Annotated in this window: 36 protein-coding genes and 1 riboswitch (2 of these 37 cut by a window edge); of the genes, 24 read left to right on the plus strand and 12 right to left on the minus strand. The window is 58.3% G+C overall.

Going from position 1 to position 57671, the window contains the following annotated elements; translation table 11 throughout:
* Both G8764_RS06425 and G8764_RS06430 read right to left on the minus strand, forming a co-directional pair.
* A protein-coding gene (locus G8764_RS06425) for a cobaltochelatase subunit CobN (RefSeq protein WP_243748647.1) crosses the window boundary here: on the minus strand, window positions 1–1309 show its 5' end (the start). The gene continues 2987 nt to the left of window position 1, outside the view; 1309 of the gene's 4296 nt are visible here — the first part of the coding sequence; it begins with the start codon at window positions 1307–1309; its stop codon lies off the left edge, out of view.
* A 202-nt stretch (window positions 1310–1511) separates the two neighbouring features.
* A riboswitch (cobalamin riboswitch) is annotated at window positions 1512–1601 on the minus strand.
* Window positions 1602–1927: 326 nt separating this feature from the next.
* Window positions 1928–4942, minus strand: a complete 3015-nt coding sequence (locus G8764_RS06430) for a TonB-dependent receptor (protein WP_166163307.1) — start codon at window positions 4940–4942, stop codon at window positions 1928–1930.
* Between the two features lie 512 nt (window positions 4943–5454).
* Between G8764_RS06430 and G8764_RS06435 the strand changes: the two genes are divergently transcribed.
* From G8764_RS06435 to G8764_RS06500, 12 genes are all read left to right on the plus strand, one after another.
* Complete coding sequence (locus G8764_RS06435) at window positions 5455–6912, plus strand: MFS transporter (protein WP_166163310.1); 1458 nt, start codon at window positions 5455–5457, stop codon at window positions 6910–6912.
* Between the two features lie 297 nt (window positions 6913–7209).
* A complete protein-coding gene (locus tag G8764_RS06440; RefSeq protein WP_166163313.1) occupies window positions 7210–10110 on the plus strand; it encodes a TonB-dependent receptor in 2901 nt (966 codons plus the stop codon).
* A 273-nt stretch (window positions 10111–10383) separates the two neighbouring features.
* Entirely contained in the window at window positions 10384–11940 is a 1557-nt protein-coding gene (locus G8764_RS06445) for a tryptophan halogenase family protein (RefSeq protein ID WP_166163316.1), read from the plus strand.
* 70 nt (window positions 11941–12010) lie between these two features.
* Window positions 12011–12724: a SapC family protein gene (locus G8764_RS06450; RefSeq protein ID WP_166163319.1), complete on the plus strand. Its 714-nt coding sequence runs from the start codon at window positions 12011–12013 to the stop codon at window positions 12722–12724.
* A gap of 39 nt (window positions 12725–12763) precedes the next feature.
* Window positions 12764–13792 (plus strand): cupin-like domain-containing protein, encoded by a 1029-nt coding sequence (locus G8764_RS06455; protein WP_166163322.1) that lies wholly within the window; start codon window positions 12764–12766, stop codon window positions 13790–13792.
* A gap of 28 nt (window positions 13793–13820) precedes the next feature.
* Entirely contained in the window at window positions 13821–15314 is a 1494-nt protein-coding gene (locus G8764_RS06460; RefSeq protein WP_166163325.1) for a tryptophan halogenase family protein, read from the plus strand.
* A gap of 197 nt (window positions 15315–15511) precedes the next feature.
* Entirely contained in the window at window positions 15512–16918 is a 1407-nt protein-coding gene (locus G8764_RS06465; RefSeq protein WP_166163328.1) for a family 16 glycosylhydrolase, read from the plus strand.
* A gap of 98 nt (window positions 16919–17016) precedes the next feature.
* A complete protein-coding gene (locus G8764_RS06470) occupies window positions 17017–20466 on the plus strand; it encodes a hypothetical protein (protein WP_166163331.1) in 3450 nt (1149 codons plus the stop codon).
* A gap of 496 nt (window positions 20467–20962) precedes the next feature.
* Window positions 20963–26665, plus strand: coding sequence for a glycosyl hydrolase (locus G8764_RS22465; RefSeq protein WP_243748648.1), 5703 nt, complete (start codon window positions 20963–20965; stop codon window positions 26663–26665).
* 89 nt (window positions 26666–26754) lie between these two features.
* The gene (locus G8764_RS06490) at window positions 26755–27642 is read left to right on the plus strand and encodes a glycoside hydrolase family 17 protein (RefSeq protein ID WP_166163334.1); all 888 of its coding nucleotides are present in this window, start codon (window positions 26755–26757) and stop codon (window positions 27640–27642) included.
* Window positions 27635–28600, plus strand: coding sequence for a glycoside hydrolase family 17 protein (locus tag G8764_RS06495; RefSeq protein ID WP_207951735.1), 966 nt, complete (start codon window positions 27635–27637; stop codon window positions 28598–28600). Before G8764_RS06490 ends, G8764_RS06495 begins: the two co-directional genes overlap by 8 nt.
* The gene (locus tag G8764_RS06500) at window positions 28575–29702 is read left to right on the plus strand and encodes a hypothetical protein (RefSeq protein WP_166163336.1); all 1128 of its coding nucleotides are present in this window, start codon (window positions 28575–28577) and stop codon (window positions 29700–29702) included. Before G8764_RS06495 ends, G8764_RS06500 begins: the two co-directional genes overlap by 26 nt.
* 33 nt (window positions 29703–29735) lie before the next feature.
* Here the strand turns inward: G8764_RS06500 and G8764_RS06505 are convergent, their stop codons facing one another.
* The 3 genes from G8764_RS06505 to G8764_RS06515 all read right to left on the minus strand — a co-directional run bounded on the left by G8764_RS06505 (window position 29736) and on the right by G8764_RS06515 (window position 35716).
* Entirely contained in the window at window positions 29736–31640 is a 1905-nt protein-coding gene (locus G8764_RS06505; RefSeq protein WP_207951736.1) for a glycoside hydrolase family 3 N-terminal domain-containing protein, read from the minus strand.
* Between the two features lie 216 nt (window positions 31641–31856).
* On the minus strand, window positions 31857–33440 hold the full coding sequence (locus tag G8764_RS06510) for a sugar porter family MFS transporter (RefSeq protein ID WP_166163338.1): 1584 nt from the start codon (window positions 33438–33440) through the stop codon (window positions 31857–31859).
* Between the two features lie 44 nt (window positions 33441–33484).
* Window positions 33485–35716, minus strand: a complete 2232-nt coding sequence (locus G8764_RS06515) for a glycoside hydrolase family 3 N-terminal domain-containing protein (protein WP_166163340.1) — start codon at window positions 35714–35716, stop codon at window positions 33485–33487.
* Window positions 35717–36244: 528 nt separating this feature from the next.
* Here G8764_RS06515 and G8764_RS06520 point away from each other — a divergent pair.
* The 4 genes from G8764_RS06520 to G8764_RS06535 all read left to right on the plus strand — a co-directional run bounded on the left by G8764_RS06520 (window position 36245) and on the right by G8764_RS06535 (window position 41056).
* Complete coding sequence (locus G8764_RS06520; protein ID WP_166163342.1) at window positions 36245–37378, plus strand: sensor histidine kinase; 1134 nt, start codon at window positions 36245–36247, stop codon at window positions 37376–37378.
* A 28-nt stretch (window positions 37379–37406) separates the two neighbouring features.
* Window positions 37407–38231 (plus strand): response regulator, encoded by an 825-nt coding sequence (locus G8764_RS22910; protein ID WP_166163344.1) that lies wholly within the window; start codon window positions 37407–37409, stop codon window positions 38229–38231.
* A gap of 447 nt (window positions 38232–38678) precedes the next feature.
* Window positions 38679–39722 (plus strand): ABC transporter substrate-binding protein, encoded by a 1044-nt coding sequence (locus G8764_RS06530; protein WP_166163346.1) that lies wholly within the window; start codon window positions 38679–38681, stop codon window positions 39720–39722.
* A gap of 38 nt (window positions 39723–39760) precedes the next feature.
* Window positions 39761–41056, plus strand: coding sequence for a diguanylate cyclase domain-containing protein (locus G8764_RS06535; protein WP_166163348.1), 1296 nt, complete (start codon window positions 39761–39763; stop codon window positions 41054–41056).
* 94 nt (window positions 41057–41150) lie between these two features.
* Here the strand turns inward: G8764_RS06535 and G8764_RS06540 are convergent, their stop codons facing one another.
* Window positions 41151–42695 carry a glycosyl hydrolase family 79 N-terminal domain-containing protein gene (locus G8764_RS06540; protein WP_166163350.1) on the minus strand — a complete coding sequence of 515 codons (1545 nt, stop codon included), beginning with the start codon at window positions 42693–42695 and terminating at the stop codon, window positions 41151–41153.
* A gap of 279 nt (window positions 42696–42974) precedes the next feature.
* Here G8764_RS06540 and G8764_RS06545 point away from each other — a divergent pair, with 279 nt between their 5' ends.
* Window positions 42975–43355: a gamma-glutamylcyclotransferase family protein gene (locus G8764_RS06545; protein WP_166163353.1), complete on the plus strand. Its 381-nt coding sequence runs from the start codon at window positions 42975–42977 to the stop codon at window positions 43353–43355.
* 120 nt (window positions 43356–43475) lie between these two features.
* Here G8764_RS06545 and G8764_RS06550 read toward each other — a convergent pair whose 3' ends face one another.
* Window positions 43476–44390, minus strand: a complete 915-nt coding sequence (locus G8764_RS06550) for a pirin family protein (RefSeq protein WP_166163355.1) — start codon at window positions 44388–44390, stop codon at window positions 43476–43478.
* Between the two features lie 219 nt (window positions 44391–44609).
* On the opposite strand from G8764_RS06550, the gene G8764_RS06555 reads away from it, so the two are divergent.
* From G8764_RS06555 to G8764_RS06565, 3 genes are all read left to right on the plus strand, one after another.
* Window positions 44610–45026 carry a DUF6491 family protein gene (locus G8764_RS06555; protein WP_166163357.1) on the plus strand — a complete coding sequence of 139 codons (417 nt, stop codon included), beginning with the start codon at window positions 44610–44612 and terminating at the stop codon, window positions 45024–45026.
* 269 nt (window positions 45027–45295) lie between these two features.
* Window positions 45296–46426 (plus strand): efflux RND transporter periplasmic adaptor subunit, encoded by a 1131-nt coding sequence (locus G8764_RS06560; RefSeq protein ID WP_166163360.1) that lies wholly within the window; start codon window positions 45296–45298, stop codon window positions 46424–46426.
* 11 nt (window positions 46427–46437) lie between these two features.
* Window positions 46438–49482 (plus strand): efflux RND transporter permease subunit, encoded by a 3045-nt coding sequence (locus G8764_RS06565; protein WP_166163362.1) that lies wholly within the window; start codon window positions 46438–46440, stop codon window positions 49480–49482.
* Here G8764_RS06565 and G8764_RS06570 read toward each other — a convergent pair.
* Together G8764_RS06570 and G8764_RS06575 are read right to left on the minus strand one after the other, a co-directional pair.
* Window positions 49448–50140: a lamin tail domain-containing protein gene (locus tag G8764_RS06570; RefSeq protein WP_166163364.1), complete on the minus strand. Its 693-nt coding sequence runs from the start codon at window positions 50138–50140 to the stop codon at window positions 49448–49450. The two genes, G8764_RS06565 and G8764_RS06570, sit on opposite strands and share 35 nt — an antisense overlap.
* A 225-nt stretch (window positions 50141–50365) precedes the next feature.
* Window positions 50366–51004, minus strand: a complete 639-nt coding sequence (locus G8764_RS06575) for a glutathione S-transferase family protein (RefSeq protein ID WP_166163366.1) — start codon at window positions 51002–51004, stop codon at window positions 50366–50368.
* 250 nt (window positions 51005–51254) lie between these two features.
* Between G8764_RS06575 and G8764_RS06580 the strand changes: the two genes are divergently transcribed.
* On the plus strand, window positions 51255–52022 hold the full coding sequence (locus G8764_RS06580; protein ID WP_207951737.1) for a P-loop NTPase family protein: 768 nt from the start codon (window positions 51255–51257) through the stop codon (window positions 52020–52022).
* A gap of 94 nt (window positions 52023–52116) precedes the next feature.
* Here G8764_RS06580 and G8764_RS06585 read toward each other — a convergent pair whose 3' ends face one another.
* On the minus strand, window positions 52117–52533 hold the full coding sequence (locus G8764_RS06585; protein ID WP_166163368.1) for a thiol-disulfide oxidoreductase DCC family protein: 417 nt from the start codon (window positions 52531–52533) through the stop codon (window positions 52117–52119).
* Between the two features lie 210 nt (window positions 52534–52743).
* Here G8764_RS06585 and folE point away from each other — a divergent pair, with 210 nt between their 5' ends.
* A complete protein-coding gene (folE, locus tag G8764_RS06590; RefSeq protein ID WP_166163370.1) occupies window positions 52744–53418 on the plus strand; it encodes a GTP cyclohydrolase I FolE in 675 nt (224 codons plus the stop codon).
* Between the two features lie 35 nt (window positions 53419–53453).
* Here folE and G8764_RS06595 read toward each other — a convergent pair whose 3' ends face one another.
* Together G8764_RS06595 and G8764_RS06600 are read right to left on the minus strand one after the other, a co-directional pair.
* The gene (locus tag G8764_RS06595; RefSeq protein WP_166163373.1) at window positions 53454–54347 is read right to left on the minus strand and encodes a TIGR01777 family oxidoreductase; all 894 of its coding nucleotides are present in this window, start codon (window positions 54345–54347) and stop codon (window positions 53454–53456) included.
* Between the two features lie 154 nt (window positions 54348–54501).
* Window positions 54502–55425, minus strand: coding sequence for a MerR family transcriptional regulator (locus G8764_RS06600; RefSeq protein WP_166163376.1), 924 nt, complete (start codon window positions 55423–55425; stop codon window positions 54502–54504).
* A 327-nt stretch (window positions 55426–55752) separates the two neighbouring features.
* On the opposite strand from G8764_RS06600, the gene G8764_RS06605 reads away from it, so the two are divergent.
* Both G8764_RS06605 and G8764_RS06610 read left to right on the plus strand, forming a co-directional pair.
* Window positions 55753–56532, plus strand: a complete 780-nt coding sequence (locus G8764_RS06605; RefSeq protein ID WP_166163378.1) for an SDR family NAD(P)-dependent oxidoreductase — start codon at window positions 55753–55755, stop codon at window positions 56530–56532.
* Window positions 56533–56634: 102 nt separating this feature from the next.
* Window positions 56635–57671, plus strand: the 5' portion of a protein-coding gene (locus G8764_RS06610) for a cryptochrome/photolyase family protein (protein ID WP_166163380.1). Its footprint extends 397 nt past the window's final position; only the first 1037 of its 1434 coding nucleotides appear in the window; it begins with the start codon at window positions 56635–56637; the stop codon falls past the right edge of the window.

Consider the following 57671-nt stretch of genomic DNA (forward strand, 5'->3'; position numbering starts at 1 on the left):
AATTGACCCCGCGCTCCTGCATCATATCCAGCAGAGCTTGCTGCGTTGGCGGCAGCTCGCCGGTATTGTAACCAGCGCTTTTCAGCTGTTGCAGGATCTGCCAGAGGGAGGCGGGAACATCGAGATTATCAGAGCCTATATTGTGGCGGCCGGGAGGGTGGTTGTAATAGATAATGGCAATGCGCTTGTCACGATTGGCCCTGGTTTTCAGGGTATGCCAGCGCTGGACCCGTGCCAGCAAGGCATCGATTTCCTCTGCCAGCGGCGTTATGGCTTGCACCTGAATACCGGTGAGCGGGTCTTCGATTTGCTCACCGGCGGTGGCAACCACCAGCGGCTGACTGGCGCCCTGCAATTCGGGCATGGCCACCTGGTAGTAAACCTTGTCCCGGGATATACCGTCACTGGAAAGGTGACGCTCAAGCGCCGTGCGGTCGCGCAGTTTGATGGCGTTCAGCAGCGGCACATTCAGACGCTGGAAAGCGGCGGTCGCATCCGCCCGCCCTTCGCCAGCACCGACCACGAAGTCCTGCAACATAACCACTGCACTCAGCTGTCCGGCGTAGGCTTGCAGCTGTTGCGCTGCGTCGACACCGGCTTCCCCCCAGGACGCCAGTGCCACCAGGCAATCGCTGCCGCTGTGCTGTTGCGCCTGGTTGCACAGGCCACGCAACAGCGCGCTATCCGCCGGCCGACCGCCGCCGGCGTGATCGATAATCGCCAGCAGCGGCCGCTCCCCCAAAGCGGGCAAATGGTCACTGAACTGCCCCTGGTAGAGCCAGCGCAAGCGCGGTACCGGGGCGGGCGCCGCGGGTGAGGTGTCCTGCCCCAGGTGCCGATAGATCCAGCTGAACAGCTGGCTGGTATTGTCACTGCCACCCGCCTGCCAGTAGCTGCGCGCTCGAATCCAGTCCGCCTGTTGCGGGTACTGCTGCTCCTGTTGCTGTAACCAGCTATCGAAGTTGTCAGCGGGGCGCTGCTGGCTGATCTCACGCAGGCGCTGCTCGTCTTCGAATACCGCCCGCCCCCGAAGCTGGCTGAGCTTGACCAGCTGGTGATCGCTGTTGAATACCAGCAGTGGTTTTTGCAGCGGGGCCAGTAACGCTTTTAATTCTGCAACCACAGGGCCATACATACCGATGGCGACCACTCCCAGGCTGTCATTGATCAATGCCGCGTTCTGTAGCCGCAGCTGCTGACGCACTTGGGTATCGGTGCGCGCCTCGATCGCCAGCTGCGGGTAGCGCTGCTGGAACTGGCGCGCGGCCTCGGCCACAGTTTCCGCGTTGCGCTGGGAGACCAATACCAACAGGTAGCCTGCTGATTGTGGTTTTAGCTGCAGTTGTGATTGAGCTTGGGTTGCAATTGATAGAAGAAATAGAAGCGTCAAAACCAGCGCACGCATAGTGTGTTTTCCCGGCTAACTGTAGATAAGACGAGCAAACGTATGCAGCTGATAAAAACTATCAGAACATGCCATACCGCGTATTCCCGCCCGGTGCATTAATCGAGTTACTGGCTCATGTATCTGGCTTTTGCGCTGATGGTAAACACCAGGCAATTACAGTTGCGGGAACAGCCCCGGTTTTGCACCGGGTTCCATGAGGGGGCCGATTGTTGCGACCACGCAGTAACGGCGGTGTTTTTACAGAGATTATTGAGTCAAGTCAAACGCTGATGGGAAACTCGATTGCACCAGGGCATCAATCTGCAGTGCTCGAGCCAGGGAAAAGCGAGCCAGATGTGGACTGGCCGGTGCGGGGGTAAACTGCCACTTTTAACTGTTGCAACTGTTGCGACTGCTGCCGGCGCCAGTGGCAGCGAGCCGGCGGACTATACTACTACCCCGCCGGCCCAGCCGTTTAGCACCGGGCGCTAAAAATATCGGTATTAGTAGCGCCCAGCCAACCAGTGGTAATTATTCTCCTTAAAAATTAGCCCGCAGCCCAAACCTGACCACCGGACCGTGGTCCTGGGACAGGAACAGCATCTCCTCGTTGCGTACAAACAGCCGGGTCTCTTCATCGTTGATATTGGCGGCATCGACAAACAGGGTGACATTGTCGTTGTAGTTATAGGAGTAGGACGCATCGATTTGTGATCTCTCGGCCACAAACAGGGGCTGGTTGTAGTTGGCAAAGCCGGCCACGGTTTCACCGCGGTAGTTGTAGGCGATGCGCAGGGTGTGCTTTTCGTCCTCGTAGAAGAACGACAGATTGCCGCTGTCACCGAGGCCCGGCAGTAGAAATTGCTCGCCGATAATGTCCTTATCCACCTCGACGTCACCGCCGGAAATCAGGGTGGCGTTAAACTGCATACCAAACGGTGTGTCGGCGAATAAATGCTGCAGGGAGAATTCGAAACCGCTGACCGTACCTGAGTTCATATTGTACTTCGAGGTGATTTCAAAGGTGGCCAGGGGATCACCGGCGGTGCCGTTGATAAAGCCCGGCTCACAGCGCCACCAGCCATCGCTGGCGCAAACCGCGTCGTCGGCTCCGCCATCGGACCAGGGGTAACCAGCGGAGACATCCACACCCGCCTGCATACCCAAGGCAACCCAGCCGGCGTGCTGGTTATCGTTCATCCAGGGCTGGGCCCACAGCGCTTGCTGGGAGACACAGTGACCAGTCGCACCTGGCTCACCGGGAAAACCCGGATCCGGACGACCGGCATCCACCCATTCCTGCACGCACTCCCTGGCCGCTAACGCCAGCGCCGACAGGGTGGGATCAGTATAGCCCCTGAAGTTGCCGGTTTCGGTTCGCGAGCCGACGAAATTCTTGATCTCCTTCCTGAAATAATTGATGGCAAAGTAGCTGCCTTCGGCGTAGTAGTTTTCATAGCTGACATCAAAGTTGTTCGATTCCAGCGGCGCCAGGTCTGGGTTGCCACCCTCAATAGTTGCCTGGTAGTAATCCCGGTTGCCAAAGTTGAGCTGGCTGCTTAAATCTTGCAGGCCCGCTCGCCCCATGGTTTTACTGAGCGACAACCTCACCACTTGTTGCTCGTCGAGGCCCAGTGACATGGCAATGCTGGGCAACACAATGGAGTTGCTGCCATACCGGGGGGAATCAACCACCACACCGTCATTTACGGTACCGATACCATCAATCATATCCCAGCGCAGGCCAGAGGGCGTGGCCGAAAGGCTGATGGATTCGGTATCGGCGGATTCATAGCGCAGACCGGCAACAATATTGAGCGGCATGCCGCGGATCTCGGTTTCCATATTGACCTGGAAGAAGGCTGAATCCAGGGTTTCATTAACGCGCTCGTTGGAGTCAATTCCCCCTGCAGTACAGCACACCGTGCCGTCCGAGTTATCCACCACACCCCCATTGTTGGCCACGAACGCCGCAAAGGCCGCCGTTGGATCTATCTGGTAGTAATAGTCAGTGCCGACATCGGGATCGAACGAATTCATAAAATCACCCAGCCGCGTACGCCGGAACAGGGAATCGTCATAATCGTCGGGAGTCGCTCCCTGGGCGCCGAAACCACCGACCCGGGTGATTTTGCGAAACGAGTTGTCCAGGTGCGAGACACCAAAGTCCACCGAGGTAACAAACCCGCCATCCACATTGGTCCAGGTGCCGGTGACCTGGAACTGGTCGATTTCATTTTCCTTGAAGCCATCGCGAATGGTGGCGCTGGTAATCAGGTAATTCTCAGGCGCGAAGTCGGTGTCGTAAGCAAAGGTATTAATGCCGGATTTACCGCCGTTGGTATGGGTCACTATGCCCTTGATGTCGGTGGAAACGCCGAGGGTGTTGTCCAGCTCCCCGCCGTCCACTGCGGCGGTAGAGTGGTGCGCATCGAAGCTCAGCGACCAGGCATCGTTGATGTGCCATTCGGTATTAAAGCCCACTGACTTATTGGTGTTGACCACGTTCTGCCAGGTCACCTCGTGATCGTAGGAGCGGTTGCCGACGACTACATCCGTAAACGCACCATTTTCGTTAATGGTGGCATCGATGGTGTCCCAGCCGCCCAGCCAGGAGCCAAACAACAGCCCCTCGGATTTAAAATCCACATTTGAATAGGTGTAATCAATGGTCGTCAGAATATCTTCGGTAAACGCAAACTGGAAGGTCGCCTGGGCATTGGTGCGCACCCGGTCGTTGTCTTTGATCAAATACGCAGTCGGCTCCTGATAGAAGGTTTCGCCATCCGCCCGGGCGTTGTTATTGGTGTAAGCCGGATTCAGCGGGTCGACACGACCGGGCTGTTCCGACACCGTAATCCAGTTGGATTCCCGGGTGCCCTCTTCACGATTTTGCCGCTCCTGATAAGAGCCGGACAATGAGAAACCCCAACGATCCTGGTTGGTCGAATACAGGACAGCGGCCTCAATGGGGGTATCACCAGCCTCGCTGGTGGTGTCCTCCAAAAAATTAAAAGACAGGGATTTTTTCGTGCCCTCGATCTTTAACGGCTTGGTGGTGACCATATTGACGGTCGCGCCAATACCGCCGGACGGCAGGGCGCTGTTGGCTGATTTAAACACCTCCACCGCTGACACGCCGGGGGACGCAATGTCGCCAAAATTGTAGGAGCGGCCGCCTTCGTAGACACCGGGCGCTGTGGGCATCTGCCGGCCGTTGAGAGTCACAAGGTTGAATTCGGGGCCGAAGCCGCGCACCGCAATTTTCTGCCCTTCAACATTGCTGCGGTCAATGGCGATACCGGGAACACGGGCCAGTGATTCCGCCAGGTTGCCGTCGGGAAACTTGCCGAAGTCTTCTGCCGAGATGGCTTCCATGGTGCCGACATTGCTTCTTTTCATTTCCATCGCATTGAGCAGGCTGGACCGGATGCCGGTAACCTCTACCTCTTCCATCGGGGCGGACTCCACTGCCTCCTGATCCTGGGCATAGGCAGTCGGGTTTACAATCGCCAGGGCAATGCTGGCAGCAATCAGGTTTCTCTTGTAGGTCATTGGGATCTCCCCTGTTTATTGTTAGAGCGGGTAAGCCTGAGGGCAATCTACGCGCCGGCCAGCGCCAAGACAATATTGTTTGCGGTAAAGTGGACCATCGATACGTTGACCGCTCCCAGCTGCACAGCTGGCACGATGTAATAGGCCCCATTGCGGCTGCCCGGAGCAGCGGCCAAATGCGGTTTACTGGCAGATCCTCGGCAGCTGGCAAGCTGATCACCGGCACCTGAGGCGCTGGCTACTTTATGGGCGTCGCTATCGAAACTGCACAGCCGGCAAGAGATGGGGACTGGCGTCCAATCCAGCTTAACGCACAGAACAGTCGCTTTACCGCAGGCCGGTTGTAGGCCCCGGGTTTGTCGAGGATCATAAGTGCGCTGTAGCCGCCTATGCCAGACTGGGGCCAGCGCCGCACTCAGCGGCAGGCAGTTACAGGCAGGTAGTTAAAGGCAGGTAGTTAGAGATAGACAAATAAAATCCAACACCACTAAAAACAATAACTCGGGGCCGCAATGAGCCAACCAGAACACCACCCAACCGCTCCCGGGGACCGCATCCCGCTTGCCCAAAAAGTCATCTACGGCCTCGGCGCGCTGGTCAACAACCTGCTCGGTGCGGCCATCGGCGGCATGGCCATAGTGCTCAACCTGGGACTGGGCATGAACCCCGCCCTGGTCGGCCTGCTGGGCGCCCTGCCGCGCATTACCGACGCCATCACCGACCCGCTGATGGGTTACATCTCCGACCACACCAAATCCCGTTGGGGGCGGCGCCGTCCCTACATCTTTTGCGGCGCCATCGCCGCCGGCGTTATTTTTGCGCTGCTGTGGCAACTGCCCCCCGGCCAAAGCGATGGCTGGTACTTCTGGTACTTCCTGGTCGGCTCGATCCTGTTTTACCTGGCCTATACCATTTTCGCCACCCCCTGGGTGGCCATGGGCTATGAACTGACACCCGATTACCACGAGCGCACCCGGCTTATGGGTGTGCAGAATATTTTCGGCCAGATGGCCTATTTGGTGGCGCCCTGGTTTCTCTGGTTTATGCAGAACGAGAACCTGTTTACCGATATGGTCGAGGGCGCCAGCCGACTGGCGATCCTGATCGGCATTTTTGTGGTCTGCGTCGGTGTCCTGCCGGCCATCTTTATCAAAGAGCGCATGAAAGACCTGGCCGAGGCGGAGTTGCAGGAGCACCAACCCGCAGCTGGCAGCCGACTGCTCGCCAACTTGAAATCGTTTTTCAGCGGCTTTATCACCACCATGAAGTTTGCGCCCTTTTTAAAGCTCTGCGCCGCTACCTTCCTGGTGTTTAACGGCTTTATGCTGGTCTCCTCCTTCCAGTTTTACGTGATCATTTACTACGTGTTTGACGGCGACCAGTCACTGGGAGCCGAGTACGCCGGCTGGGCCGGTACGGTGTCCGCCATTGCCACCTTTTGTGTAATCGCCTTTATAACCTGGCTCAGCACCCGCATTGGCAAGCGGCGCGCTTTTTTCGTGGCCACCGGCGTCTCCATGGTCGGCTACGCCCTGAAGTGGGTGTGCTACAACCCGGCCTACCCACTGTTGCTACTGCTGCCAGCGCCATTTATCGCCTTCGGCCTCGGCGGCCTGTTTACCCTGATGGGCTCCATGATCGCCGACGTCTGTGATCTGGACGAACTGCAAACCCACGAGCGCCGGGAGGGTATGTTCGGCTCCATCTACTGGTGGGTGGTGAAACTGGGCATGGCGGCGGCACTGGCGGCCGGCGGCTTCCTGCTCAATGCCACCGGCTTTGATGTGGCGCTGGGCGGCGAGCAGAGTGAGCGCACCATTTTCCTGATGCGGGTATTTGACGTCCTGATTCCCTTTGTTGCCTCCGCAATTGCCATCTGGGCAATTGCCACTTACCAGCTGACCGAAGAGAAAGCCCACGAGGTTCGGATTGCGCTGGAACAGCGACGCGGCAGCGTTAAAGCGAGCTAATTGATATCCATCCCGAAACCGCAATGCACTCCTCCTGCCTGGCGGCCATTCACCTTATTCAGAAACTGAAAGGAATCAGTTTCCGGAGCTGAATTAAATGGTGCGCCAGCCCCCTTCGGGCCGCGCCCCGCACCACATGCGCCTGTTTAATCGCACCAACAGTCCAGTTGACCGCAACACACCTTACCCGCGCTTTTTCGAAGAGTAAGATCCATCCTGCACCAGAAAATAAAGAACAGGAAATCCGCAAGAGCTACCTGTTACGTACCAGTCCAAAAAGATAAGAGGATTGCATAGATGTTTTATAAAAAGAAATTGATTTGTACCAGCATCGCCATGGCCATGGCCGGCACGGTGCTCCCGGTAGCGGCGCAATCGCCCGGCATGATTGAAGAGGTGACGGTAACCGGTATTCGCGGCAGCCTGCAGCGCGCCATGGACATCAAGCGCGACTCCAAGGGTGTTGTGGATGCGATTTCTGCAGAGGATATCGGCAAGTTCCCGGACACCAACCTGGCAGAATCCCTGCAGCGCATCACCGGCGTTTCCATCGATCGCTCCAACAACGAAGGCAGCAAGGTTACCGTGCGCGGTTTCGGCCCGGAGTTTAACCTGGTCACGCTCAATAACCGGCAGATGCCCACCACTGAATTGACCCGCTCAACCCGGTCCTTCGACTTTGCCAACCTCGCTTCCGAGGGCGTCAGTGGCATCGAAGTGTACAAGACCTCCGGCGCGACTCGTCAAAGCGGTGGCATAGGCTCAACCATCAATATCAAGACCGCCCGCCCGCTGGACAACCCCGGCTTCAAGGCCAGCCTCGGCGCCAAGGCGTTGATGGATTCCACCAACGAAAAAGGTGATGACATCACCCCGGAAATTTCCGGTATTGTCAGCAACACCTTCGCCGATGACACCTTCGGCGTGGGCTTGTTTTTATCCAGCCAAAAACGCGACAGTCGCTCCTCCAAAGGGGAAGTTGCCAGCTGGCGCGAGAATATCGACAGCATCGTCAATAGCAACCTGGCCCCTGGTGCCAGCGTGGTTGACAACCGCTCAGCCGAAGCCCTGGCCCATGGCAACACCTGGTACCCGCGCAACTATGAGTTGCAGATCGAGGATATCTCGCGCACCCGTACCAACGGCCAGCTGGTATTCCAGTACGCCCCCACCGATGCGATTACCACCACCCTCGACTACACCTACTCCAAGTTTGAAAACGAATCAGAGCGACTCAACACCGGTATCTGGTTCGCCCCGGACGCCGATGGCCTGATCACCCAGGCGGAAATCGATTCCAACGGCACCTACGCTTTTGTGGAAGAAACCTGCTGTGACTATTCCGCCAACAAGGCCTTCAACGAGTCAGAAAATGAAAACAACTCCATCGGCCTCAATGTCGACTGGCAAGCCACTGACAACCTCAACCTGAATTTCGACTTCCACGATTCCGATGCCATCTCCCAGGGCGTAGGTCGCGGTGACAGCGTGTTCCTGATTCTGGCAGCACCCAACATCGTCACCAAGTCGGCCGATTTCCGCACCGGCACTGACCTGCCGCTGCGCAATATTGTCTGGGACACCAACTTTGTCGGAGTTGAAAACGGACTGCCCACCGCAGCCAGCCAGGACTCCTTATTCGGCGAAGCCCGCGGCAACAAAACCGAATCCGACATTACCCAGTTCCAGTTTGCCGGCACCTGGGAAAATGACGTCGACAGCGGCATCACCAGCATTGAATTTGGTATGGCCCACACCGACTACACCTTCCGCACCCGCAGTTTTTACAGTGGCCAGATAGCGGCTGGCTGGTACGGCGGCAACCAGGACGTGTACGACAATTCAATTTTCACCCGGGAGAGCCTCAACGACATCCTCGATGAATTTTCCGGCGGCGGCGGCGACCTCGACCCCGACTTCTACTACGACTGGGACTTCGAGAAAGGTATCGCGGCGTTTGAAGAGGAGTTCAACGGTGGCCAGCGCCTGCAGGCGCCTTTCGGCGGCACACCGCAATCTGACCACGAGATCAATGAAAAGACCTTTGCCACCTACATCCAGTTCAATGCCGAGGGCGACTTTAACGACTTGCCGGTTACCCTGAGCGGTGGTATTCGCTACGAGGACACCGACATCTCCGCCAGCAGTTTGCAGCGCGACACCGTGGCCCTGGTGTGGCAAGGCCCCACCGAGTGGGGTACCAACCTGGCCTCGGACAGTTCGTTCAGCGACGAAAAAGGGGATTATGCAGTCTGGTTGCCGAACATCGACTTCAGCGTCGAGTTTAGCGAAGATTTGGTGGGCCGGGTATCCTACAGCCAGTCCATCAGTCGGCCGACTCTCGATGATATGCGGGCCACGACCAGTGTCACTTCGGCACCCAAGCCCGGCGAGCGTACTGCCGATACCGGCAACCCCGACCTGAAGCCCTTTACCTCGGATAACTTCGACCTGTCGCTGGAGTGGTACTTCGATGAATCCAGCTATGTGTCCGTAGGTTACTTCCGCAAGCTGGTGGATAACTTTATTGTCAAACAGACCGTCGACCAGACCATTGGCGATTTGCGCGACCCGCAGAGTGGTCCACGAGCAATGCAGGCCCAGATGGATATCGATAACGGCTCGGGCAACAACCTGCACGACCAGATCAATATCAACCTCGGTAACGCTACCGGAACGCCCATTGTGCAGGATAGTGCCGATCCCCTGGCGAACTTCCGGGTGACCACGCCATCCAACCTGGAGACGGCCACCCTGTATGGCTTTGAAGTCGCCGCCCAGTATATGTTTGGCGAGTCCGGCTTTGGGGTGCAGGCCAACGCCACCATTGTGAAGGGCGATATCGATCCCGATGTTTCGCAAACCGGCTTCCAGTTTGTCCTGCCGGGCCTGAGTGACTCTGCCAACCTGGTGGCTTTTTACGACAAGGATGGCCTGCAGGCCCGTATTGCCTATAACTGGCGCGATGAGTTCCTGCGCGGCACGGAAAACAACCAGCCACAGTTTACTGAGGAATACGGCCAGGTGGATCTCAACGTCAGCTATGAAACGCCGTGGGTGGAAGGCTTAACGGTCATCTTCGAAGGCATTAACGTGTTCGATGATTCCCAGCGAGTCTACAACCGCTTCGACAACCAGCTGAGAACGGCAACCCAGTTTGGTGCGCGCTATAACATTGGCGTGCGCTATACCTACTAGCCGAAATGGTAATGGCAATGCCCGGGGTTACTCAGCAGCACTCAGTCGTGATAACCTGAGTAAGCCCGAGCCAACATAACCCGTTGCAACCTTGGAGCCGCTGGCAGTGCCAGCGGCTGTCTGGTGTCTGCAACAAGCGCCAGCGGCTGCCTGGTATCGGCAAGACCTGAGCCAAAAGCCGGCAAATTCCGGCTCGATTGCAGCTGCACTGACAGCACCAGCATTGCCAATAACATTAACAAGGCACAGAGAAAAAAGGGAGGCGAGGTCACAATGACCGAACCGGTAAAGCGTCTCATTGTCGTCGGTGGTGGCAGCGCCGGCTGGTTAACTGCCGGCACTCTGGCAGCGGAGCACCAGGCCCACCTGCCAACCGGGATCGAGGTCATCCTGGTTGAATCACCGGATGTGAAGATCATCGGCGTCGGCGAGGGCACCTGGCCCACCATGCGCAACACCCTGAAAAAGCTCGGCATTGCGGAAACGGATTTTGTGCGCGACTGTGATGCGTCATTCAAGCAGGGTTCCAAATTCTGTGGCTGGGTCAACGGCCAGCAGGACGATGTCTACTATCACCCCTTTACCCTGCCAGAGGGCTATAACCGCCTCAATCTGGCACCGGCCTGGCAGCAACAGCGGCAGCACATCAAGTTTGCCGACGCAGTATGTTTCCAACCGGCCCTGTGCGAACGGGGGCTGGCACCCAAGCAAATTACCACCCCGGAATACGCCAGTGTCGCCAACTATGGCTACCACCTGGATGCCGGCAAGTTCGCCCGGTTGTTGCAAAAACATTGCACGGAAAAGCTCGGCGTCAAACACATTCTCGATCACGTCACTGGCATTAACTCCCACCCGGACGGCGATATCGCCTCCCTGGCGACACGCCAGCACGGCAATATCGAAGCGGACCTGTTCATCGACTGCAGCGGCTTCAAGTCGCTGCTGTTGGGCGAGCACTTCGGCATTCCCTTCGTCAGTAAAAAAGACACGTTGTTTATCGACTCGGCACTGGCCGTGCAGGTGCCCTACCCGGAGCCCGACAGCCCGATTGCCTCCCACACCATTTCCACGGCGCAAAGCGCGGGCTGGATCTGGGACATTGGCCTGCCCTCCCGGCGCGGCGTCGGCCACGTGTTTTCCAGTGCCCATATTTCCCCGCAGCAGGCCGAAGCGCAACTGCGCGCCTATATACGACCATCCCTCGGCCCCCAAGCCGACGATCTGCCACTGCGGCAGATCGCCATTAACCCCGGACACCGGCAAAAGTTCTGGCACAAAAACTGTGTCGCCGTGGGTATGGCCGCCGGCTTCCTCGAACCGCTGGAGGCGTCGGCACTGGTTTTAGTGGAGCTCTCCGCCGCCATGATCAGCGAACAATTACCGGCCACCCGCGGCGTTATGGATATCGTCGCCAGGCGCTTCAATGACACCTTTAGTTATCGCTGGGACCGGGTCATCGATTTTCTCAAGCTCCACTATGTTCTGTCGCTGCGGGAGGACTCCGATTTCTGGGCCGACAACCGCAGTGACAGCAGCATCCCGGACAGCTTGCAGGAGTTGCTGCAGCTGTGGCAATACCACTACCCCTGGCACAGCGACTTCAGCCGCGCCGACGAGATCTTTTCATCCGCCAGCTATCAGTACGTGCTCTATGGCATGGGCTTTGCGACCCGGCCCCGGGCGACGGCACAAGCGGAAAACTATAACCAGCAGGCCAGCCAGCATTTCCAGGAGAACGCCCGCCGCCTGGACAAACTGCTGACGGCCCTGCCGAACAACCGCCAGTTGCTTAACAAGATAAAACACTTTGGCCTGCAAAAAATCTGAGGCTGGCCGGGGTGGCATCAGGCCTCGCTGTATTCAGGTCGACACAAACTAACACTATTCAGGTTCGAAAATGGCTAATCACGCAGTACTGGACAACGTCACCCATAAAGATCTCAGGGTCATCACCGAGCGATCCGCCCGCTACGGCGACAATATCGCCTGTAGCACCGTGTTTCCCATCGAGTTGCGGCAAGTGCAGGCGCAGTACCCGATTGTGTTGCGCAAGAATGCCGACAGCGGGCGCTTTGAACCCATCGCCCTGTTTGGCCTCAACAGCCAGGAGAATTTGTTTTTGGACGAGGGCGGCTGGGACGCCAGCTATATCCCGCTCAGTGTCGAGCGCCAGCCATTTCTTATCGGTGTCAAACCCAACCCGGGTGCAGACAGCGAGCTTTCGGTGCACATTGATATGGACAGCCCGCGGGTCAGCCAGACCGAAGGCGAGCCGGTATTTCTGCAGTACGGCGGCGACAGCCCCTTTTTACAGCGCATCACCTCGGTACTGCTGGCCATTCACGAGGGGCACGAACAAAACCGCGGTTTGACCGATGCCCTGGCCGGGCTGGAATTGCTGGAGCCGTTTACCCTGGACATACAACTGCAGGATGGCTCAAAGCATAAACTGGCCGGGCTCTATACCATCAATGAAGAGCGGTTGCGCAGTCTGGAAGGTGCGGCCGTCGCCGACTTGCATCGCGCCGGCCATTTGGAAGCTGTGTATATGATTCTCGCCTCCCTGCCCAACTTCAAGCGCCTGATTGAGCGCAAGAACGCGCGCCTGTAACAGCATGTTTACCCAGGGGCAGACCATGTCAGGCATACTATGTCCGCAATAGAAAAACGAGTAGAGGAACTGCACGGCTATACCTCGGCAAACTTGCCGGCGCAGGTGTTCAGCGCAACCGAGCCGCTGCTTCTCAAGGGGCTGGTGGCCGACTGGCCAATGGCACAAGCGGTGCAGGAGTCTGCTCAGGCCGGCTTTGATTATCTGCAGAAATTTTGCACTGAAGGGCCGGTCAACGTCTCCCTTGGCAGCCCCGACGTGCAGCAGCGAATTTTCTATAACGAATCTTTCACCGGCTTTAATTTTGATTTCAAGCGCGTGCAGTTTCAGGAGTTAGTGGCAACCCTGCAGCGCCAGCAACAAGCCGAGAGTGGGCCCATGATCTATATGGGCTCGACCCCCATCGACTACTGTCTGCCCGGCTTTCGCGACCACAATGACCTGGCGCTGGGCGATGTCAAACCGGTAATCCGGCTGTGGCTCGGCAATCAAACCCGGATCGCGGCCCACTACGATATACCGGACAATATTGCCTGCGTGGTCGCCGGCAAGCGCCGCTTTACCGTGTTTCCGCCGGAGCAACTGGAAAATCTCTACGTCGGCCCGCTGGACCTGACCCCCGCCGGCCAGGCCATCAGCCTGGTCGACTTCCAGCAGCCGGATTTTGATCGCCACCCGAAATTCCGGGCGGCCCTGAAGCAGGCGCGCCTGGCCGAACTCGAGCCCGGCGACGCCCTGTTTATCCCCAGCATGTGGTGGCACCACGTGGAGGGGCTGGACAGCTTCAATATGCTGGTCAACTACTGGTGGCAATCGGTGCCCGCCTACCTGGGGTCGCCACTGGACGCCCTGTATCACGCGCTGCTGAGCATTCGCGATTTACCCGCGGCGCAACGGGACGCCTGGCGCGGACTGTTTGAGCACTATGTGTTCAGCGCCGACGCCTCCAACCCCGACGACAGCGTGGCGGCGCACATCCCGGAGCAGGCCCGCGGCCCGCTGGCGCCCCTCGATGAACCGGCAGCGAGAAAATTGCGGGCGCTGCTGCTAAAACACCTGAATCGCTAACTGTGGTACAGAAAACAAGAGTGTTCCTATGAAGCAGAATAATTTCAATAAAGTGGTCATCGTCGGCGGCGGTACTGCCGGCTGGATGGCGGCAGCGGCAATGAGCAAGCTGATGGGCAAAAACCTCGACATCAGCCTGATTGAATCCGATGAAATCGGTACAGTTGGCGTAGGCGAGGCCACCATTCCGCTGCTGACCGGCTTTCACCAATTGCTGGGCATCAAGGAAGACGAGTTTATGCGCAGCTCCCAGGCCACCTTCAAACTCGGCATTCAGTTTGAAAACTGGGGCGCACTGGGGGACAAGTACTTGCACCCCTTTGGCATTATTGGTAAGGATTGCTGGGCCTGCAGCTTTCATCACTTCTGGCTGAAAGCCGTGCAGCAGGGCAAGTCCCTGGACCTCGGGGATTTCTCCCTGCACCAGCAGGTGGCGCAAGCCAACAAGTTTGCCCTCAGCGCCAAGGGCGGGCTGGATTACGCCTACCATTTCGACGCCAGTTTGTACGGCCGCTTTTTGCGCAAGTTCAGTGAGCAACACGGCGTCAAGCGCATCGAAGGCAGGGTGGTGGACGTCGCCACCAGCGTGCAAACCGGCGCCATCGACTCCCTCACCCTGGCCTCCGGGCAGACCGTCAGTGGCGACCTCTATATCGACTGCAGCGGCTTCCGTGGCCTGTTGATCGAACAGGCCCTGCACACCGGCTATGAAGACTGGAGCCACTGGCTGCCCTGTGATCGCGCGGTCGCGGTACAGACCACCGCGGTGCAACCACCGGTGCCCTACACCCGCTCTATCGCCCACGAAGCTGGCTGGCAGTGGCAGATTCCGTTGCAGCACCGGGTCGGCAACGGCCTGGTCTACTGCAGCACCTACCTGAGCGATGACCAGGCCCGGCAAAAACTGTTGGCCAACGTCGATGGCGAGCCCATCACCGAGCCGCGGGTCATTCCCTTTCGCACCGGCCGGCGGCTGAAGCAGTGGAATAAAAACTGCGTCGCCCTGGGCCTGGCCAGCGGCTTTTTGGAACCACTGGAATCCACCAGCCTGCACCTGGTGCAGTCCGCCGTGATCCGCCTGCTGCAGCTGTTTCCGGTCAACGGCCTCAATCAAACCGAGATCGATGAGTACAACAGTCAGTCAAAGTCGGAAATCGAATACATTCGCGACTTCATCATCCTCCACTACCATGTCACCCAGCGCAACGACAGCCCCTTCTGGAATTACTGCCGCACCATGGACGCACCCGAGTCCCTGACCCGGCGCATCGAGTTATTTCTCAGCAACGGCCGCATTTTCCGCGAGGGGCATGAACTGTTTTTTGACGGCTCCTGGTCCCGGGTAATGACCGGCCAGGGCCTGATGCCGAAGGGCTACCACCCGATTGTGGACATTATGGCAGAGCCAGAACTGGATGCCCTGCTCAGCGATATCAAGACAACCCACGCGCGAGTGGTGGAGCGGCTGGGCAGCCACCAGGATTTTATCAATCGCTATTGTAAGGCTGAAGCCACTGGTTAGCCGGTGTAGCGCCAATCCATAAACACTACTTTTGGTCCTCCCCCTGCAGGCGGCGCTCCGGCGTCGCCGCGCCGGCCCGTATTTGGTCGCAGCTTCAACCCATCTCAACGTGTTTGTATTGTTTTTGATCGGTCACACGGTATCGTCCCACTGTTGATAAAAAATACCTAAACATAATCAATTTATCAGGTGGGGATATGGCGGAGAGACAGCCTAATAGCGCCGGCGCGCTGGCGTTGGCAGCTTTTATTTTCTCGACTGTGAGCTTGTTCGGCTGCAGCGAAAAACAAGCGCCGCCGGCGGCTTCGCACAAGCCGGCCGACAGCGCAACAGCCAGCCCTGCCAGCAGCAAGTTTTCCCACAACGACGCGGTGGTTTGGGCAGTGAATATCGGCGGCCCGGAACACCTGGGCAGCGACGCTGTCCGCTACCTGGCCGACACCCTGGACTGGCAGGCGGAAAGCGGGACTATCGACAACATCCTCGGCACCCAGGATGAAACCGTCTTTCGGACTTACCGCAGTGGCGACCTGCAATTGCGCCAGCCGCTCGCCAACGGGGTCTACGACATCACCTTTAAATTTGCCGAGCCGGAGCATATTGCCGTGGGCGAGCGCGTGTTCAGCATTTCCGCCGAGGGTAAAACAGTCATCGCCGATCTCGATGTCAAGTTGGCGCGCGACGGCAACCACCGCGCGGCACTGGTGCGCACGGTAACCGATGTGCAGGTCAACGACGGCCGGCTCGATATAGGCTTTGATGCCAGTGCCGGCGAGCCACTGTTGAACGCCATTATCGTACGCCAGAAAACCAGCGACAGCCGCAACTGGCAGCTGCTCTGGAGTGATGAGTTTGATTACCAGGGTGCGCCGGACCCGCAGCGGTGGAGCTTTGATGAATGGCCGGCGCGCAAGGTCAACGACGAGGACCAGACCTACACCAGCCGCGCTCGCAACGTGAGGGTGGAGGACGGCAAGCTGGTGATCGAAGCCCACAAGGAGCAATACAACAACGCCGAATACACCTCCGGTCGCATTCACTCCCACGACAAGGGTGACTTCCTCTACGGCCGGGCCGACATTCGCGCCAAACTGCCCGCCGGCCAGGGCACCTGGTCCGCCATCTGGATGCTGCCCAGCGACCCTTTCCGCTACGCCACCAACTGTGCCGGGGGTGCGGATTGGCAGGGCAGCAGCACCTGCGATGCCTGGCCCAACTCCGGCGAGATCGACATCATGGAGCATGTGGGTTACGACATGCAAACCGTGCACGGCACCGTCCACAACAAAGCCTACTACTTCGTCAATTACCAGCAGCGCAAGGCCAGTGTCGAAGGCAAGAGCGTCGATAGTGAATTCCACGTCTATTCCATCGAGTGGACTCCGGAGCACATTTACATCCTGTTTGATGGCACACCCTACTTTTTTTACCGCAATGAGGGCACGGGCTGGCAAGCCTGGCCTTACGACCACCCCTACCACATCATCCTCAATCTGGCGATTGGCGGGCACTGGGGCCGGGCCGGCGGTCCCATTGACGACACACTATTTCCGGTGCGGATGGAAGTTGATTACGTGCGGGTGTTTAAACCCGCGGTTAACTGAAACGCACCGGCGACCATTATTGACATGCTGCCGCTACGCTTTGCACTCGAGCGGCAAGCATCCGAACAACTATTACATTAAACAATGCGAGGATGGCCATGAACCAATCAGCTGAGCAATCACACAACGCCGCAGGGGAGTTCCTGACCTGCGACGGCGATCGTTTTTACGCAATTCACAACGTCGACAAAATGCCGCCGTTTTTTACCAGTGTGGTGTCCGACAGCGACCACTGGCTGTTTGTGTCATCCACCGGCGGCCTGACCGCAGGCCGAGTGTCGCCGGAGACTGCCCTGTTCCCCTACGTCACGGTCGACAAGATCCACGAGAGCACTGGTCACAGCGGCCCTAAAACCCTGCTGAGAGTCGGCCGCAACGGCAATATGCTGAACTGGGAGCCGTTTAACAAGGATCACAACGAGCGCTACCAACTGACCAGAAACCTGTACAAGAATTTGCTCGGCAACAAACTGCGCTTCGAGGAAATCAATCACGATCTGCAGTTGGCGTTTCGCTATACCTGGTTGACCAGCGACAGCCACGGCTTTGTGCGCCAGTGCCAGCTCGAGAACCTCGGCGACAACGGGGTGCAAGTCGATATGCTCGATGGCTTGCAGAATATTCTCCCGGCCGGGACTCCGCGCTACACCCAGACCAACTCGCCCAACCTGGTGGATGCCTACAAGTGGACCGAGCTGGATCAAACCACAGGCATGGCCTTTTTTACCCTCTATTCCGGCATCACCGATCGCGCCGAGCCCTGCGAGTCACTGCGCAGCAATAGTGTATTTTGCCTCGGGCTCGATGACTACAAGGTGCTGCTCTCCGCGGACCAAATAGGTAATTTTCGCCTGGGCATGCCCCTCCAGCAGGAAGTGCTGAAACGCGGTATCCGCGGCGCCTACCTGGTCAATGCCCAGCTGGAACTCGCCCCCAACGCCTGCCAGCAGTGGCAGCTGGTCGCCAATGTGGAGCAGAGCCAGAAGCAGGTAGTCGCCCTGCGCCAGCAACTGGCCCAGCCGGCAACTGTCGCCGCCGACATTGCCCGTTCCATCGAACGCGGCTCGGATGAACTGGCGCGCATCATGGCCGGCGGCGATGGTTTCCAGGCCACCGCTGAAGAAAACGTGACGACCCACCACTACGCCAACGTGCTGTTCAATATTCTCCGCGGCGGCGCCTTCATCGAGCAGTACAAGGTCAGTTCACGGGATTTTTCCACCACGGTGCAGAACTTCAACAAGATTGTCTTCGCACGCCACCAGCAATGCCTGCAGACCCTGCCACAGCAAGTGGAATACGGCCAGCTGTTGCAGACCGTACGGCAGCAGGGCGATGCCCAACTGGAACGCCTGTGCCACGAATACCTGCCCATCACCTTCGGCCGCCGCCACGGCGACCCGAGCCGTCCCTGGAACCAGTTCGCCATTAAAATCAAGGACAGCCAGGGCAACCCGCTGCTCTACTACGCCGGCAACTGGCGCGATATTTTCCAGAACTGGGAGGCGCTGACTTTCAGTTACCCGGAGTTTATTGAGAATGTGATTGCCAAGTTCGTCAACGCCTCCACCATGGACGGCTACAACCCCTATCGCATTACCAAGGATGGCATCGACTGGGAAGTGGAAGAGCCGGACGACCCCTGGAGTTATATCGGCTACTGGGGTGACCACCAGATCATCTACCTGCTGAAGTTACTGGAGCAGTCCAACAACTTTCACCCGGACTTGCTCGGCAACCTGTTGCACGAGGAGCTGTTCTGCTACGCCAATGTGCCCTACCGCATCAAGCCGTTTGCGGCCTTGCTCGAGAACGCAAAGAGCACGGTGGAATACGATGAGGGCCTGGCCGAGCGCATCGAGCACAGGGTCGCCGAGTTGGGCGCCGACGGCAAGCTGATCGCCGACGCCAACGGCGAGGTCTACCAGGTGAATTTGCTGGAGAAACTGCTGGTACCACTGCTGGCCAAGCTCGGCAACCTGGTGCTCGACGGTGGCATCTGGCTCAATACCCAGCGGCCGGAATGGAATGACGCCAACAACGCTTTGGTCGGCCAGGGCCTGTCCATGGTTACGCTCTACTACATGCGGCGCTATATCAGCTTTATGCAGCAACTGCTGGCGACGGAGTCCGGCGCGACGGCCCTGTCTACCGAAGTCAGCGAGTGGCTGCAAGCGACCACCGCCGCACTGGGCAGGGTGCGCCCGCTGCTGGGTGCCGCGCCGGTTTCTGCCGAACAGCGCTTCCAGACACTGCTGGAATTGGGCGAGGCCGCCAGCAACTATCGACTGACGGTGTATAAACTGGAACGCTTTTCCGGCAAGGTGCAACAGCCCCTGGCCGAGGTCAAGAATTTGCTCGACGATGCCCTCGCCGCCATCGACCACACCATCGGCACCAACCGCCGCGACGACGGACTCTATCACGCCTATAACCTGCTGGCATTAAACGGCCGGGCCGTTGAGGTGGATACGCTGTATCCGATGCTCGAAGGCCAGGTGGCCGCCTTGAGTGCCGGTGCTATTGCCCCCGACGCGGTGGTGGACACCCTGGAAGCCCTCTATGCCAGCGCGGTGTACCGGGCCGACCAGAAAACCTTTATGCTCTATCCCGACCGGCAGCTGCCCGGTTACCTGGAGAAAAATTGTATCCCCGCCGCCAGGGTCGAGGCACTGCCGGTGCTGCAGCAGATGCTGCAGCGGGGTGACGAACGCATCCTGCTGCGCGATGCCGATGGCAATTACCGCTTTGACGCCGGCTTTACCAATGTCGGTGATTTGATCAAGCGCATCGAGAGTTTGTTACCGGAATATGGCGATGCCCTGGACCAGGCCCGCAAGCCGCTGCTGGCACTCTACGAAGACGTCTTCAACCACCAGGAGTTTACCGGCCGCTCCGGCGGTATGTTTGGCTTTGAAGGCTTGGGCTGTATCTACTGGCACATGGTGGCCAAGCTGTTACTGGCGGTGCAGGAAAATTTCTTCGCCGCGCTGGAGCAACAGGCTGACCCGGCAACCTGCGCCCGGCTGGCACAACTCTACTACCGCGTGCGGGAAGGCATTGGCTTTAACAAAACCCCGGCGGAATACGGCGCCTTTCCCATGGACCCCTACTCCCACACCCCCAAACACGCCGGCGCCCAGCAGCCGGGTATGACCGGTCAGGTGAAGGAGGAAGTGCTGTCCCGCTTCGGTGAGCTGGGCTTGCGAGTCAGTGACGGTGCGGCTCGATTCGAGCCAACCTTGCTGCGGCCCTGCGAGTTTGTCAGTGAGCCGCGTTCGTTCCGTTACCTGGACGTCAACGATAGCTGGCAGGAACTGACGGTGCCGGCACAGGGGCTGGCGTTCACCTGGTGCCAGGTGCCGATCGTGTACTGTCTCGATGACAGCACCACCCCGGCCCTGATCGTCAATTGGGCCAGCGGCAAGAGCCAAACCTTTACCCCCCAGGCACTGCCGGCCGAGGAAAGTATCGAGCTGTTCCAGCGCACCGGTCGAATCCGCCAGCTGACCCTGACCCTGAACTCAAAGCAGCTCTTCAACGCTTAAAACCTGCAGCGTGTTTCCCGCACTTACCCGGTTGCTTCAGCAATTGGGGAAGTCGGGAGATACTATTAATTGTGCCCCTATCTCGCAGTAGCCTTCCCGTTTCCCGGCAGTTGCCTTTTTGACCCGGAGCTAACCCGGTTCAACTCAAAACGATGGTTCAGAAAAGTTGTTGCTGTTAGGGTGCGATATCGCATGAGATCGCCTTTTGCTGTCGCTTGAATTGGCGCTAACAGTTATTGATCAACACCAAGATGTGTGCGTCTGGGCATGAGGAATTCCGCTCCCGAATTGCGCCTCCCAATTGACTACATTCAGCGGTTAAACCCAGCTGGATTATCAGTTGGCCATAATTACAATAATTAGTGAGTAAATTATGACTCGTTACGTTTCAGCCAAATTGTCGATTATCCGAGCTCCGGCACCGCGCTCGCGCCAACCCGCGCAGCCTCACTCAGGGCGACCAGGGTTACTTCAATGGAGCGCTGCATTTGTCGCTATGCTTTGCGTCAACTGCGCCCTGGCCCAGCAGGGGGAGTTACTCTGGGAGGATAATTTCGACACATTCGACAGCGATGCCTGGTCGATTGATCTCGGCGACGGTTGCGACCAGGGAATCTGCGGCTGGGGCAACCAGGAGCTGCAAGCCTACGGAGAATCAAACGTCTATATAGCAGCGGCGCCGGGCGAGGTGGGCAACAGCGCCCTCGTCCTTGAGGCGCGCGATGAAGCTGCCGGTGGCCTGGCATTTACCTCCGGTAAAATTCTCAGCAAAAACAAGGTCGCTGTTAAATACGGCATGATCGAATATCGGGTGCTGATCCCAAGCGTTGACACGGGACTTTGGCCCGCAGTGTGGATGCTGGGTACCAGCACCGCTGCCTGGCCGCGCAAAGGTGAAATCGACATGATGGAGATGGGCCAATCATGGGCCCAGCGCAGTAACGCCGGCCACCCCGGTGCAGCCTCGAATAATTATGTTGGCTCCAATGTTATTCGCTACGCTGAGGCGGCTTGCGTACCCGGCAACGAAACCTGTGCTGCGAGTGCCGCCTGGCAAACGGATAACGCCTATGTTTCCGATCAGCCGTTGACCGGCCGTTTTGTCACCTATCGTACCTATTGGACTGATACCGAACTGCGCTTCAGTGTGATTGATAATGGTGTCGAATACGATTTGTTTGACAGTCCCGTTGCAATCCCCAATGACGACCCCGACGCAGAGGCGCTGCGCGCGCCGTTTTATCTGCTGTTAAATTTGGCGGTCGGCGGCAATTTTACCGATGCGCTTAACAGCAGCCAGGTCAGCGCACCGCTGCCGGCCAAAATGTATGTCGACTATGTTCGGGTCTATCGCTACAACGGTCTCGGCGAGGTATTTCTGGGCGCTATTGCGCAACCCGAAACGGGCACCTTCGGGGTATTTACCGATAACACACCAACCTCCAATAAACTGGAAGCCGGGGTGACATCCGATATTTTCATTTGGGATCCCGCCACCGGCACAGGTAATACCGCAGCGGCGGAAGGGGATAATGTTATCGCCTGGAATCCAAAGGCGAACAGCTGGTTTGGCGGCGGTGTACTCGCGCGACAGGCATTGGATTTAAGCAATTTTTCTGAAGGCAGCTTGAAATTTAAGATTAAAATTCCCGCCAATGTAGGGTTCCGCATCGGCATTACCGACACTTACACCAATCAAAACTGGTTGAATTTCCCTGCCGGCGAAGCGATTTACGGTATGGTTCGCAACGGAGAATGGACGGATGTCAGTATTCCGGTTGCTGATTTACGCGGCAGCTTGATTGCCATGCAGTCCATTGCTTATCCGTTTGCGCTGCTCAGCCTGGACCCGCTAGCCGTTACCGATTTTCAATTGGCGGTAGACGATATTCGCTTTGAGGGCGGCGGTGATGATGGAGTTATCGACAGTGATGGCGATGGGGTGACCGATGCCCTGGATGCTTGCCCCGACACGCCTGCAGGTCGTGAGGTGGATGCCTCTGGCTGTGAAATTCCCACCGCAATTGACCATGAAGTTGCCATCGCCAACGGCATACTGGTTGGTGGTCTCGCATCCGCGCAGCCGGGCTATACACTCTATGCAAGCACTAAACACCAGCCGAAAGACAGCGGTAAAAAGGACAAGCAGGACAAAAAAGATAAGAAAGATAAGAAGATAAAGCCTGCAAAGTGCAACAAAAAATGCCAGGCGGAATACAGCCCGCTGCTGGTGACAGATGGCAACGCCTCCGGGGTCCCGGATCTCGGCACCTTCGCCTTAAGTGACGGCTCGCTCCAGGTAACCTACCTCGGCATGCCGTTGTACTTCTCCAACGCTGACGACGCCAGTGGCGGTGACGCAGGGATTTCCAAAAAATTCTCCTTCGTCGAAGCGCCCTACATAGAAGATCCGGACAGCGATGCCGATGGTGTTGTCGACAGCATGGACCAGTGCCCGAATACGCCAGCAGGGACCATGGTTGACGCCCAGGGGTGTGAAATCTTTCTGGATTCCGACAGCGACGGCGTTGTCGATCGGGATGACATCTGTCCCAATACCCCCGCGGGTACCCAGGTTGATGCCCAGGGTTGTGCGGTTATGGTTGATACCGATGGCGACGGGGTGTACGACCAGGATGATAACTGCCCCAATACACCGGTTGGCAGCGTGGTCGACGCCGACGGCTGCGTGATTCAAACCCCTCCACCAGAGCCTTCCGACGCAATGCAGATATACATTGATGCGGTTGGGGGAGATTGGGCGCTGTGGGATTGCTGCGGCGGCGCGACGATTGTCGAGCTGGCCGATAGCGATAGCAGCCATGGCACTGTAGCCCAGTTCAGTTTTGGCGAGGCGCCAACAGTAGCCGGGTTCTTATTGCCCACTGGCATTGATGCCTCGGCGTTCGCCGGCGGCACCCTGGAGTTTGATTTCTATCTGGCCGCTGCACCGCTGGACTCCAGCGCTGAATTTCGCCTGAAAATTGAAGGCGCCGACGGCAGTGCATTTGTCGAAGTGCTGCTCTCCGCCAGCCAGCAGGGCGAAGCGCCTGTGGTTGGCCAATGGCAGCACTTTAGCTTTGATCTCGACAGTCTGGCAGATGCTGGCAGCTGGGACTTGAGCACTTTGAAAATCGTTATGGTATTTCCCGACTGGGGCAAGGGTAACGGCACGGTCTATCGCATCGATAATGTCCAGCTGGTGCCACTGGCTCCGCCGACACTGCCGCTCTACACCGATGCGGTAGCGGGTGACTGGTCGCTGTGGGATTGCTGCGGCGGCGCGACGATTGTCGAGCTGGCAGATAGCGATAGTAGCCATGGCATTGTAGCCCAATTCAGTTTTGGCGAGGCGCCAACAGTGGCCGGGTTCTTATTGCCCGCTGCCATCGATGCATCAGAGTTCGCCGGCGGCACCCTGGAGTTTGATTTCTATCTGGCGTCTGCACCGCTGGACCCCAGTGCCGAATTTCGGCTGAAAATTGAAGGCGCCGATGGCAGTGCATTTGTCGAAGTACTGCTCTCCGCCAGCCAGCAGGGCGAGGCGCCCGTGGTTGGCCAATGGCAGCATTTTAGCTTTGATCTCGACAGTCTGGCAGACGCTGGCAGCTGGAACTTGAGCACCCTGAAAATTGTTATGGTATTTCCCGACTGGGGCAAGGGTAACGGCACAGTCTATCGCATTGATAATGTCCAGTTGGTGGGAGTCATCGGCTCTGAGCCACCGCCACCTCCTGGTCCGCTGCCGGATCCTGTACCTATTCCGGTGCCGCCCACCATTACTCCGGTTGACGCCAGCGACCCAAGCACTTACAACATCACCAGTGTTGGCGCCGGCAATATTGCCGATGGCATAAACCCCGACGGTTACGGATGTGTCTTCGACTTCGGTAACTGGGTATATAACGCGGGTGTGGTTCAACCCGGTGTAAGTTCCTGTGATCCCATAGGAACACCGACCCCCATTTACCCCCAGGTAATTGGTGCGGCAGCAGAATTACCGACGCCGACCCACAAATGGTGGGGCTCCATTCCATTTCACGGTGAAATGAAAATCGGCGACCCGAATAACGCGGCCTATATCACCCCCGACCCGATCATTGCGCGCATCAACAATAAAGGCGTTCGCGTAATGGGTATTCCGAGCGGGTTGGCGCCCACCAGCAACGGCTTTTTATACCAGGTGCCAGACCCCTTCAGTGAAGTTTTTGATGGCGTCGCGATTGGCAACACCCTGTTCTCAAACCTCAATGCCTACCTGAAGGACCACAGTGATGGTTCCGTGACCGTACAGTGGCAGGACGGCGTTTATCCGGTGATGGAAGCGACCTTTGTGCACGGCTCTCCCTATGTGTACTTCAAGGCCCATCAGGGTGAATTGGTGATTCGCACCAAGGCCACCGACGGCCCGGAAAAAGGCACCTATTATGCGCAGGGTAATAGCCTGGGTGTATGGACTGCAGTTGCCGGAATTCGCAACAATTTCCTGATTACCGGTGAGGGCACTACTGAGTTTTCTGATATTGGCGGCAATCAAATCATAGTCAGCAACGAAGCCAGGGAGCTCACCCTGGCACTGCTGCCGGTGTCCGGGACCAGCACGCCAAGTGCTGTCGATGCGGCCTATTTTGCAGCCTTTGCGCGCTCGGTAGTGACCCGCGTTAATATTGATTATGACGTCGACCCAAGCAATAATGCGGTGACCGTAACCCATGCCTATCTGGACGGTGATGGCGCGGCGGTTGAGACTCTGGCCGGTATGCATCCATTGCATTGGAAAAACTCGAGCCAGGCGACCACCGGTTATTCGGTACGCAGCGCACGCGGTACGGTTAAGTTTAGCCAGACCAGCGGCTTCAACTACCAGTTGCCTTCTGTCGGTGTGTTACCTTACATGCCAACCTCAGTAGCGACACTGGATCAGACGTATCTGCAAAACCTGGTGGCGGAATTCATGGCCCAGGACGTGGCCATGTGGAACACCCGCACCGATACTTACTGGGCCGGTAAGAACTATGGCAAAGTGGCGGAACTGGCGGCGATTGCCCGATCCATTGGCATGCTCAGTGAGGCCGATATACTGATCGACTGGCTCAAGGCGGAACTGGAGGACTGGTTCAGTGCCGATACCAACGGCAGCCTGGACACCACCAAGTATTTCGTTTACGACGCCAACTGGAATACCTTGCTGGGTCTTGAGGAGTCCTTTGGTGCCCATCAACAGTTAAACGATCACCATTTCCACTACGGCTACTTTGTACGTGCCGCCGCGGAGATTTGCCGCGTCGATGCAGCCTGGTGCAGCGACGACCAATACGGTCCGATGGTGGAGCTGTTGATCCGTGATTTCGCCGGTGACAAGGACGACCCGATGTTCCCTTACCTGCGCAACTTTGACCCTGCCAACGGCTTTTCCTGGGCTTCGGGCAACGCTAACTTTGTGTTGGGCAATAACAACGAATCCACCTCCGAAGCCGCCAACGCCTACGGTGCGATCATCCTCTACGGCTTGATTACCGGCGAGCAGGCGCTGGTAGAGAAAGGCATGTACCTGCATGCCTCTACCACTGCAAGCTATTGGGAGTACTGGAACAACATTGACCGCTACCTCGGCTTACCCGCGGAATACGATAATTTTCCGGCCAGTTACAACAAGTTGACCACGTCCATTATCTGGGGCACCGGCGCGGTGTTTTCCACCTGGTTCAGCGGCGCCAATGCCCACATTTTGGGTATCCAGGGGCTGCCCTCAAATCCACTCAACCTGCACATCGGTCAGTATTCCGACTATATGCAGGACTACGTTGCCTTGGGGCTGGCGGAATCGTTAAACGGTAAACCCTCCGGTTTGATAGATGATCAGTGGCGCGATATTTGGTGGAACCTGTGGGCGATGACCGACGCCGATGCGGCCTTGGCCGATTACCAGACAATCGGCTCAGCGTACGACCCCGAAGCTGGTGAAACCAAGGCCCACACCTACCAGTGGTTGCAAACTTTCAGGGCACTGGGACACATCAAGACCGGCACCGGCGCCTTGACATCCGACTATCCAGCGGCGGTGGCGTTCGAGAAGGACGGCGTCACCCACTATGTGGCCTACAACTTTGGCGATCAGGCAAGGCTGGTAAGTTTTAGCGATGGTCATAGTTTTATGGCGGTAGCCAATGACATTACGGTTAGCACCAGCGCTGAATGAGCTAGTGGTGTCGGGCTGACAGCGACACCGCAACAGCCCGCAAATAGGCGTAATTCAACCTATTGTTATTAAATATGGGAGTTAATAACATGAACAGTTACTACAAACAGAGAATGGCCGCAGCCGGGATTGATTTAAGCAACCTGTCAGTTGAGGAATTGAAATCCATGTGTCGCCAGCTGTTGGAGAGTAAAATCCACGGCATTTCCTTCAGCCCTTATACTGCCGGGCAGGGACCAGGCACGGTGCTGGGCGAGGCACAGATTCGCGATCGTCTCGGCATTATTGCCCCCTACGTCAACTGGGTGCGCTCCTTCTCCTGCACCGAAGGCAATGAACTGATCCCCGCCATCGCCCATGCCAACGGCCTCAAAACCATGGTCGGTATCTGGCTCGGCGATGACCGCGCCAAGAACGAAATTGAACTGGCCAATGGCATCGAAGTGGCGAGGGCGGGCCACGCCAATATCCTCGGCGTGGGCAATGAAGTGCTGTTGCGCGACGACCTCAGCGAAGCTGAATTGATCGACTATATCGAGCGCGCCAAGGCGGCCTGCCCAGGGGTCGAGGTGGGTTACGTAGACGCCTATTTCAAGTTTGTCGATTACCCCCGGGTCACCGACGCCTGTGATGTCATACTGGCCAACTGTTATCCCTTCTGGGAGGGCTGTCCGGCGGATTACTCCCTGCTCTATATGAAAGAGATGTACCGCAAGGCCATGCGCGTCGCCGAGGGCAAAAAGGTGATCGTCAGCGAGACCGGCTGGCCCAATAAAGGCACTGCCTTTGAAGGCGCCGAGCCGTCGCTGGAAAACGCACTGCGTTACTTTATCAACAGTTACCAGTGGGCCGTAGAAGACGGCATCGAGCTGTTCTACTTCTCCTCCTTCGATGAAGACTGGAAAATCGAAAAGGAGGGCGACGTCGGCGCCTACTGGGGGCTATGGGACAAGGACGGGGTGTTGAAATATGCCTGAGACCAGCCCCGCCATTGTCGCTGGCAAACTGGATCTGGTGCCGGGCAACGCCATCTGTTACTCCGGCTATCGCGCCGGCCAGGATCCCCGCGAGGGCACGTATCCCAGTTACGCCGAAGTGAAGCAGGACCTGCTGATCCTGGCGCAAAACTGGCAGTACCTGCGGCTCTACGACAGCAGCCAGCACGCCGAAACCGTGCTGCAGGTGATCCACGCAGAAAAGCTGCCTTTCAAGGTCATGCTGGGCGTGGACCTGGCTGCCGAAGTCAGTAACCCCGACTGCCCCTGGGGGGCGCACTTCAGTCCCACAACGCTCGCTGCCAATCGCCGCGGCAACAGGGCCCGGGTTGAACAGGCGATTGCCCTGGCAAAACGCTACCCGGATAGCGTTTTCTCCCTCTCCGTCGGCAATGAAGCCAGCGTCGACTGGACCGATCATATGGTGCCGGTTGAGCGCCTGATCGACTATGTGCGACGCATTAAGGCGGAGTTAAGGCAACCGGTGACCTTTTGCGAAAACTACGCCGCCTGGGTCGCCAAGCTGGCGCCGTTGGCAGCAGAGCTGGATTTTCTCTCCGTTCATACCTATCCGGTGTGGGAATTTAAAACCATCGACCACGCCCTGGACTACACCCGGGAGAACTTTGCTGCAGTGGCCGATTGCTATCCCGACAAGCCGGTGATTATCACCGAAGCCGGCTGGACCACCGCCTCCAATGGTCGCGGTATCGAGCCGTGGAACGCCTCGGAAGAGTTGCAGGCGCGCTACTATGCAGAGTTGCTGCACTGGTCCGATAGCGAAAACATCCTCACCTTTGTGTTTGAAGCCTTTGACGAACCCTGGAAAGGCTCGGACGACCCACTGGAGCCGGAAAAACACTGGGGCCTGTTTAACGTCGACCGCACCCCCAAACGGGTAATGCAGGAGTTTTATGCGCAACGGCAGCATCACCACTGAAGCGTTTAGCGCAGTAACCGCCAGCACAGTAACAACAGGCGCCGCTCGCGCAGCGACCGGCTACTGCGCTCAGCGGCGATTTGCTGCCACGGCCTGCTTCTGGTTGATCGCCTGGCTCGCCCTGGCCTGTTTGCCTGCTTGCAGCACTGGGCAAAAGGCGAAACCTGCCCCTCTTCCCAATGACTCACTCTCTTATCCCACGCTGGAGCTCAACAACGACACCTTGCGTATGGTGCTGTACCTGCCGGATCCGGAGCACGGCTTTTACCGCGGCACGCGCTTTGACTGGTCGGGCATGATCGAACGGGTCGAGTACGCTGGCCACCGTTTCTACCAGCCGTTCCAGGCACAACACGATCCCTACGGTCACGACCATGTCAGCGGCCCGGCGGAAGAGTTCGGCATGGACAATCCGCCCGGATTTGACGAGGCCGCAGCGGGCGAACCCTTTGTGAAAATCGGGGTCGGCCTGCTGCGCAAAGGCGCCGAGCCAAACTATCGCTTCAACGGTGACTACGAACTGGTTCGGGCCGGCGATTGGGCCGTAGCGCGAGGGCCGGACTGGGTTGAGTTCGAACAAGCACTCAGCGCCCCGCGCGGTTGGGGTTACCGCTATCAAAAACGCATCCAGCTGATCGCCGGCCAACCGGCTTTTACGATCAGCCATCGCCTCGAGAACAGCGGCAGTAAAACCATCGCCACCAATCACTACAATCACAACTTTACCCTGATCGATGGCACGCCCTATGGCCCGGACTACGACGTGCAATTTCCGTTTCTCGCCAAACCGGAGCAGGCCATCAACCAACACGCCTGGTTTCGCGCCAATGGCATCGAGGTGCAGCGACCCCTGGGTGAGGCCTCACTGTGGTTGCCGGTGCACCCGCAGCCGGGGCCGGCGTCCCTCAATGCCGGGCTGGTGCGCAATAACAAGACCGGCGCCGCGGTAAGATTCCAGGGCGACACACCTATCAGTAAATACATCTTTTGGGCAGTGGCGCGCGCCGCTTGCCCGGAACCCTTTATCCACTTGCAACTGGCACCGGGGCAAGTGCAAGAGTGGTCCACCCTCTATACGCTGGAAGTCGACTCGAACCAATAGCACTTAAAAATAAAAAAAACGGGGTTGAAAGCGTTAGCGGCGCAGGGCAAGGCGGCGCAGTGTTTTGCGCAAACGACTGCCGTTGGCACTGGTGTTTTCTTCGAGCATACCTTGATAGCTCAAACCGTAACCATAGGGAAACAGCGGCGTGAACCCGGGCTGGTCCTGGGCGCCGGCATCGGCGTCGGTGCGCGGCCAGGAAAATGGCAAGCGACCCTGGAAGTCATAGTCGCCGAACAGCACTTCCGCCACGCCCAGACCCTCGGAGCCAGGCAGCCAGGCGGCCACAAAGGCCACCGATTTTTCCAGCTCCCGGTTGACCACCAGCGGCCGACCAGAGACCAATACCGTCACCACCGGAATACCTTTGGCGGCGATATTGCTAATCAGCTGCAGGTCCTCCGGGTGCAATTGGCACAACTCCAGGGTCCTGCCATAAGGCTCGCGTACGATCATGGCACCGCTCATTTGCGAGCCTGTTTCCACCATCATCTGCTCATTGAGGCGCACATCGCCCAAACCCTCTGCGTAGGGGTATTCACCCACCACCACCAGCGCGACGTCGTGCTGCTGCGGGTCGGCATCGCCCCCCAATGGGTCCTCACTGAGGCTGGCGTTGGCGGCCAGTGCCTGCACCCCCTCCCAGATGGATGTAGCACCCGGTATTTGTTCATTGCCGGACACGCCCTGCCACTCGATGCTGAAGCCACCGCAGAGATGACCGCGATTGTGGGCGTTCTTGCCAGCCACCAGCAGGCGCGCGGTCTTGTCCAGCGGCAGTACCGAATTGCGGTTTTGCAACAGCACCAGTGACTTGCGCACCGCCTCCCGGGCCAGGTTGCGATGCTCGGCACAACCAAAACTCGGATGATTGGACCAGGGACGGGCGGCGGGCCGCGGTCGTTCAAACAGGCCGTAGGCGATTTTTACCGCCAATATCCGGCGCACGGCGTTGTTAATACGGGTCATGGAGACGCTGCCGTTGAGGGCATGCTGGTGCAATGACTCGATAAAGCGGTGCCAGCTTTCCGGCACCATAAACATATCGATACCGGCATTGACCGCCTGGCCGACCGCGGAATGATAGTCGTCCGAAAGGTAGGTGGTGCCCTCCCAGTCGGAGATCAGCATCCCTTTAAACTGCAGTTCGCCTTTCAGGATATCGGTCAAGAGAAACTTATGGCCGTGGCATTTCTCACCCTTCCAGCTGTTGAACGAGGCCATGATGGTCAGCACTCCAGCCTCGAGAGCAGCCAGGTAGGGGGCCATATCAATTTCGCGCAAGGCCTCGAGCTCGGCCGGGTTATTGCCGTGGTCGATACCGTGGGCATTGCCGCCATCACCGACCCAGTGCTTGGCACAGGCCAACACGGCATTCTCACCCAGGTCCCCCTGCAAGCCTTCGACAGCAGCACGGGCAAAGTCAACCACCGGCCGAACCTGCTCGCCCACGCTCTCGTAGCTGCGCCCCCAGCAGATATTGCGAGCGACCGCCAGGTTGGGCGCAAAGGTCCACTCGATTCCGCTGGCCAATACTTCGCGGGCGGTTATCTGCGCGATGCGCCTGACCAGGCCGGCGTCGGCGGCAGCGCCGAGACCTATATTGTGGGGAAACACGGTAGCGCCAGACACATTGCAATGACCGTGAATGGCATCGACCCCGAACAGGGTTGGAATTGCCACATGCCCCGGCCCCGCCGCCATGGCTGCCGCCCAGTAGGCGTCGTTCATCTTGACCCAGGCTGCAGGGGTATTCTCCTCCGGGTGGGAGCCGCTGCCGCAAAGCACTGCGCCGAGGTGGAAGTTACGCACATCCTCGGGGCTGCAGGTACTGCGCTCGGCCATGACCATCTGGCCGATTTTCTGCTCCAGTGACATACTCGCCAGCAACCCGTTAACCCGGTCGCGCAACTGCGCATCACTGCCAAACAGAGTCACAGGCAGCCCACTAGCGGTCGCCGCAATAAGTCAACTCGCACTGCCGTGCAGTAGCTCCACCCGTGGCCGGTTACTCCGCAGCACAGGCCTCTGTATTGAGCCCGTTTATTTCCCATGCCCCATTGCTCACTTCATTCCAACTTCGTGTCTCCTGAACGCAGCTTAGCACCGCCTGTGCTGCATTGGCCACCTGTTGCCCTGGCCGGTGTCCCCGGGTCAGGCCTGGGAGCTCAACGGCTGCCTGTCATTGACCAGCGTCCGCTCCAGTTCCTCCAGGGATTTGCCGCTGGTTTCAGGCAGCAGCTTGATAATGATACCCACCCCAACCAGGGCAAACAGCCCATAGATCAGGAAGGTCATCGCATTGCCCAGGTAAGCCAGCTCCCAGGGAAAGATGAGTTGCACGGTAAAACTGACCGCGGAATTGATCAAGCCGACAAAGGATATGGCAACGCCCCGTACCCGGTTGGGAAACAGCTCCGAAAACAGCACCCACATCACCGGCCCGATGGACACCGCAAAACAGGCGACAAAACCGAGGATGCCGGCCAGAATCAGCGTGGCGTTCATGCTGATCGCGGCAGTCACCAGCTCCGACTCAAAGGGCTTGACCGCATCTTCCCCCAATGTCTCGGCCAATGCCGCGCGGAAACTGGTGTCACTGTTGAAGGTGACTGATTCAATGGCCCGCAGTTCCGTGCGATCGATCCCGGCGGGCAAGCTGGCAATGGCTTCCGGGGTGAGCGTATAGCTGGCGGAATGGAAACCGAAAGCCAGCACAAACATGCAAATCGCTATTCCGCTCACTCCAAAACTCAACAGCGGCTTGCGCCCGATTTTATCGATCAGCGCCAGCGCCACCAGGGTAAACAGCAGGTTCACCAGGCCCACCAGTATGGCCTGCATAAACGACGCGTCGGTGCCGATACCGGACTGCTCAAAGATCATCGGCGCGTAGAAAAATACCGAGTTGATGCCGGTAATCTGTTGCAACACCGCCACGGAAATACCGATTACCATCACCAGGCGCATGGAGGGCTTGAGCAGTTCCCGGATGGATACCTTCGAGTGATCGGTCTGCCGGGCGAGACTGTCGAGAATGGCGTCGAGGTCAGCCCGGGCCTGGGTGGCGCCGCAGGCGCGGGTCATAATTGCCAGCGCCTCGTCCTTGCGGCCCTGCATTATCAGCCACCTGGGGCTTTCCGGAACAAAACCCAGGCTCAGTAGATACAGCAGCGCCGGCAGCATTTCCAGGCCCAACATCCAGCGCCAGTTCCACTCGGTAAATTGCAACTGCAGGGCCCAACTGGCGTCGGACTGGCCGAGTTTTAAAATCAGGTAGTTGGTAAAAAAGGCGGTGGATATACCGACCACAATGTTGAGCTGGTTAAACGATACCATCAGGCCGCGGCGTTTCGACGGCGCGATTTCGGCGATGTACATGGGGGCTATAATCAGTGCCGCCCCCACCCCCAGGCCACCGATCATGCGCGCCACCACCAGCATAATAAACGACTGCGCCAGCGCCGATAAAACGGCTGAAACCAAAAACAGCAACGCGGCAATGGTCAGCACCGGCTTGCGGCCGAGGCGATCACTGATGGGGCCGGCCAGCATCATGGCGAAGGTAGCGCTGAGCGCCAGCGAGGCCACCGACCAACCCAGTTCAATTTTACTCAGGTCAAATTCCACTTCGATAAACTTGACCACGCCCGAAATAACCGACGCATCGAAGCCCATAAGAAAGCCGCCCAGGGCGACAATCAGCGCTACGCGCACACTATAAAAGATAGAAGTCATTCGGGTTCACTGTTTTCATTAGCAGGGCTATCCAATCATTATTTTCAGGGCAGTAATACTGTCTCGCCCAACAGTTCAAATTGCGTTGCCAGTTCGGCCTCGGAGCTGCCACCGATCCAGACATGAAACTGGCCCGGCTCCACCACCTTTTGCATCTTGCGGTTGTAAAACGCCAGCTCCTCGCTGGTCAGGGTAAAACCAACCCGCCGCGCCTCACCCGGCTGCAAGCGCACCCGCTGGAAGCCTTTCAGCTCCCGCACCGGACGGGTAACATTGCCCACCAGGTCGCGCAAATACAGCTGCACGATTTCCTCGGCCTCCATCTTGCCGGTGTTGGTCAACAGGGCGGACACCTGAATGTCACTGCCGACGTGGGGCCGCTCGCTGGAAATACGGATATCGCTGTAGGCGAACTCGGTATAGGACAAACCAAAACCAAAAGGAAACAGCGGTTTATAGCCAGCGTCCAGGTAGAAGGAGGTCATGCCGAGGGAGGTTTGCGGCGCCTTGGCATCAATGTCGTCGATATGGGCAATGGTGTCGTCCGAGGGCGGCTTGCCGGTATTCTTGTGGCTGTAGTAGATGGGTATCTGGCCGACGGTGTTGGGAAAGGTCACCGGCAACTTGCCGGATGGGCTGTGCTTGCCCAGCAGGATATCGGCGATGGCCGGGCCGCCCATGGTACCCGGGTGCCAGCTGTAGAGAATGGCGTCCACCTTGTCGACGATGTCGGTCAAGGTCAGGGGGCGACCGGCCATAACCACCAGGATCAGCGGCTTGCCAGTTGCCGCCAGCGCCTCGATCAACTGCTGCTGGTAACCCGGCAGGCGAATGTCGGCGCGGGAGTGCGCTTCGCCGGACAGTATCGCCTCTTCTCCCAATGCCAGCACCACCGCGTCGGCGGCCTCGGCCAGGGCTATGGCCTCGGCAAATTCGGCCCGCGACTTGCTGCGGGTATTGACCAGGCCGCGGGCAAAGTTCACTTTGACCTTGTTGCCGACGGCATCGCGCAAGGCCTGCAGCAGGGTCACACTGTCTTCCGCCTGGCCGTCAAAAATCCAGGTGCCCAACTGCTCATAGGGGTCGTCCGCCAGCGGCCCGATCAGCGCCAGTGTATTCAGCTTGCCGCTGTTAAGGGGTAAAACCCGATTGCGATTTTGCAGCATGACCACACTCTGCCGCGCCGCCTGCCGGGCCGCCTCGCGGTGCTGCTGATTGACCAGCGCCGGAAAGTCGGTGGGCTCAGTGTGGGAGTTGTCAAACAGGCCGAGCCGGGCTTTGATGCGCAGAATGCTGGTCACCATGCGGTCTATTTCCCGCTCGTCGATGCGGCCTTCGGCGACCAGCGCCGGCAAATGATCAGCGTAGGTGGTACTGACCATCTCCATATCGACACCGGCATTGGCCGCCTCATAAGCGGCCTCTTTGTCATTGGCGGTAAAGCCGTGCACGCTCAGCTGGCGAATGGATTCCCAATCGCTGACCACAAAGCCCTTATAACCCCATTCCTGTCGCAGGATTTGCTTCATCAGGAATTCGTTGCCCGAGGCCGGCACGCCATTCAGGTCACTGAACGAGGCCATAAAGGTGGCCACGCCGGCGTCCGCCGCCGCCTGAAAGGGCGGCAGATAGACATTGCGCAGTTCATTTTCCGGAATATTGGCGGTGTTGTAGTCGCGCCCCCCCTCCGTGGCCCCATAACCGGCAAAGTGCTTGGCACAGGCAGCGATGGTGCCCTTGCCGGCGAGGTCATCGCCCTGGAAGCCCTGCACCATGGCGGCACCAAGTACGCTGGCCAGCCAGGGATCCTCCCCCAGGCTCTCGGCAATGCGCCCCCAGCGGGGGTCCCGGGTGACATCGATCATCGGCGCAAAGGTCCAGTTGACCCCGGTACTGGCAGCTTCGAGGGCGGCGATTCTGGCACCTTCGCGAACCACTGCCGGGTTCCAGCTGGCGGCCTGCCCCAGCGGAATCGGGAAAATGGTGCGAAAGCCGTGAATGACATCACGCCCGACCAGCAGGGGTATCCCCAGGCGACTTTCTTCCCGGGCAATACGCTGTAATTCATTGATATTTTCTGTGTTAACATCATTGAGGATGGAGCCGACCCGGCCCTCGGCCACGGCGCGCTTGAGCTCAGCGCCGCCAGAGCCGCTGAGCTGGCTCATCTGGCCAATTTTTTCCGCCAGAGTCATGCGAGCAACCAGCTCACCAATGCGCTGCTCTATGGCGACCGGCAAATTGTCGAGGTTTTTGCTGCCTGCCTGTTCAACCATTTTACTGCTTGCTTGAATAGTGTCCGCCTGAGCGCCAGCTACAGCCATAGTGATCGTTCCCGAAATAACAAATAACAACAGATAATGGGTAAGGGTTTGCGGTGACAACATGTTTGTTTTTCCCCCGGTGCAGCCGGTGAAGCCAGGACTGGCGGCTCCGCGCGGGCCACGCTCACCCTGCAAATCCCGCCCTGCAGGTGTTGCGGCTGCCACTGTGAGGCCAGCTGGTTATCGGCCGCAGCCATCTCCGCTCGAACCATCTCCGTTCGAACCATCTCCGTTCGAACCAGTCCCGCGGCCAGCGCACGACCGACATCTGCCGATATTCCACTATTCGGCTACCGAGCTCAAACAGCATGCGATATGAGGGACTGTCGGTGAGACAAGCTGGCGGCGGTGTTAAATGTCGCCGCTCAAATTCCGGTATGATGGCTGGCGGAAAATCGATCCGGCGATACGCCGGCTGCGTACCCCTGACGGGTAGTTCCCGTTTAAAACAATAATCAGACCAATGGCAGGGACAAGGCTTTGACAACAACGACAGCGCGGTTTATCGATAGCGTCCGCAGCAGTCGCCGCAAACAGTTTTGGCTGTTGCAGGGCGCGGGCTGGTTTGGCCTGTGCTTTATTACCTTTTTCAGCCTGACCCTCTGGTACGACCAGCTCGACTGGCCCTACCTGGCGCATATATTCCTGCAGGCACTGCTGGGGCTGCTGTTATCACTGCCGCTGCACCTGCTGTATCAAGCCCTCTGGGGCAAGCCGATACTGCTCCAACTGCTGCTCGACAGCGCCGCTGTAGCCATCACAGCCGCGCTGTGGACCGCGCTGAGGCTGGTCACATTCTACTGGCTAACCCGGGAGCCAAACCTCCTGCAGGACTTTGGCGGCTGGTACTTTGGCTCGCTGATGATCTTCCTGTGCTGGTCAGCCATTTATTTCAGCATCCGCTTTTACCTGCTGTTTCAGTCCGAGCACGACCACCTGATAGAAACAGAAGCCTGGGCTGAAAGCGAAAAGTGGAAGCGGCTGGAGGCGGAGTCAGCGGCCAGGGAATCGCAGCTGAAAATGTTGCGCTATCAACTGACCCCGCACTTTCTCTTTAATACCCTCAATGCCATAGCCGCCCTGGTGCAGGTTCAACAGTCGGACGACGCCCACAAAATGATCGTCAACCTGAGCAATTTCCTGCGCTTGTCGCTGGATCACAACCCCACCGCGAAAATTACCGTGGAGCAGGAGATTGCAGCGCTGATGCTGTACCTGAATATTGAAAAGGCCCGCTTTGGGGAGCGCTTGCACATCGATCTCGACGTCGCGGAAACAGCCAAACAGGCCCTGGTGCCCAGCCTGCTGTACCAGCCACTGGTGGAAAACTCCATCAAGTACGCCATTGCCATGAACGAGGACGGCGGCACGATTCGGGTGTCGGCCCGAGACAGCGGCGAGCAATTGCTGCTCGAAGTAGAGGACACCGGGCCACAACTGCAGGCCAGTGGTGCCAAACCCCTGAGCGGCCGTAAAATAGGCTTGCAAAATACCATTGAGCGGCTGAATGGCTTTTACGGCAAGCAAAACTACCGCTTTGACATGCAACCGCTGGCACCTTCCGGCCTCAAGATCAGCATTGCCATTCCCCTGGAAGAATTCCCAGACTATTAACCGCAGCGCCAAAGAGAGGAAGATTTGAGTGGACAGATTAAAAACCATTATCGTCGACGACGAACCCCTCGCCCGTCGCCTGCTCAAGACCTACCTGCAGGAGCACCCCCAAATCGATCTGGTTGCGGAGTGCCAGAACGGCCGTGAAGCCATCAACGCGGCGCAGCAAATGGAGCCGGATTTGATGTTTGTCGACATTCAAATGCCCGGTATCAATGGCTTCGAAGTGGTCAAGCGCCTGCAGTCCGACGTGATGCCGATGATCGTTTTCTGCACCGCCTATGAAAAGTACGCCCTCGACGCCTTTGATATCAACGCGGTGGACTACATTTTAAAACCCATGGACCGCGAGCGCGTGGAGAGGTCGGTGATGCGCAGCCTGGAGCGCCACAAGAACGTGGATGCAACCGCCTCCAAGACGCCCATTCTCGGCGCCCTGGAAATGATCGCCGAGAAGGTTGCTGCGGATTTATCCGGCGCCGGGCCCGCCGAAGAAAAGGAGCAGGCGGAGGCCAACCTGAGCCGCAAACTGGCTATCAAGGACCGCGACCTGATCACCATGGTGGACCAGGAGGATATTGACTGGGTCGATGCCGCGGGGGACTATATGTGCATTCACGTAGCCGGCGACACTCATATTATGCGCGCCACCCTCAAGCACCTGCTGGGGCAACTGGATAGCAGTATCTTCAAACAGGTGCACCGCTCCACCATCGTCAATGTCAACCGCATCCAGAAAATCACTCCCTGCAGCAAAGGGGAGTATTTACTCCACATCGGCGCTGATGCGCAAATCAAGGTGAGCCGCAATTACCGCACCGCAATCAAGCAATATATCGAGAAATTTGGCTAGCTCCGCGGCCTTAGCTGCCAACTCTTTAGCGCGAACCAGCTGGTTTCACAGCGGTCTTAACCAGTACGCTGTTGAAATGTATTACAATAACCAGGCTGAGCGTGTTATTTTCCACCTGACAGTGAATATCACGCCAGACACTACCGCTGCCGGAGGAACTGGCGACAAATCCGGCGCTTGTCAGATGAATATTTAAGCAATTGTGGCTGTTTAACCTATTCTAAATACAGGCGTAAACAGGTACCGGTTGTTTTACAGGTAAGGATTGTTGTAGGTATATAAGCGTAAACAGGTAAAGGGTATTCGTGAGCGGCGCATGGGCGCGCCAGCCCACGTGGTACTGGCTGCTCGCCGGGATCTATGCGTTTTGAATTTAACCGCATCTACCGGGTAGTAGGGCTAGCAAAAGGGACTCGTGTCGACCAATTCACTAAAAGGAAGTTTTTCATGCCAGCTTTGTTAGCGCGCTACAGGCCAGTGCTCGCTGCCAGCCTGGCCATTCTCGGTGTGCTGGCAACGGGCTTTGCCCTCGCCCCCCTGCTAACTGGCCTTGACCCCCAACTTGCCGGCAGTATTGCCGGGACCACTGCGGCGCAGCGCGAAGTCAGAATCGCCGTCTCCCACACACCGCTGTCAACCCCGGTGATCCTTGCCCAGCAACTGGGTTTCTTCAAAGACGCGGGGGTCGATGTTCGGCTGATCGAATACAATGGCGGCGATCTTACCTTTGACGCCATGATCAATGGCGAGGTCGACCTCGCTACCTCCTCCGATTCCGTCGTGGTCTTCAACAGTTTCAAGCACCGGGACTTTGTCCTGCTCGGCACGTTCGTGCACTCCGACAATGATATCAAGATCATTACCCGCAACAGCCGCCAGATCACCTCCGCCCGGGACCTTGCGGGAACAACGGCGGCGGTAATTAAGGGCAGTGCCAGCGAGTACTTCCTAAGCACCTTCCTCACCATCGAGGGCATCGTCCCCGACCAGGTTACCACTGTCGACAAAAGCGCCGGGGAAATGCACAAGGCGCTCAAATCCGGTGAAGTCGACAGTATTGTCGTATGGGAGCCCTTCGCCTACCGGATCCTGCAGCAAGAGCAACAATCGGTCGCACCGCTCGACACCAAGGCGCTTTACAGCCTGACGTTTAATTTGGTCTCCTCCCGCAGCTTTGCCGATGACAACCAGCAACTGATCAGCAATATACTGCGCGCCATTCGCACCGCCAACCGGTTTATTTACGCCGAGCCGGAAAAGTCCAAAGACATCATCCAGGCCTACCTGCAGCTGGACAAGCAGTTTGTGGATTGGCTGTGGAGCGACTACCTTTTCAGCCTGACGCTGAACGAATCCCTGGTGTTGACCCTGGAGGAGCAGGCCAACTGGGCGATCAACAGCGGGTTACTGGATGAACAACAGGCACCTGATTTCAGGCTGGTCATTGACTCCCGGGCCTACGATCGTATGAAGCGGGACCTGCGCGATTAGCTCCCGACACATTGCAACCCTATACAGCAGAATTTACCATGAGCTTGAAGTCTAAACTCTACATCATCGCCCTACTCGCCGTCGGCCTCGCCATCGTTTGTGCAGCGTTTATAAATGCCACCAAACGCAATGAGAACACGCTGATTCTCCACACCGAGTATGTCGAGAGCGTGCTGCAGACCACTGACAACCTGCAAGCCGCATTGCGCGAGTACGGACTGGCATCCACCCCGGCCAATGCCGAGCACTGGCTCTCGCTGCACAGTACCCTGCAACAATACCTGGACAATCCACCGCAAGTTTCGATCAATATGCAGCCCTACCTGAGCTCCGCCCTTGCCTTGAATAAAACGGCGCACACTCTGTTCCAGCGCCTGCTCACCATCGATGACACTCTGTCCAGCGCCAACTCCGACCCGCAATTACTGGCCAATGCCAAAAAAGCACTTGGCAACCGGCTCTACCTGACCTTAAACCTGATCAGTGACGAGAGCCTGAACCTGTCCTTCGGTGCCCTGCTGGACTTCAAACGCAAATCCAGCAATATCAACCAGGCCTTGAAGGCATCGGTTTTCACCGTCAGCATTCTCAATGTGCTGATTGCCTTGTATTTTGTCTACACCTTTTCCGGTCGCATGAATCAACTGCTAAGCCTGGTGCAGGGTGTCGCCAGCGGCGACCTGGACACCAGGGCACTGGCCTCCGGCAAAGACGAATTGGCCAAGCTGGCGGTACAGTTCAACAACATGACCAGTAAACTGCAGGAGAGCATGGTCGCGCGCACGGAGCTGGAGCAGATGATTGACCAGGCCACCGCTGAACTGGAAGCGCAAAAACAAAAATTACACCAGATGGCGCACTACGATTCCCTTACCGAAATTGGCAACCGGGCGCTGTTTAACAGCACCCTGGAACACGCCTTCAAGCGCGCGCAACGCAGCGCCGCCAAACTCGCCGTGCTGTATATCGATATCGATGGTTTCAAACTCATCAACGACAACCACGGCCACAATATCGGCGACGAGGTACTGAAACTGGTCGCTCGGAAATTCACCTCGACAATCCGTGCCAGCGACGTTATTGCCCGCCTCGGCGGGGATGAATTTGCCATCATTATGGAAGAGCTCAAGGGTCGGGAGGATGCCGAGACCCTGGCGTCCAAACTCCGACTCCGCCTGGCCGCTCCGCAGAAGATCAGGGATCACATAATCAATATCGACGTCAGCATCGGCATCGCCCTGTACCCGGATGACGCCGCCTCCATCGAGGATCTTATCCGCAGCGCCGACAGCCACATGTACACGGTCAAGCACAGCAGTAGAGCTTACAGCTGAATTCAGCTGCCAGCGCCGCCCCTGAGCCACTGCGAATATAGCACCGTATTGTCTGGCGAGGTGCACCGACGCAGTACCGTGGCCTGCAGCCGGGCTAGCGAATCCGCCAAAAGTTGATCGAGCGGGCCCGCAGCGGATTGCTCCCGGCCTGCTGCGGGAAATCCTGCAGGCCGAGCTGGCCCTTGTGCAGCCGCGGCCGCACCCCGTTGATAAACACCCGCTTGGCGGTCAACTTGTTGGCATAAAGGCTGTAGCTCTGCTGCACCTGCACGGTGGACGCGGAACTTGCACCGCCGCGGTCAGCACCACCCCACATTGCCGGCCGGCCAAACGACTGCAGATCGATACTGACCAAGGCACAGGAGGTATTGATGATCAGCAGCACCAAATCGCTTGAATGCTTGTGCTGGTGGCAGTACACCCGCAGGTCCGGGTGACTGTTGCTCACCCCATAGACCGCCTCGCCCATCAATTGCCCCCAAAGCCAGCTGACCCAATAGTCCGGGCGCGGCTTCAGGGTCAAGCGGTTGATCATCCCGTAGTCGCCGCCGATCAGGCTCTGCCGCACCATCACTTTTTGGCCCAGCAGCGCCCCCTGCCCCAACTGGTCTGCCCACCAGAAACAGGAGGCAAAGCGATCGGATATTCTCGGCTGGCCGCCGCACTGGGCGGAGCCGGTTTCACCGGTCCACAGCTCCGCCTGGGGCTGGTAGAGATCGCGCCAGTGACGCAGCTTTTCGCTGTAGTGGCCAAAGGTATCGAACGACTTTATCGAGAGCGCTGTTTGCAGCGTGGCCGAGCGGGTCTGCAGCGGCGAACGCTCACTTTGGAAGGGGTAGTAATGCCAGTCGACGATATCCAGCTCGGCCCCCATGGTTTGCAGGAACTTGGGGGTTATATTGGAAAAGGGCCTGATGGTTTCCCCCAGCCGCGGCCAGAAAGCGCTGCCCGGGCCACAGATTTTCACGTCCGGGTAATAACGCCGCAGCAACCGGGCAAAGGTGGCGTAGTCCCGGGCCAGCATTTTCGCCCGCGGTTGCGAGCGAATACCGTGAAACGCCCAGTAGGCGTTGAGCTCATTGCCCAGCTCACAGACATCCAGTCGATAGCCCTGTGCGCTGGAGTACTCCAGCAGCTGTTGAATTTCAGTGCCGGCCCACTCGCCGTGCTGGCGGCGCTTAAACAGGCCGTACTTGTAGGTAAAGGCAAACTTGCACTGGTTGCGCGTGATAAAGCTGTGCAGTGAATCCCACATGGTTTGGGTCAGAATCAGTTCACTGGCATCATGGCCGGGGCTGGCAAAATAGTGAATCTTGTCGGCTTCCGAGCCCCCCACACGTAAATAGGCCGGCGCCAGCGCCTGCACCAGGCGGTCCAGTTTTTTTGAGTTCAGGTCCAAGGGTGGCACCCGCAGCGTGCCCAGTCCCCGCCGCGAGTTGCCACTGCCCTCCCACCAGAAGCCGCCTGCCAGTACCGAAATATCGATAGAAAATGAGAGGTAGCGCGGATCGACCTGGTGCAGCGGCTGCCGGTCCAGCAACCGCAGCTGCACCGCCGCACTGGCAGCGGCCAATGTTGCGCCCCCGGCAGTCGGGTGCTGGCGCAGCAACAGGCTATCTAGAAGGTGGTTCAGGCGCATGCGGCGGTCGCAACGCTCCCTGTGGCAGTGACATGAGTGTGACCAAGGTAGGTCGCTTTGTTGACACTTTAATGACAGACTGTGCGCAGCGTTAACGGCCAGTAGTGGATTCACCAACTGCTGGGCCGCCCAGGGGCCCAGCAAAACCAAATCCGCCTACTTCTGGACAGTGGAGACGGCGCTGCGCGAAAATGGCTTTGAAATCCCGTTCCCGCAGCGGGACTTGCACATGCGCTCGGACTATCGAGATACTACTGACCAGAATGGAATTCACGATTGATGGAAATGCACGACCCAGGCTGTGAACTGGTATTTGTCTACGGCTCCCTGAAACGCGGCGGCCACAACCATTATTTACTGCAGACCAGTGTCTGCATGGGTGAGTGGCGCACTCGGGAGCTGTTCAGCCTGTATGACCTGGGGCCTTTCCCGGCCGTCTGCCTGGAAGGCGGGTCAAGGATTAGCGGCGAGGTGTACCAGGTCAGCCCCGGCACCATGGCCGACCTCGATGCCCTCGAGGGGTATCCCGGCTGGTATCAGCGCACGCAGATTGACACCTGTTACGGTCGCGCCTGGATCTACTACCTGCAGTCGGCACCCGCCGACGGAGTCCTGATCGACTGTGGCGAGTGGCGGCCGGCCCAGGCTGTTGCGGGCTAGGCACCTGAACCCCGGCCTGGAGCGGGCAAAACGGCGAACCGCTGGCAGCTGCAGCCAGTATCAAACAACACGGCGCGGGTTTGGCAAAAGCCCGCCCGCAGCGACACGGGTCGCGCCCGCCTAGTCGGGCAGCGGAATAAACTCTTCCTCGTCCCCGGGCACCTTGGCAAAGCGCCCTTCCTGCCAGTCGCGCCTGGCCTGCTCAATGCGCTGCTTGCGACTGGACACAAAATTCCAGTCGACGTAACGGCGGCTCAAGGTGGCGCCACCAATTACCGCGATGCGGGCGTCCTCGGCCGCTTCGATAACGATACCCCCGGCCCTGGAAAGTACCGCCATGGCATGCTCCGGGATGAGGCTGTGACCCGCCCGCAAACTGCCCTCCAGCGCATACACGGCACACTCTTCGGCGTCGGGCAGGGCGAGCGTCTGGCCGGCGTGCAGGCTGGCTTCCAGATACAGGGTTCGAGCGTAGGTTTTCACCGGTGAGGTCACCCCAAAGGCGCTGCCCATCATCACCCGTACCGGCACACCGTTCACCGTCACTGCGGGAATTTTCGCCCCGGGGTAGTGATAAAAGGCCGGCTCCACCTCCTCGAACTCTTCTGGCAATGCCAGCCACAACTGCAAGCCGTGGGCACTGTGCGGGACATTGCGCACTTCCGGTCGCTCCCGCTCGGAGTGGGTAATGCCACGACCGGCGACCATCAGGTTGATATCTCCGGGTCGAATGGCCTGCACATTGCCGAGCGAGTCGCGATGCAAAATCTCCCCGGCAAACAGGTAAGTGACGGTGGCCAGGTTAATGTGCGGGTGGGGACGCACGTTAACCCCCTCCCCGGCGGGGAATTGGGCCGGGCCCATATGGTCGAAAAAGATCCAGGGGCCAACCATCTTGCGCCGGGTAGTGGGCAGCAAGCGGCGCACGGAAAAACCACCCAGGTCCTTCTGCCGCGCTTCAATGATCAGGTCTACCGCGGCGCATCCCTGCACCATCTTGCACTCCTGTTCCGCATCGTTTGTGGGATCGCTCATAACATGCTCCTGTGCCGGGTAAAGAAAGCAACACTGTGCACTGACCAGCCTAAATTAATTTCACCTTGCGGGTTAGGAATTATTTGCAAATAAAAAAACCCGGCCAGGAGTTCATTGGTTATATTGGCGGCGGGCACCACTCGCCGGCGGCGAACTCCTGACATCGATTATTGTCTATTTGTGTGCAGAACGGCTCGCCCCATCAGGAGATATACCATTATGAAAACCACATCTGCCCTGTTGATCGCCCTGCTGGGACTGGGCGGCCACTCCTTCGCCGACCAGCACCAGGATGCGGAGGATGACAATGTCATGGTGCCGGGCACCGAGCGCTGCCTCAGCCTGACCAGGATCAACTCGACCCGCGTGCTCGATAATCAGCGCATCGCCTTTCACCTCAGTGGCAAAAAAGTCTACATCAATGTTTTGCCGCGCCCCTGCCCAGGGCTGCGCAAAGATTCCACCATCATGTACCGCGTAACCATGAGCCAACTCTGTGACATGGACCTGATCACTGTACTGGACCCTATGGGCGGCGGCTTTATGCCCGGCGCCTCCTGCGGTCTGGGTAAATTTGTACCGGCAACCAGCGAAGACCTGAAACCCCTGCGCTATGAAACCTTAAAAGACGAGTGATAGTCCCACCTGCTGATAGCCCAACGCCCGGCGGAGCCGGCAGGTAACCGCCGCGGCGGGCGGGCCATTGCAGCTCAAACCGCGGCGTCACTGCGCCAGCCCGTCCGAGCTGACTGGCCCGCTTTCCAGCGGCTGACAACCGCTGCGTACATGGATTTTTGCCACAATTTATTGAACAATGCCCTCACCCTGATGTAGTTTGGCCGTTTGCGCCAGGCATAAAGCCCAACGTCACCTCTGCCTCCCGGTTTCACTTACCGAGCCTAATAATGAAAAAAAACACCTTTCTCCCTGCACTTCTGTTCAGTTGCCTGTTGGTCGCCTGTGGCGAGCCGGTCGAGATAGCGGAACCTCCGCCAGTGCGCGGCATGAAGGGCTATGTAGTAAGCCGGGCCGCCAATTTCGAATTGCGCCGCTACCCCAGCATCGTGCAGCCGGCCCGGGAAACCAAGCTGTCGTTTGAGGTAGGTGGCAAGCTCAAGAGCCTGGACCTGGAAGTGGGCCAGCGAGTAGAGCCGGGGCAAATACTGGCCGAGATCGATCCGGTCTCACTGCAATTAAACCTGCAACAGGCGCAGGCCTCGCTGCAGGAGGCCCGGGCGGCGCTGAGCACTGCCAAAGCTGACTACCAGCGCAAACAGGATCTGCTGGCCCGAAAGTTCGTCACCCAATCCCAGTATGAGCAGGCGGAAAACCAGTACAACGCCGCCACTGCCCAGTTGCAGCGCGCCGAAAAGTCCCTCGAGCTGGCCCGGGAAAGCCTGAAGAAAACCCGCCTGCAGGCGCCCTTCAAAGGGGTGATCTCCAGCGTCGAAAGCCGGGACTTTGCCCAGGTGGCCGCCGGCGAAGTGGTGCTGGGCATGTACAGTGAAGGCGCTTATGAAGTGTCTTTCAGTGTGCCGGCCAGCATTATCAATAAAATTGCCGTCGGCGACCGCGCCAGCATAACCTTTCCCGATCTCGGCACCACCGTCTACCAGGGCCACCTCAAGGAGCTGGGTGCCCGCGCCACCAGCATTTCTTCCTTTCCGGTAGTGGTGGCGCTGGACGAGACACCTGCCGCCCTGAAGGCGGGGCTCAGCGCCGAAGTGACCCTGGAAATTCCCCTCGACATCCGCAGCGATGGTTTTCTGATACCTGTCAGCGGTATCAACCTGGACTCGTCTCCACCGACCGACGGGCACCCGAACTTATCCGCGCAAATTGGCAGCGGTACGGTATTCGTCTACGACTCCGCCAGCAGCACCGTGCAGCGCCGCACCATCTCCATTATTGGCGTCTACGACCAGATGCTTATCGTCGGAGAGGGCCTGCACGAAGGCGAAATTATCGCCGCGGCGGGCATCAGCTATCTGCGTGATGGCCAACAGGTCAAGCTGTTGCCAATGGCGAAGCAGTAACGGAGACAGCCATGCATTTCCTGACCGAGTTCGCCCTCGCCCGCTCGCGCCTGACCGTGCTGGCCATGCTCTGCCTCATCGTAACCGGGGTGCTGCTCTATCACGGCTTCCCCAAACGCGAGGACCCGGAAATCGCGATCCGTCAATCGGTGGTGACGGTGGAAATGCCCGGCGTGGTGCCCGGGCGGATGGAAAGCCTGATCGCGGATCCGGTGGAGCGCAAGATTCGCGAGATTCCCGAAGTCGACGAGATAAAAACCCTGATCGTCACCGGTAAAGTCTCCATCACCGTCAGCGCCAGGGACTCGGTAAACAAGCTCGACCCGGTGTGGCAGGAGCTGCGTGACAAGATGGAAGAGGTCGCCCGGGATTTGCCCCAGAGCGCCAACGGACCGTACGTCAACACCAACTTTGGCGACGTCTCCATTGCCAGCATCGCCATTACTGCCGAAGGTTTTGACCTGCCGCACATGGAAGACAGCGCCAAGCAATTGCAACGCATTTTGCACACGGTAAAAGGTGTCGCCAAAGTAGACATCTACGGCCAACAAAAGGAAATCATCTGGCTGGAGGTAAACTCCGCCAAACTGGCCAGCCAGGGTGCACAACTCGCCACCCTGATCGACGACCTGCAAAGCCAGAATGTGATTCAACCGGCGGGCCGGCTAACCGCCCAGGGCAACTCCATCCTGCTGGAGGCTAGCGGCCACTTCAGCAGTGTGGAAGATATCGCCATGCTCCTGACCAGGCTGCAGGACAATGGCGACCTGGTCCGCCTCGGCGATATCGTCGAGGTGCGCCGCGGTATAGCGTCGCCCAAGGACAAGCCGGTCTACTTTAACGGCCGCCCGGCCATAGTGGTCTCGGTGCAAATGCAGTCCGGCTACGATATTGAGGCACTGGGCAAGGCGCTGCGCAAGACGCTCACCGAGTTCGAGAACTCGCTGCCCATTGGCTACGAAATCAACCTGGCCGCGTTCCAGCCGGACATGGTCACCGAAGCGGTGAATACCGCCATGAGCAATGTGGCGCAAACATTCCTGGTGGTGCTGCTGATTATCATGCTGTTCCTGGGTTTGCGCTCAGGGCTTATTATCGCCTCCATCGTGCCCTTCGCCATCATGTTTGCCCTGATCGGCATGTCGCTGCTCGGCATTGACCTGGAGCAGGTCTCGATTGCCGCCATTATTATTTCCCTCGGCTTGCTGGTGGATAATGGCGTGGTGGTAGTCGAGGATATCCAGCGCCGTATCGGCGCGGGGGAGTCACCCCACGATGCGGCACTGGCGGCGGGGCGCCAATTTGCCACCCCATTGCTGGTCTCTTCCCTCACCACCATCTTTGCGTTTATGCCCTTCTTCCTGCTGGAGGGTTCGGATGGCGAATTCGCATTCTCGCTGGGGGCGGTAGTGGCCATCACCCTGATCGGTTCCTGGGTAGCTTCCATGTACTTTTTGCCGTTTATCAGCAAGTACCTGCTGGCCCCTACCCGCGCCAGGCAGGGAGATCCGGTCCAGCGCTCCAACAAGAAGCGCATATTCAACAGTCTGGTCAATACCTACCTGAAGGCGCTCACCTACAGCCTGGGCAAACCCGCACTGGTGCTATTGATCTGCAGTGCAGCCGTCATCTTTTCCCTCTTGTTTATGGGCAGCATGAGCCAGCAGATGTTTCCCCTCAGCGAGCGCAACCAGATCCTGATCTATCAGGACATGCCCAAGGGCACCGACATTCGCGCCACGGAAGCATCGGTACAGCAAGTTGCGCAGTGGCTAATGGATACTGACATCAACCCGGAAGTGCGCAGTCATATTGCCTACGTGGGTTTCGGCGGGCCGCGTTTTTACCTGTCATTGAACCCGCCCGACAGCGCCCCGGAAACCGCTTTTTTTCTGGTCAATATCGATGATTTCGAGCACGCGGTACAATTCGCGGCCAGGGCAAATCGCCACCTGATCGAGAATCACCCGGAGGCTCGCTTCAAGGTCAAACGCCTGTCCATGGGCTCGAAGGAGTCGGGCATCGTCGAAATCAAGATTACCGGCCCCGATCCAGACCGCTTACTGGGACTGGCGCGGGAGGTCGAGAACGCCTTCCACCAGGTGCCGGGAATCAGCCAGAATGAAAACGACTGGGGCGAAAAAAATCTTACCGTGGTGGTGGACATCGACCAGAACAAAGCCCGCCGCTTCGGTCTCAGCACCGCCAAGGTGTCGGAACTGCTGGCAACCTATTTTAGCGGCACCCAGGTCTCTACCTATGAAGAAGGTGAGCGCAATCTTCCCATCATTATCCAGGCCAGGGAGGATGTGCGCAGCAGCATCGAAGACTTGATCAACATTGTGGTGGGCCACGAGGGCAACTACTTTGCCCTGGAGCAAATTGCCCACCTCAAGCCGCGCCTGGAATACTCGCAAATGCGCCGCCTCAACCAGCAGCGCACCATAACCATTACCGCCAAGAGTGAGAATCTCACTGCAGGTGAATTACTGCAACAGGTCACATCCGAGCTGGCGGTACTGGATTTGAGCGGCGGTTACAGCTTCGAGCTGGGTGGCGAGCTGGCGGACAGTTCGGAGACCTACGGCAAACTGCTGCGCGGTATACCTGCGGCCCTGTTCCTGATGCTGGTGGCAATCGTCTACCAGTTCAACTCGTTCCGCAAAACCTTTATGGTCTTCGCCACCATCCCGCTGATTATCATCGGCGTGCCGGTCGGCCTGACTATCCTGGCGCAACCCATGTCGTTCTTTGGCACCCTCGGGCTGATCAGCCTGGCCGGCATTGTCATCAACAACACCATCGTATTGATCGACCAGATTGATATCGATTGCCGGAACCAACCCCTGGCACAGGGTATCGTCGCCGCCTCAGGGACCCGCTTGCAACCGATACTGCTGACCTCCGCCACCACAGTGCTGGGCCTGGTACCCCTCTACCTGTTTGGCGGTGCGCTCTGGTCACCGCTGGCGGTAGTGATGATGTCGGGCCTGGCGGTGGCGTCCATCCTGACCCTGTTCTTTATCCCGGTGCTCTATTACCTGCTGTACAAATAAACCCGGACCTGCGCCAGAGTAGCCCCAGTAACCCGGCCAGGCACAGCCAGCCGGAGGCGGGTGCCGGTACTGACGCCGCCGCTGAGGCGGATGCCAGCGCCGGAGTAAAAACCTGGCCGCTGTTGATCGCACCGAAGGACGCCGCTGCCGAACTGCTCCAGCTGAAGTCGCCATAAGCAGAACCGGACCCCAGCAAATGCAGTGAGGTTCCCACCGCAGTGGCTCCGGATTCCCCCACGCCGATATCTGTACTGGTCAAGCCCGCAGCCACCCCACTGGTCGCGTTGATCGTGCCCTCATAACTGAGAAACTGGATCACACTTGCGGCGGCATCCACCAGCGCCATACCATCGGCGGCGCCATTCTGGATACCACTGCCGGAAAAGCTGAACGCCAGCGTACCAAACCCGGCCTGCTGATCGCCAATCACCCCGCTCAGGGCCCGGGTCAGGTAGGGCGCCGAGGTATTGCCGTTGTACAGCACCAGGCTCCAGCCGCTCAGGTCGGTGCCGGCGGCGCCGGCGAGCTCAATGGCTTCGCCGACATCGGCGCCGCTGTTGTCGTAGTGAATTTCATTGATATAAGTTGCAGTTGCGCTGGCCGCCTGCAGGCCGAGGCCCAGCACCAGCAACCGGGCGTAGTGAGTAGGTAGATGCATCGCGTCGCCTCCTTGCGTGTCGATGACATCCTACCAAGCCAGCCCGCCGCCACCATCAGGCATTGGTATGAAAACAGATAGCGATGAAAACAGAAACCGGTGAAAACAGAGAACTGTGACAACGATCAGCATTGCAAAGGGTCAGCTTTAAAACTGCCTGTAATTAACCCCTGCTTCTGAATCAACCCCCTGCCCCTGAATTAAACCCTAACCCCGTATTAACCCCTACCCCTGTTCACTGTTAAACGCCGGGCGCAGGGCCAGGCGCTGATGCCAGGCCTGCAGGGCCGAGCACTCTGCCGGCATAAACTCCTTGATCCAGCCAGCGAAGTTACAGGTCACCCAGGCGGTAATATCGGCCATGGAAAAGAAGTCGCCAGCCACGTATTCGCTGCCCTGCAGACGCTTATCCAGATCGGCAAAGAAATTGCGGGTGCGGGCGCGACCGCGCTCGGCCAGGGCGGGAACCTGGGCGTAATTATGGGGCCCCACCATGGCCCGGTTTTCCATGGCTTTGGCCGTATTGCGCAGCACTTCCCCCACGGCCTGCAGGCCATCGATGGCGCACAGGTGTTCCCACATAATGACCTGGGCTTTTTGCTTGGCGGTGCTGCCAAAGAGCGGCCTGGCGGGAAAGGTTTCTTCCAGGTAGCTGGCGATGGCGGGCACCTGGCTGATGCAGGTACCGTCGGGCAACTCCAGCATGGGCACATCGCAATGGGGGTTTTTCTGTTTATACGCGGCGCTCAATTGCTCCCCTTTTTTCAGGTCCACCTGTACCCGGGCTATTTCAATCTGCTTTTCCGCGATAGCCAGCTCAATGCGCTGGGGATTTGGGGCAATGCTGTAGGTATAGAGTTTCATGGCTGGCTTAATTCCTTCAGGCTAGTGAATCGACCCGCTGATCATAACGATTAATGGGGTTGGCGCTCAAATTTGCTGATCCTGCAACTGACTCTATCATATCAGGGTTGGGCGAGTTGCAGACCAGTCCCGTGCGCCCTTGGGGTGGTTAAAAAAAATGGCATCGGGCGGCTAAATATCAGCAATACCCGGGTGTTTTTGCGGTACTATCGGCGCTTTAAAATCCACTTCAACCAAGGAGCAATATCGCATGAGCAGCATTCATTTTATCGGCGGTGAAAAAGGTGGGGTCGGCAAGTCGGTAGTGTCGCGGCTGTTATCCCAATACTGTCTCGATCATTCGATGGTTTACATGGGGCTGGATGCCGATCAGTCGCACGGAACCCTGACCCGCTTTTACCAGGAATTTACCAGCCCTATCAACCTCGACTCCTACGAGAGCACCGACCAGATCATGGAGGCCGCCCTTGAGGACGACTTGCAAGTGGTAGTGGACCTGCCCGCCCAAAGCGAGCGCTTCCTGGAGCGCTGGCTCGAAGATGGCGGCGTGCTGGAAATGTGCGAAGAAGCGGAAATCCCCTTTATTTACTGGTATATCGTCGATGATGGTGTCGATTCCGCCAGGCTGCTGGAGCAGTTCCTGGGCAAGCATGGTGAAGAGCTGCACTGCATCGTACTGAAGAATCGCGGCTGTGGCAGCAATTTTGCCGCTGTCGACGCCGTCCTCGACAAGGTTCGGGCAAACAGCCACCCGGTGGCGCAAGCCGAGCTGCCCGCCCTGCACGAAGAGACCATGCGCAAAATCGATTGCCTGAGTTTCAGCTTCTGGGCGGCACAAAATATCAAGGACAGTGGCATCGAGCACCTGAGCCTGATGGAGCGCCAGCGCGCCAAAATCTGGCTCAAGAAAGCCTACGCGGCAATCGAGTCTGTGCTCGACCATGTCGAGCGCCCCGCCCAGGCCCTGATCAATCAACTTGCCAGTCGCCCGGACAGCGCCGACGTCGATAAAGTTTAACTGCGTTGAGGCGCTGAGCAATCCCCTTCACGGCGCTGGCGTGCATTGCCGGCGCCGGCTTTGCGCAGCCCCCACAGCCCATAGTGCCCCCGGGTTAGCTGCGGCCTGATCCCGCAGGGTCGCCCGGCATCGCGCAATTTTTATCGCAGCGCGCCTTGCCGGTGACAACTCGCGAGATGCGATAGCGGTGCCGGGCAAACAAGCGATAGAGAGCATCACTGAACAGTCGCAGCAGTGGCCACCGCAGCGGCGCTGTAAGCCAGCCGCGCCCCGCCAGGCTCCAGGCCCGGTGGGTCACGTCCAAACCCAATAGCAAACGACCGTCCTGCAACTGGCCGTGCAGCAATGCTCTGGCCCGGTCGCGGTCGATGTGCGGAAAGCGCTGCTCGAACCCTTCAGCATGGATATCCTCCATGACTATCGCTCCCGCCTTGTCCGCCGCGCGCAAATGACGCATCTCGATGTCGCAGAGCGGGCACTGACTGTCGTAGAAAATTGTTAATTGCGCCATTCCATACCCTCGCCCGATAGCACCGCAGTATTAAAGACCAGAAACTCCCGCAAACTTCGCTGCGGTTACCTGGTCGCGTTCAATACCTGATTATTACGCCCGCGAGGCAGCATTGGACTGGCGGGCGCACAAATTCATCGGGGAAGTAATCCGGCTGCACACGAGCGACGTAATCAAAAGACCTGTTCTAAATGTCACCGGAGCCCCAAAATGCCAAGCCAGGAAACCCTGCAACCAGCGACATCTGCAATTCGCCCGGAGGCTGCCAAGGTGCGCGACCTGCTGATCGAGCGCGGCCTTGAAACCCCGCTGATCGAAACATCCCTCAATGCCCAACAGAAATACCAGCGTATCAAGGGCCTGATGGCCGAGGTGCTCGGCACCCTGGGACTGGACCTGAACGACGACAGCCTCTGCGAGACGCCGCACCGCATTGCCAAGATGTATGTGCAGGAAGTCTTTGCCGGGCTGGATTACACTCACTTTCCCAAAGTCGCGCTTATCGACAACAAGATGCGCGTCGACGAAATGGTCAAAGTGCATGATATCAACCTCACCAGCACCTGCGAACATCATTTCGTGGTCATCGACGGCACCGCCAAAGTCGCCTACATACCCGGTGACAAAATCATTGGCCTCTCGAAAATCAATCGCATTGTGCAGTTTTTTGCCCAGCGACCCCAGGTACAGGAGCGCCTCACCCAGCAAATCCTGCTGGCCCTGCAAACCTTACTGGAAGTGGACGATGTGGCGGTCTCTATCAGGGCGACCCACTACTGCGTCAAGGCACGGGGCATTCGCGACTCCAACTCCTACACCGAAACAAATGCCCTCGGCGGAGCCTTCAAGAGCAACGAGTTAACCCGCAGCGAATTCTTGCACTGACACTGCGCCTCGCCTCTGCCCGAGAGTGGCAGTTACTATGACGCCAGCACGTCCGCCAACGCCCCATTTACATCGGGGAAGTGAAACTTGTAACCCGCAGCCAACAGCCTCTTTGGATAAATACGCTGGCTGTTGAGCAACAGGTCCGCTGACTCCCCCAGCATAAGCCTGAGCAGCGTTTCCGGCACAGGCAAGCGGGGTTTGGTGTGCATGGCATTCGCCAGTGCGTTAGTAAACGTGTCATTCTGCACCGCGTCCGGCGCGGTTAAATTGAACACTCCACTGGCCTCAGGGCTGTTCAGCAGATAGTGAATCGCCTCGACCATATCCTCTATGTGTATCCAGGACATGTACTGCTGGCCCGAGCCAACCCTGCCACCGACGCCCCACTTGAATGGCGGCAGCATTTTCTTCAGGGCACCACCATCACGACCCAACACAACCCCGGTACGCAATATGACCAGCCGCGTCTTGTCTGCGGCCCTGCGCGCTCGCTGCTCCCATTGGTCACACACGGTGTAAGCGAAATCCTGGCTGAGAGGTGCATTGTCTTCGCTGGTCTTGCGGTCCCCGGTATCGCCGTAAAAGCCAATGGCAGATCCGCTGATAAACGTCGCTGGCGGCTGCTCGCTGCGCCCGAACAAATCCACCAGCTCACTGGTGGGCTGCCAGCGACTTTGGCAGATGATGTCCTTTTGCTTGGGGCTCCAGCGCTTGTCCACGATCGGCTCGCCGCAGAGGTTGATCACCGCATCAAACCCATCCAGGCTCTCCAGCTCCGACAGGCTGGCGATAAACTTGATATTGCCGGGCAGCAACCTGGCCGCCCGCTGCGGTGAGCGGGTCAGGACGGTGTAGTCATGTTGCGGAAACTGACGGATAAAATGGCTGCCAATAAAGCCGGTGGCACCGGTAAAAAGAATATTCATTACTTCGCTCCCGTCTTTATTTGACGATCCAGGCTTGCAATACAAGCGATCGACAGCGACCGGCGCCATTGGCTCGCGACGCTGCTTTCCACTATCAACCCGCGCCCTCAGCCCCTGGGTAGTGATCGTTTAAGGCGTATGTACGGCACACAGGTCAGGCCGGTTTTTGTACTTTTTGCAGCCGCCAAAAGTGCTCAAGCAATTGTTGCGGAGTAGCAAAACAGCGATCGGCACTGGTCAAACCTGCCATCATTGGCGCCGCGCCGCAGATCTGCAAGCCGGGCAGCACCGGCAGCAACGTCTTGATGCGTTCCAGTTCGTCATCCCGCCAACTGCCATCCTGGTAGACGATGCAACACCTGTCGCTGTTGGCACTGGCCACCTGCAGCCACGCATCGACGTTACAGCGCTGGTTAAAGAACAGCAACAGATGATTGCTATCCGCTAATTGTATACCCATCAGCGCCAGTCGCCAGAGTGGTGTGTTCGGACCACAGAGCAAGCATATTTCCGAGCCCTGGGACTGCTTGCGATTCAAGTCCAGGCGCAGGCTGGTGAAGTGCAGTATTTCACTCTGTAAAAACAGCCACTGCCCCCGGGAAGCGGCTTCGCTTTGCAATGCAGCCATTGCCGGCTCCAGCAAGTGCCGGGCACACAGCTCCGCCGGATATTGTAAGAATGCATCGGCGAGAATCTTTTGCACCCCTTGCGCAGAAAACCTGCTGACGGCGTCCAGCAGGCTGTCGACTTGTTGGGTCCAATGCAGCCCTTGCAGCTGCTGACTCTGCCCGGCCGGATCCGCCATAGCTATCGCCACCGGGTCGGCGGCGTGCCGCTGCTCCAGCAGCGCCCTGACCTTGCTTACCGGGACCCCGCGCGAGGTCCAGGCCAGTATTTGCTCGACCCGCTTCACGTCCGCTTCGCTGTACAGGCGGTGCCCCTTATCCGTGCGCTTGGGCTTGAGCAAGCCGTAGCGCCGCTCCCAGGCGCGGAGAGTGACGGTGTTGACCCGAGTGCGGGCGCTCAATTCGCGAATGGGAAAGCAGTGATTATCGGAGGGTGACGATTCAAGGACCATAGATTTCCGCGACACTGGGGCTGGTATGGCCTGCAATTATTGTACAGAACTCAAGCCTGTACAACTTAATACTTATACGATACTATTTTTTGTACAAGTTTTTAGATCGGTTTGATCACTTGCCGCGTAACCAATTGCAAACAAGTCTTGGTGACGAAGCGTACGCGATCACTGTGAACTGCGTGTCGCCGTCACAGCGTGGGCTCGCTGCCGAGAAATTAAAAGCCGCGGCATTGAGACTTAGGGCGCAACGCGACACGCGTGCTTTTTCTCCCTGCTTTCCAACCACCTACATTTTACTAACGGCATCCAGCCACAGGCGTCGACATGATCACAGGCACCGATCCCAGCACCCACACCGAGCCGGCTGATGTTGCGCCAACCGCTACCGCACAGACCCGGGTTGCCCTTATAGGGGCCTCCGGCGGCATAGGCGCCGCCCTGCTAGCTCGCCTGCGCGACCGCGACAACACCAGAGTCTACGCCTTCTCCCGCAGTCGGTTGGAGCCCCAGCCGGGCAATGTCAGCTGCCACCCTATTGCTATCACCGACGAACACAGTATCCGCGCAGCCGCAGCCATCGCCTCCGCTGACGGCCCACTCGACCTGGTTATTGTCGCCACCGGCATTCTGCACAGCGAGGGCCTGAAGCCGGAAAAATCCCTGCGCGATATCGACCTCGACAACCTGACCCGGGTCTTCACTATCAACAGCTTCGCCCCGGCGCTGCTGCTAAAGCATTTCCTGCCGGCCATGCAGCCGCAACGCGGGTCGGTGTTTGCCGCCCTCTCCGCCCGGGTTGGCAGCATTGGCGACAACCGCTTGGGGGGCTGGTACGCCTACCGGGCCTCCAAAGCGGCACTCAATATGCTGCTGAAAACCGCGAGCCTGGAGATGCAGCGCCTGCGGCGCCCCGTCACCGTGGTCGGCCTGCACCCCGGCACGGTGGCGACGGACTTGTCGGCCCCCTTCCAAAAAAATGTCGCGCCAGAAAAATTATTTAGTGCGGACTTTTCCGCCCAGCGGCTACTGTCAGTCATCGACCAACTGCAGCCAGCAGACAGCGGCAAGGTATTCGCCTGGGATGGCGCTGAGGTTCCCTGCTGAGCCCGGCGGCACCCCATCACAGACGGACTTGGCGCACAGCTGACACAGTGCCGCTGAGGAACAAAACAAAAACTGACAAGACTTCGACAACGGATTTTATTTATGGCAGCCAAACTGGTTATCCACTGGTTCCGACAGGACCTGCGACTCTCCGACAACCCGGCCTTGAGCGAGGCCGCCAGCGCCGGTCGCGTGTTGCCGATTTATATCCTCGATGATGATACTGCCGGCGCCCAGCAAATGGGTGGCGCCAGTCGCTGCTGGCTGCACCACTCCCTGGGCGCACTCAACGACAGTCTCGACGGTCGCCTCAGGGTCTACCGCGGTCGCGCTGACGAGGTAATCGCCCACCTCTGTGCGCAGCACCCGGTGAGCGCCGTATACTGGAACCGCTGCTACGAGCCCTGGCGCACGCAGCGCGACCAGGCCATCAAAAGCAACTTGCAGCAACAGGGAATCGGTGCCCATAGCCACAAAGCTGCACTCCTGTGGGAACCCTGGGAAACCCTGAAAAAAGACGGCACCCCCTACAAGGTATTCACTCCCTACTATCGCAAGGGCTGCCTCAACGCCGCGCCGGTGCCGCCACCAGTTGCGGCACCAACCAAATTAAGCCTGGCCCGGGGTGACTTTGGCGCCCTCGATATCGACCAGCTCGACTTGCTCCCCGGCATTGGCTGGGAGCAGCCACTCATGGAGCACTGGCAACCGGGCGAAGCGGCGGCCACCGGCGCCCTGCAGGATTTTATCGACGACGGCCTGGCCGACTACCAGGACGGGCGCAATTTTCCCGCCCGGGACAACGTCTCGCGCCTGTCCCCCTATCTGCACTGGGGGGAGATCTCGCCACGGCAAGTCTGGCACGCGGTCGAGCTCAGCGGTGACAACAGCAATGTCGACCACTTCAAAAGCGAACTGGGGTGGCGCGAATTTTCCTACACCCAGCTCTACTATTTTCCCGAGCTGCCCCACAGCAATCTGCAGGGTAAATTCGACCGTTTTCCCTGGCGCCAGGACGAGACCCTGCTGCGCTGCTGGCAGCGGGGGCAAACCGGCTACCCGATTGTCGACGCCGGCATGCGCGAACTGTGGCAGACCGGCTATATGCACGGCCGAGTGCGCATGATCGTGGGCTCATT

This window comes from Pseudomaricurvus alcaniphilus (assembly GCF_011440395.1).
GTDB classification, from domain to species: Bacteria; Pseudomonadota; Gammaproteobacteria; order Pseudomonadales; family Cellvibrionaceae; genus Pseudomaricurvus; species Pseudomaricurvus alcaniphilus.

Excerpts from the sequence above, each read along its gene's own strand:
- G8764_RS06430 (WP_166163307.1), bottom strand. The coding sequence starts at position 4,942 with ATGACCTACAAGAGAAACCTGATTGCTGCCAGCATTGCCCTGGCGATT.
- G8764_RS06435 (WP_166163310.1), top strand. The coding sequence starts at position 5,455 with ATGAGCCAACCAGAACACCACCCAACCGCTCCCGGGGACCGCATCCCG.
- G8764_RS06440 (WP_166163313.1), top strand. The coding sequence starts at position 7,210 with ATGTTTTATAAAAAGAAATTGATTTGTACCAGCATCGCCATGGCCATG.
- G8764_RS06445 (WP_166163316.1), top strand. The coding sequence starts at position 10,384 with ATGACCGAACCGGTAAAGCGTCTCATTGTCGTCGGTGGTGGCAGCGCC.
- G8764_RS06450 (WP_166163319.1), top strand. The coding sequence starts at position 12,011 with ATGGCTAATCACGCAGTACTGGACAACGTCACCCATAAAGATCTCAGG.
- G8764_RS06455 (WP_166163322.1), top strand. The coding sequence starts at position 12,764 with ATGTCCGCAATAGAAAAACGAGTAGAGGAACTGCACGGCTATACCTCG.
- G8764_RS06460 (WP_166163325.1), top strand. The coding sequence starts at position 13,821 with ATGAAGCAGAATAATTTCAATAAAGTGGTCATCGTCGGCGGCGGTACT.
- G8764_RS06465 (WP_166163328.1), top strand. The coding sequence starts at position 15,512 with ATGGCGGAGAGACAGCCTAATAGCGCCGGCGCGCTGGCGTTGGCAGCT.
- G8764_RS06470 (WP_166163331.1), top strand. The coding sequence starts at position 17,017 with ATGAACCAATCAGCTGAGCAATCACACAACGCCGCAGGGGAGTTCCTG.
- G8764_RS22465 (WP_243748648.1), top strand. The coding sequence starts at position 20,963 with ATGCTTTGCGTCAACTGCGCCCTGGCCCAGCAGGGGGAGTTACTCTGG.
- G8764_RS06490 (WP_166163334.1), top strand. The coding sequence starts at position 26,755 with ATGAACAGTTACTACAAACAGAGAATGGCCGCAGCCGGGATTGATTTA.
- G8764_RS06495 (WP_207951735.1), top strand. The coding sequence starts at position 27,635 with ATGCCTGAGACCAGCCCCGCCATTGTCGCTGGCAAACTGGATCTGGTG.
- G8764_RS06500 (WP_166163336.1), top strand. The coding sequence starts at position 28,575 with ATGCGCAACGGCAGCATCACCACTGAAGCGTTTAGCGCAGTAACCGCC.
- G8764_RS06510 (WP_166163338.1), bottom strand. The coding sequence starts at position 33,440 with ATGACTTCTATCTTTTATAGTGTGCGCGTAGCGCTGATTGTCGCCCTG.
- G8764_RS06515 (WP_166163340.1), bottom strand. The coding sequence starts at position 35,716 with ATGGTTGAACAGGCAGGCAGCAAAAACCTCGACAATTTGCCGGTCGCC.
- G8764_RS06530 (WP_166163346.1), top strand. The coding sequence starts at position 38,679 with ATGCCAGCTTTGTTAGCGCGCTACAGGCCAGTGCTCGCTGCCAGCCTG.
- G8764_RS06535 (WP_166163348.1), top strand. The coding sequence starts at position 39,761 with ATGAGCTTGAAGTCTAAACTCTACATCATCGCCCTACTCGCCGTCGGC.
- G8764_RS06540 (WP_166163350.1), bottom strand. The coding sequence starts at position 42,695 with ATGCGCCTGAACCACCTTCTAGATAGCCTGTTGCTGCGCCAGCACCCG.
- G8764_RS06545 (WP_166163353.1), top strand. The coding sequence starts at position 42,975 with ATGGAAATGCACGACCCAGGCTGTGAACTGGTATTTGTCTACGGCTCC.
- G8764_RS06550 (WP_166163355.1), bottom strand. The coding sequence starts at position 44,390 with ATGAGCGATCCCACAAACGATGCGGAACAGGAGTGCAAGATGGTGCAG.
- G8764_RS06555 (WP_166163357.1), top strand. The coding sequence starts at position 44,610 with ATGAAAACCACATCTGCCCTGTTGATCGCCCTGCTGGGACTGGGCGGC.
- G8764_RS06560 (WP_166163360.1), top strand. The coding sequence starts at position 45,296 with ATGAAAAAAAACACCTTTCTCCCTGCACTTCTGTTCAGTTGCCTGTTG.
- G8764_RS06565 (WP_166163362.1), top strand. The coding sequence starts at position 46,438 with ATGCATTTCCTGACCGAGTTCGCCCTCGCCCGCTCGCGCCTGACCGTG.
- G8764_RS06570 (WP_166163364.1), bottom strand. The coding sequence starts at position 50,140 with ATGCATCTACCTACTCACTACGCCCGGTTGCTGGTGCTGGGCCTCGGC.
- G8764_RS06575 (WP_166163366.1), bottom strand. The coding sequence starts at position 51,004 with ATGAAACTCTATACCTACAGCATTGCCCCAAATCCCCAGCGCATTGAG.
- G8764_RS06580 (WP_207951737.1), top strand. The coding sequence starts at position 51,255 with ATGAGCAGCATTCATTTTATCGGCGGTGAAAAAGGTGGGGTCGGCAAG.
- G8764_RS06585 (WP_166163368.1), bottom strand. The coding sequence starts at position 52,533 with ATGGCGCAATTAACAATTTTCTACGACAGTCAGTGCCCGCTCTGCGAC.
- folE (WP_166163370.1), top strand. The coding sequence starts at position 52,744 with ATGCCAAGCCAGGAAACCCTGCAACCAGCGACATCTGCAATTCGCCCG.
- G8764_RS06595 (WP_166163373.1), bottom strand. The coding sequence starts at position 54,347 with ATGAATATTCTTTTTACCGGTGCCACCGGCTTTATTGGCAGCCATTTT.
- G8764_RS06600 (WP_166163376.1), bottom strand. The coding sequence starts at position 55,425 with ATGGTCCTTGAATCGTCACCCTCCGATAATCACTGCTTTCCCATTCGC.
- G8764_RS06605 (WP_166163378.1), top strand. The coding sequence starts at position 55,753 with ATGATCACAGGCACCGATCCCAGCACCCACACCGAGCCGGCTGATGTT.